We start from the raw sequence: 57,671 nt of genomic DNA on the forward strand, positions 1-57,671 counted from the left end.
GCCAGCAACGCCCTTGCGAGTCGGATTATCTTCCCCTCAGTCGGGGCGATTCAGGTTTCTTTCAACCTGACGGGTTTGCCAGCTTCGCTGGGCAAACAAAAAAGCGAGCCAAGGCTCGCTTCAAAGGGCACATTGCTGTTACGCGTTACCTTAGCTGGCGACGACTTCACGGAGCCGCTCTTGGACAACGTTCACGAGCAAATCAGGTTGAAACTTAGAGATAAACTGATTACAACCGACTTTTTCAACCATGGCCTCGTTGAAACTACCACTCAATGAGGTGTTAAGTGCGATGTAAAGGTCACTCATTCGGCTATCAGAGCGCACTTCATGCGTTAGTTTGTAGCCATCCATCTCAGGCATCTCAGCGTCGGTGATCATCAATAGGATCTCATCGCTGACATTTTTGCCTTCATCACACCAACTTTTAAGTAATTGCAGCGCCTCGGCACCGTTTTTTTTCATAATACATTCGACACCAAACTGAGACAGGGTATCACTGACTTGTGCGCGTGCTGTTGACGAATCATCCACTACTAAGACACGCTGCCCTGCCATATAAGGTGTGAGTTGAGGATCGAGCACGTCTTCTGATATCCCAATTTCGTACGCGACAATCTCGGCCAAGATTTTCTCAACATCAACAATTTCTACGAGGCGAGTTTGGCCATCAAAGTCTTGGCGGGTGATCGCGGTCAGGTAGTTATTTCGGCCGGTGCCTTTAGGCGGCTCCATAATCTCATCCCAGCCCATGTTTTTGATATTGATGACTTGGCCAACTAAGAACGCCTGAATCGTCCGGTTGTACTCGGTGACGATCACGTTGCAATCGTCCGATACCCCGATCGAGCCCATACCAATCGACTGACGCAGGTCAATCACTGGGATTGACTTTCCTCGGATCATCGCCACGCCACGCACATTCGGATGCGAGCCAGGCATTTGGTTGAGTCGAGGCACTTTAATGACCTCACGCACTTTAAAAACATTGATGGCAAAAGGTTGCGTGGTGCCAAGATAAAACATTAACAGTTCTAGGCGGTTCTCCCCCACCAGCCGCGTACGCGAATCTACCGAATCTAAAATATTGGTCATAGTTTGCTCAACCGTTGGTTTACTTCTTAAAAGCGTATATCCGATGCGCGTGATAGCTCGAGGACGAGCACCTAATCATGCACTTTTTGTCATTGATGTAACACGGTGACAAAAAAGCTATTACCTTTATTTTAGGTAAGAAATGACGACAGGCAACCTACTGCCCTGCGTCATGGCTATGTCTTCGTGTTTTCTGCGCCATTAGCCTAGCATGACTGCTAACCGGAAAGCGTGCGAAATCGCTCATTTAATTCACACTATCAATAAGTTTCAAATATGAGACAATAGTACGGAAAAATTTTATGTTCTGTCTAATCCCCCCTATCATAATGGGGAGATGTGTCTTACGCATAATGCTGATAAAATACACACCGATATTACGATTACACGCAGAGTGATGCTATGAAGAGCAAAGCCAATCAATCACAAGGCATGTTGATGTTCCGCCTGACCCCGACGCAATCTTTTGCGATTGGGACGCTTAAGGTACGGGAGATCATCCCTTTTCAGCCGCTAACGGATTTGCCCGGCTCTCACCCCACAGTAATAGGAACTACCAGTTTCCGTGGCATCGCCACTCCCGTCATCGATATGGCTAAAGCGATTGGTTATAAGCCAGTCGATAAGTCAGAATGGGAGTCGTGTTACATCATCGTCACTGATTGCCAACGACGTGTGATGGGCTTTTTGGTGCGCGGCATTGAAAAGATCAGCGAGTGTGACTGGCGCTCGATCGCCGAGCCCCCTCAAACACTCGGCACGCGTGCGTTTCTAACTGGCGTAATGAAAATCGACGAAAAACTGGTTCAGCTGCTGGATGTCGAATACATCATGGAGCATATTTTCCCATCCGATCCCGATAAACTGCACCCTGTTTTGTCGGATGTCGATCGTGAAAAGCTCAAGCCGATGAATATCTTGCTTGTGGATGACTCCTTAACCGCAAGAAGGCAGCTTTCTGAAGCGTTGGACAGTATTAATATTCCCTATTACGTCACGAACAACGGCTCAGAAGCACTGCAAATGATGAAAAACGCAGCGTCCGCGGGTAAGCCGTTTGACATTATTGTTAGCGATATCGAGATGCCTGGCATTGACGGTTATGAGCTCGCCTTTGAAATCCGTAGTGATGATAAACTGGCCGAAGCGTACCTGATACTCCATACGTCACTGTCGAGCGACATCAGTGTCGATCGTGCCAAACAAGTCGGTGCGCACGAAGCACTGACAAAGTTCGACGCCACCGAGCTCGTGCAAGCCATGTTACGTGGCGCGATGCTAAAAACCTCTGGCTCCTCCGTGAAACTTGAGGGGACGCCAACCAACTACTGATCGCTATCCCGAGCAGACTGGCTTTGATATGTGTCATACCACTGTCAATGCCAGTCTGCTATCTTTGCCAACATCACGTTCTAATCGGGTATAAGGTGGTTTGGGCATGTCTTTCGCCAGTCTCTCCGCAATGGCACATCCTTGTGTATCCCAAATCAGATCCTTTATCGGTTCAATTGATGAAAAACTCCTCACTTCAAGCGCGAAAAGGCTGGGTTTGGTCGTGCGCTTGTGGTTTAATTTTTTCATACTTCAAAAAAATAGAAGGCGACTATGATGACCAGTGTATTTGAGATCGTTAAGCACTCACGACAAAAGAACAAACTTAAACGCGAAATCCAAGACAACGATAAGAAAATCCGCGACAACCAGAAACGCGTTGTATTGCTGGAAAATTTGCTCGATTACATCCAGCCTGAGATGTCCTATGAAGATATCGTCGAAATCATCAAGAATATGAAAGGTGATTACGAAGACCGCGTGGATGACTACATCATTAAGAACGCAGAAATCTCCAAACAGCGTCGTGAAATTAGCCGCAACATCAAAGAGCTTACCAAGCAAAGTAAAAGCGGTAAGTAAGCTAAATCACTCACGCTAACTTGAGTGTTAATACCCGCCTATTGCGGGTATTTTTCGTTAAGTATCCGCATTACGACTCAGCCAGTGGATTGCGAATCGCCTCACCAAACATGGGAACAGGCCGTTCGTTACTGTCATCATAGCCGATGTTAAATCTGACCCGATTGATACAAATCTTCTCTTTCGTCTCACTCAGCACATCAAATAACCTAAAGCGTTCGTTCAGCTGCGGATGTGCCTGTTGATAACGACGAAGGGTATCACCTAACTGACGATAAAATTCAGCTTCGCTTATTCCAAGCGATACAAACCACGGCGAAATAAAACGCAGTGTAGTCACAAAGTGTCCCGTATATAAATCATGCACCAAATAGTGTGGCGGCAAGTGCTTGATCGCCGCTCGCACGCGTTTATCTAAGCTGTCCAACTCTGGAAACGGTTGATCGACAAAGCGTAAATCACCATGAAAATCTTTGATCATGCAACCTACAGGGATATCGTCTTCCAGCACCACGGTAATGTTTTGCCCATGCGCAACTAACCCAATCCCGTATTGGCATAGCAAGTGATAAAGGGGGACCACAACGTGATCAAACAAACGCTGCAACCATTCGCTAGGTGTTAGCACGGTACGCGCAATCAGCGCTTCGACACAGCTGACCCCATCGCCACCCGCTTGCATCAGAGTCGCCATACTCATGGGTCGCTGATGAGACGGTAACAGGCTTTCGGCACGCTCACGCCAAACGCATCCCAACATTTCATGATATTTGTAACAGCTGTCTATTTGTGCCTGATAAGGCTGCGGGCAGTACACACCGGCGACTTCCTGCTGCACATGCATGCCAAGACGCGACAATAACGCATCCTCGCGTACACAGGTTGACAGCCATTTTGACAGCACTGGGCCATGGGCAATAAAGCTCCCCGGTACGCCGCGATAGCAAGAGGTATTGAGAATGGTTAACGCTGTTTTTACGTCGTACTTGCCTTGTTCATCCGCCCGACTCAAGGTACGAATGGACTGCTGTGGACGCCACTGTTCCTCACTCGTGCCCAGATCAATGATGTCACCAGAGGCAAGTAATGACGCATATTGGCTGTAAATATAACGCTGCATCTGCCACGGATGCACCGCCATAATCAGATAATCATCCCGTTTATCGACCGCTAAGCGCGTTATGAGTGCCTCATAAGCGGCTGGTGATAGGGTCTCCGAGAGTAAAGAGGCCTGCTCGAATCCATCCCCAAAGCCATAACGTGCGCACGCTCGATGTACAGCGAGATAATGCAACGCAAATGTGTTGCCATACTCAGGCGCATACTGTTGGCTATCTTGCTGGCCCCAGCCTAATCGCCCTTTATTGGCGAGCGCCTTAGGGTGAGCATCCAAATAGGGCTGGCGATCGGTTTCTGATAACGTCACGAGTTTATCGGCTGGCAGAGTGCTAAGCATCGCGAGATGCTGTTGTTCCGCAATGAGTGTTTCTTGATACTCCTCGATAAAACCGCCAAGGTGCAAAGGCGCCATATCGATAACAGGCTGCAAGTCCATCACTAATGCAATCAGTTCTGGATGCTGGTTGTCGCCCCGTGACACGCTGCCACTATCTACCATCACCATTCCCCAAATGCTCATCGTGCCCGTAAATCGCCACTCTGTATCAGGCAGCGTCAACCTAAACTGACACCCTTCAAGGTGGTCAACCGTAATCGCATTTTCGAAATGAAGCTCACTGATCGCTTTTGCGAGCAGTTTCTGATTAGCTGCTTGCCAATAATTCCCCTGCATTTGTTACGTCCTTTATGCGTTATTTTTCACCGAATTAGATGAAATGTGGCAATTCGGTTATCAATGTATTGACAACAAGGACAAATATCAATAATCATAATGATATCTATTATCATTTGATAATAAATAATTAGGTAGTGACGTAGACGTACTGCAGGGACGCAGGCTCACTGAGCCCTGCAGCTTTATGTTGTATAAGGATAATTATGAAGTCTAAAAAAGTAGTTGGCCTCTCACTGACCCCACTGGCCTTAGTGATTGGCGCACACCTTGCCCATGCCGCCCCTTCTGCGGCCAATACTGAAACCATCATCGTAACTGGCAGTAAAATTCAGACTACGATCGCCGATTCCGCCAGCACCAACTGGGTGATCACCAATGAAGAACTAACCCGTGAAATTCAAGGCGGTGAGTCATTAAAAGGCGCGCTCGGGAAGCTGATCCCAAGCTTTGACTTTGGCAGCACTAACGCGCGTACCAATGCCTCACAGAATTTGCGTGGCCGCAGCGCACAAATCATGATTGATGGCGTCGCACTGAATGCCGCTCGCACCATCAGCCGCCAACTGGATAGTATCGACCCCTTTAATGTCGCACGTGTTGAGGTACTATCAGGCGCGACCTCCATTTATGGCGCGGGGGCAACCGGCGGTATTATCAATATCATCACCAAACGCGGTGAAGCGGGCGATGCGCAACTTGAGGTTCACACCGGCGTCACCACTGGGTTTAACAACAGCGACGACCTGACAAAGAAAGCCGCGGTCGCAGTATCCGGCGGCAGTGATAGCTTGCAAGGGCGCTTATCCGTGGCGTATGAAGGTAAAGGTGCGGCCTACGACGGTAATGGCGAGCCTATTCTGCCCGACGTCACCCAAACCGATACCCAATTCAATGACAGCATTGATGTGATGGGTAGCTTAGATTACAGCCCTGATGACGAACAGCGCCTCTCCCTGACTGCTCAATACTATGACAGTCAGCAAGACAGTGATTACGGGATCTGGTTTGAAGATACGACCGATCTAAAAAGTGATGTTGAGCGTCGTAAAGGGCTCAAACTTGATGAGCAACCATTCACTGAACGTTTGATGCTCAACACCCAATATAGCCATACCAATGTGCTGAATCATGCCTTACTCGCACAAGCCTATTATCGAGAAGAAACCTTCGGCTATTTCCCGTTTCCGCGTAAAGGTCTATTTAGCGGCTCAGAGCAAAGCAACGATGTTTACGGCCTAAAAGTCTTACTGGAGAAAAACTGGGATAACCTCACGCTGAACTATGGGTTGGATTACAGCAAGGAAGAGTTCCGCGCCAAGCAATACGTCTATGATTCAACAACCAGTGCAACAAGTCATGGTTTAGAGTTTGAGAAAAAGGGCACGATCGGTCGTTATCCTGACTTTGATACCCAAAATGCCGGTGTGTTTGCTCAAGCAGACTGGGCCGTTAACGATAAGTTAAATGCCTTTGCCGGATTGCGCTACCAGTACACCAAGTACAAAGGCAGTGATTTTATCGGCTTCACCCAGCAAGCCTATATTCTACTCGGCTTATTGCCAGATGCGGATGCCATCCCAGGCGGCACCACAGACAAGGATATTTGGCTTGCGAATGCGGGACTCAAGTACGACCTAACCGACAACCAACAAGTTTGGGCTAACTTTAGTCAAGGCTTTAACATGCCCGACCCAGGTAAATTCTACGGCAAAGGCAAATATTCAGGCGGTACCCTCACCAATAGTGTGAGTGTTCAAAACACGGAATTGGACGGGGTGAAAACCAATTCCTTTGAGCTAGGCTGGCGCACTCAGCAACAAGACTACAATGCTCAAGTCGCCGCGTACTACTCGATTTCAGACAAGTCGTACAAGTACAACAACGATCTCGATGTCACCTTAGATAGTGACAAACAGCGTATCTATGGCCTCGAAGGGCAAATCAAATACTACCTCACTGACACTTGGTATAGCCGCGCGCAAGGTCACCTCGTACAAAGCGAAATTAAAGATAATGGCCATTGGGATGAGCTGAGTATCTACAATGCGAGCCCATCCACCGCGATGGCGGCAGTAGGTTACGATAACTTCGATTGGGGCACCGAGCTAAACCTCCAACACGTTGGCGATCTATCTGATGAAGATGGCGACCGCCTTGAGGGCTATGAGCTTGTCGGCCTTAATGGTTACTACACGTTGCCGGTCGGCCAAATTAATTTCGGCATCCAAAACCTGTTTGATAAAGACTATCAAACGATTTGGAGCCAAAAAGCGCAGAAAGTCTATAGCGGCCTCGCTAGCGCCGACATGTTTGACTACGCCGGCGTAGGGCGCACCTTTAGTTTAAGCTACAGCGCCACGTTTTAATGATATTCCTTTTCGCGCCCAGCCCTCGCTGGGCGCCTTTTCTCCTAATTTGTTTCACCCATAGTTGCGCCACAACATTGCCTTAGTAAGCCCGTGTCTGTAAGGAGTTGTCATGACACATCCCCTGAGTTTGAATGCGTTTTTCAATGCGTTGTTTGTCGAGCACCCACACACGCGTGTGATAAAAGGTCAGCCTGACCACGCCAGTTTCCCGTGTGAACAGGGCGAATTATTATTACCGCTCACCTACACCTCAGCAGCCGGCCGTCATCGTTATCAAGGTGACATACTGTGGCGCGGTAGCGACGGTGAAACTGTCCCTACTACCTTTGCCGATGCGGTTTACCGTATCGCGCAATCAGTGCCTGAGGTTAGTGGCGAGCGTCTCGACCGCTTTGCATCACGTGTTAGCCAGTCTGACGCCTATGTACAGCGAGCAGAAGCACATTGGCAACACAGGTTCGCTGACCGCTGGCCACAGCGTTTTATCGAATCGGAGCAGTCTCTGACCGGCGGTCATAGCATGCACCCTGCCCCCAAGAGCAATGAACCACTGACGCCCGAACAGCAAGAGGCGTATCTACCCGAATTTGCGCAGTCATTTGCGATTGAATGGTTTGCGGTTGCGCCGGGGCAATGGACAGGTGAAGGGGTTAACCACGATGTACTCGACACCTTGCAATCCTTGTTTGTCGATAGCGTGGGCTTAACCCATGCGGCCAATTTGCCGCAAGGCTGGCTTCCCTTGCCCATGCATCCTTTACAAGCGCAAGCATGGCGTGACAGTGATGACGCACGTGCACTCAAAAACAGCGTGATTGATTTAGCCTTGACCAGCAGCGGCTGGCTGGCCACCTCATCGTCACGCGCCATCTATCATCCCGACCATCCGTGGATGTTAAAAGTCTCTCTGCCTGTCAAGCTCACTAACTCGGTACGGCTATTAACCGCCACCGAAGCCAAGCGTGGTACCTTACTGAGTAAAATGCTCAACGCAGCCCCCGGACAAACGCTGCAGCAGCGAACCCCCACGACGACCTTTATCGAAGAGCCGGTCTGGTGCACCATTTTGTCCGAGCAAGGTGAGCCTTTATCACTGCCTTTGGTGAGCTTGCGCGACAATGTTTTCGCCCACCAAGCCGATCAAGATGTCCACCTGCTCGCCAGTATCAACCAGCCACATGGGCAAAGCCGCCAAATTGGCGCGCTGATCGCGCAAGCCGCACAACATCATCAATGGACACAGCACGACGCCGCACATCATTGGTTAGCCTCCTTCTTGGACCATATTCTGTATCCCCTGTGTTTGGCGCGCAGCGATTATGGCATTTTGTTACTGGCCCACCAGCAAAATATCTTGCTGCGTACCGCGCACGGTTTGCCTAGTGCCATGATGTACAGAGACTGCCAAGGTATTTGGGTCACCGACCCTGCCCCTGCGCTATTCCCAGATGCATTCAGTGAAGGGTTACCCAGCTGTTACGTCCCAGCCGACAAGGTTGACCCGTATCTGAGTTACTATCTGATTGGTAATACGCTAATCAATACACTTTCCGCGATCAGCGAAGCCACCGGTGTCACCGAGCAGCGTTTGTGGCAGGTCTGCCGTCAAGCTTTCGCAACGTGGCGAGCGAGCCACCCTGTGGATAGCCGCCTGTATGACTATCTTCTCGACTCGCCGACCCTACACTGGAAACGGAACTTTAACACCTTCCTCGCCGATCACAACGAAGCGACACTGGCCGATCCCAGTCAAATTTACACGGATATCGATAACCCATTTTATGGTGATAACGCACTGGGCTCATGGGTATTTAAACCGGTCAATCTTGATCGCACCGTGGGACTTCGCAGCCACTTGCTCGACGCGTCTTATCACCTCATCGACGTGATGGAGCATGGTCAAGCCAAAGCGACCTTCGTGCTGCACCAACCGGACAATGAGACCGCGACGCTAACCACGCGCTATTGCAATGATGAATCACTCTGGTGGTCGGCCGTTGAGCACGCCTTTTATCAGCATCAGTGCCAAGCACTGCATGCCAGTGATTACCCTCACGCTCTGCAATCCGTCGTCGCCCCCGGCACACCGCTGACACTGTCGCAGTTTAAACAGCACTGCCCGATTTGGCACCAAGCTCAGGCCCCCGATAATGAGGGATACCAAACAGCAGACAACGGCTTAACCCACCCAACGCGGCCTGAAAAACCACAAGGTGTGTTCTATCGTCGCTACTTTTATCATCTCAAACGCACCCTGACGCTACGTCCGGTGGAAATAGACCGCGATATCGCATGCTTTCACGCCTGGCATAACCATCCGGATATCGCCCCGATTTGGGAATTAGAGGGCTCGCTCGCTTTTCATCGCCAATATCTGCAAAAGGCGCACCATGACGCACACCTTATCCCCGTGATTGGCGAGTTTGATGGCCAGCCTTTCGGCTACTTTGAAATTTATTGGGTCGCCGAAGACCGGCTTGGGCCTTACTACGATGTCGCTGCTTTCGATCGTGGTATCCATATGCTGGTCGGTAATCCTCACTTTTTGGGACGTCAGTTTTTTAGTACTTGGGCGCAATCGATCATCCACTACTGCTTTTTGGCCGAACCTCGCACCTTAAATGTGATGGGAGAGCCGAATGCGGCAAATTGGCGTGTGGTACGCATTAGCCGTGGCGTAGGCATGAAAAAACAAAAAGAATTCGATTTCCCGCATAAGCGCGCCGCACTGTTGCAATGTGAACGTAACGACTTTTTCGCGCAGTATGCGCAATAAGGATGTAGTTATGACAAGGCATTATTCTGTTTTAGGTGTCGGGCTTGGCCCCTTTAATCTCAGTGCGGCGGCACTGCTGGCTCCCCACACTCAAACGATTTCAAGTTTGTTTGTTGAGCAAAAGCCACGCTTTGCATGGCATCCCGGTTTATTGCTGGATGATGCAAAAATGCAAACCTCGTACCTGAAAGACATGGTAACGGCGGTTGATCCAACAAGCCCTTATACCTTTATTAATTATCTGGTTAAAACCAAGAAATTCTATCCTTTCACAGCGCGGGGCGAACAAACGGTTTCGCGGTTAGAGTTTTCAGATTATATGGCTTGGGTGGCTCACCAGCTTCCCAACACTCAATTCGACACACCCGTCGTTAACATTACGCCACACGGCTCCGGCTTCGCGGTGAATACACCCCACGGGCAATTGACCTGTGATCATTTGATCATTGGTACCGGTACTCAGCCGTTTATGCCTGACTGTGCTGAGCCATTTGTGGGTGAGCAGGTCTTTCACGCCAGCGAATTGGCACTTCGACAACCGGACCTAAGGGGTAAAAAAGTCGCCATTGTTGGTGGTGGCCAAACCGGTGCCGATGTCTTCCAGCATCTCTTTGATGGTGAATTTGGCAAAGTCGCGCATATTGATTGGATATCTCGCCGCCCTAACCTACAAGGGCTGGATGAGAACCCATTTACTGATCAGTACTTTATGCCTGATTATGCAGAGCAGTTTCACGGTCTCGACCCCAAGGTCAAACACACTCAGCTTGCACAACAAAAGCTAGCCAGTGATGGTATCACCGAGAATTGCTTACAAGGGCTATATCAGCGCCTCTATCATGATAAATATGTACGCCGGTCACCGCCGTGGTGGCGACTGCTTCCGGGACAAACACTCACGGGTATGAAATCGCATCCATCCGGTTACCAGTTAACCACAACGGCGACGTTGACCGGTGACATCGCAACAATCGATGCAGACGTGGTTATCTTGTGTACCGGCTTTTCTCGTGCCCTGCCTCAGTGTCTCGATACCCTGCGCGATTGTCTTGACCTCGATGACAAAGGTCGGCCAAGTGTGAATGCTCACTACCGGGTAAGGATGCGAGAAGGCTACGCTCAGGCGTTGTATATGATGAATGTCGGCACGCATTGTCACGGCATTATTGAGCCGCAACTTAGCCTTGCGGCATGGAGGGCCGCCACCATTATCAATGCGATTAACGATACACCACTGTACGATATTGCCCATCACCACGGTCTGCTTGATTGGACACTGGCGGCGTCCACCTCTTCCACACCGAAAATGCAAAAAGTAGCAGGTTGGTAATGGCCCACGCACACACACAAGCGGCGAGACACACCGCAAGGTGGCAATCGATCACCTTGACCTTGATTGCTGCCTTGATGGGCATCGGTCAGAACGGACTCTTGGTCTCGCTTCCCCTGCTGGTAGCACAAGGTGGCTTCTCACTGTCGACATGGGCCGTGATTATTGCCGTGGGGAGCGTGTTGTTTCTCCCCGCCGCGCCATTTTGGGGACGAATGAGCGACCAATATGGTCCCAAGCTTGTGGTCCTGCAAGCGCTAATCGGCATGGCGATTAGCTTCGCGTTATTGCTTACTGCAACATTGGGTGCGCAAAGCAGCGCTATCCAATGGCCTTGGTTATCGCTTGCGGTACTGGCACGGGTGATCTACGGCTTAACGGTCGCAGGGATGGTGCCGGCCAATCAGCATTGGGCCGTGTTACTCGCCGGTGAGGCGCGTCGTATGCAAGCGATTACCTCCATCAGTATTGGCTTAAGCCTCGGCCGATTAGCTGGCCCGTTGATTGCCTCGGCAGTACTAGTGATCAGCCCCTACGCGTCACTGACGCTGATGCTATTACTGCCACTATTAGGCGCAATCGCTGTCAGTATGATGCCTCACTACGCCGGTAAAAAGGACGAACCTCATTCATCCGCCCGTCTATGGCTCGCGCCAAAAGCCATTTGGCCCTACATGGGTTACGGCCTTGCTGTATGTGCAGCGATTGCTCTATTGCAATACAATCTCACCCCCATGCTCAATCACCTCACCGAATGGTCCGCCGATAAAGTTAGCCAAGCCATCGGCTATTTGCTGACGTTAAGCGGTATCGCCACCTTAGCCGTACAAGTGTTAGTGGTAAAAAGACAGCGTCTGAGCACCGAGCGTATGCTAAGCCTTGGCGCAATCAGTATGGTGATAGGTTATGCCTTGCTATTAGTGCCACATTTTGCTGCGTTATTGATGGCAATGCTGGTCATATCAGCTGCTTGTGCACTTCTTATCCCCGCCTATACCAGCCAAGCGATGCAACGGCTCGACCATGAACCGGGGAAAGTCAGTGGTTATATCGCGATGGCCCATACGCTGGGTTATGGGTTCGCCTCTCTGTTAGCAACGCTCACGTTAAATTATCCGCCCCTGCCTACGTTAACTTGCCTGCTGCTTTCTTGCACCGTTGTCATTGGGATACTGGTAATCAAACCTGCAGCTTCGACTCGTTAACTCACTCATAGAGCAGAGACACTGCCACTGCGCACACCTCCTGCCACTTTTCTCGCCCTCGGACGTGAACATCAGCTTATCACCGAGGGCGAACAATGCTCTGAGATTAGAAAGAAGACAATAGTTCTCAGGTTACAATCTGATTTCATTGAGTTAATCACACGGAATGGCGTGGCAAGGATAGATGCAGCTAACTACACTGTCTAATAGATCGTCAGCTACTGGGTGAGAGATGCGCAAATGAAAGGAATCTTGTTGTCACTGATACTGGGCATTGCCTTTACCAGCCATGCACACGCGAAAGACATTACCTTTGGTATCGTGCCACAACAATCTGCGATTACATTGGCCAATAACTGGGGCCCGATTTTAGAATACGTCTCTCAAAAATCGGGGTACAACCTTGTCTTTCGCACTGCCAAAGACATTCCCGAATTCGAAGGACGTGTGCTCACCGGTGAATACGATGTCGCTTATATGAATCCTTATCACTACACCGTTTTCCACCAAAAGCCTGGCTACCAAGCATTTGCGAAACAAAAAGATAAACGGATTCACGGTATTTTAGTCGTCAAAAAAGAGGCGTCCATTTCCTCCCTTGACGAGCTTGATGGCAAGCGCTTAGCGTTTCCCTCCCCCGCCGCGTTTGCCGCCAGTGTGGTGCCACGTGCCGCGCTGAAGAATCAAGGTATCAGCATTACGCCACAATATGTCTCGTCTCATGACTCGGTGTATTTGAACGTTGCACGAGATTTCTTTATTGCCGGCGGCGGCATTGAGCGCACCTTTAACAATACCAATGCTGAAGTGAGCGAGCAGTTACGCGTGTTATGGAAAACGCCCGGCTATACGCCTCATGCATTCGCGTTTCATCCCGATCTTGACCCTCAAGTAGCCGACGCGATTAAAGCCGCCTTTCTCTCCATGAATGACAGTGAAAAAGGCCGAACGCTGCTGGGTAATATCAGCTTCAAAGGGATAGAATCCGCGCAAGATGAGGATTGGGACGATGTGAGAGCGTTAAACATTACGCTGTTGCAACACTTGCTGAGTGAATAACCCATGTCCTTGCGATTAAAGACCATCTTAGGTGTCGCCCTGATTGAGGCGATCCTGTTGGCGATTCTGCTGACATTAACTCTCAATTATTTGGAAACTACCAACTATCAAGGGCTCAATCAACGCGCGAGTTCCACCACGCAGTTGTTCGCCTCCACGGTAAAAAATGCGGTGTTATCGTTCGATCTCGCCACCGTCGATTCTTTTACGCAAGAGCTACTCCATAACAGCGATATTATGTATGTCGCGGTTTTAGGCGATAACGGGAGAGTCTTATCATCGGCCGGTAACCTTCCTGAATCTTTCAATACAGCCATTCTTGAGATGAATGCCCAGTCCGTCACGGATGGGCTGTATGATGTACGCGCGACCATTTCTGAATCTGGCATTGAGTTTGGGTCGGTCTGGATTGGCTTTGACCTGACCGGCCTGCTTAGCCAAATCAAAGACGCGAAAAATTGGAGCATGCTGATTGTGCTGGGCGAAATGTTATTAGTGGCATTGTTTTCTTATCTTTTGGGAAGCTATCTAACCCAGCGCTTATCAGAACTTAAAAATGCTGCCGATACCATCGCCTGTGGCGAGCGAGACGTACACATTTCAACCCACGGGAAGGATGAACTGGCCAGTGTGGCCGCCGCGTTTAGCAATATGATTCAAGCATTACGTGACTCCGAGAACAAAACTGCGACCTACCAAAAACGCCTAGAAGAGGCCAACCAGACACTAGAAAGCAAGGTGGCGCGACGCACGGCCGATTTGGTGCGGTCCAATGATCAACTCCGTGAGATAAACCATCAACTCAAGCAAACACAAGAAAAGCTGGTCGAAAGCGAGAAAATGGCCTCTATTGGGACCATGGCGGCAGGGGTTGCCCATGAAATCAATAACCCCATCGGCGCAGTGAAAAGTAACCTAAGAATGTGTCAAGAATATCTCGACACCTACCAAAAGTGGACAGACATTGCCGAGCGCGTCATTCACCAATCAGAGCCGCTCGAAACCCTCACGCACTGGAAAAAGCGTCACTATACCGATGACCTTTATGATGATTTTAGTGATAGCCTTGCTGATGCCAACGACTGTGTACAACGCGTGATCAATATTGTTTCCGCCTTACAGCAGTACTCCAGCTACAGCCAACAAACACGACAACACTTTCAAAGCATTGAGATCTTTACGGTGATTGATGAGGCGCTGAATACTCTCTCACCACCGACGAGTCTCAAGATATCGATCGCCGCTAACGTATATCAACTGCCCCCAGTCATGGGACGCTATGAGGAGCTGGTGATGCTGTTTAAAGAAGTGCTCAAAAATGCGTTGCAAGCCTGTGAGCGGGGCAATCCAGACGTTGCACACCGTATTGATGTGGAGGGGGAAAACAAGGGTGACTCGTGCACCCTCACCGTGAAAGACTCTGGGCCTGGATTACCGCGTGATCAGGGTCATCGTGTCTACGACCCCTTCTTTACCACCTTGCCGGTTGGACAAGGCATGGGGCTCGGGTTGACGTATGTTTATGATATTGTTCGTCATCACCAAGGAGAAATACAGCTTACCTCCTCAGCCCACGGCACTACAGCCGCTATCACCTTACTCTGTCAGATAGATGACGCCGCTGCGAATCATGCCTCATAACGACCATCCGATTTAGGAAGGTGTTTTAAAATTCGCTAAAAATTCGAAAATATTATCTAGACTCAACGGTGCGCCAATGCCATAACCTTGAACTCGCGTACACCCTTTTTCTCTCAAAAAGTCGATTTGGTTTTGATTCTCGACCCACTCAGCCACCACCTCAACGTTCATCAGCCGCGCACTCTGACCCACTGAAGTCAGGATCACTTCATCCATCTCACTCTGACCAATATTACGAACAAAGCGGCCATCTATTTTTATCACATCAAAGGGGAGGTCGCACATGGACTCAAACCCCGCAAAACCAGTCCCAAAGTCATCTAGCGCACAGGAGATCCCGAGGGATTTCAAACGTTCCATTTGCTGGCGCGTTAATGAAAAGTCATCAAGCCGGTCAGTTTCTACCAACTCGACTTCAAGGTGTGCAATCTCATCGGGGTAGTGCGGCGAAAGGTGCTGGATAACATCAACCACAAACCCGGTCTCTAGTTGTTTTGCAGTGACATTAACACTCACCGTTTTCGCGTAACCTGCCTGACTTAGTCGCCCAATCGCTTCCAGTGCCTGCTCAAACATCGAGGTGGTTAGCACATCTTCAAGTCTATATTGACTCAATAATGGCAAAAACTCCGCAGGGCTTTGGTAGTGTCCCGATGCGAGTCGACGCCTCACCAATGCTTCAAAGCCATCAATTTCATTGGTTACAATATTTAACTGAGGTTGAAAGAACGCCTCGAAGTGCTTGGCCTCAATATCGCGAATCAAGCTAACCAAACTGGCATCGTCTTGATGATCCTCAGGGCACGGTAGCCAATAGAGCGCATCGTAGAGCGGTACTTTGTCGGCTTTACGCGCCTGAATGGCCTCGAAAGACAATTCCTGCCAAGAGCGAAGCGCACTGAGCATTAATTGCATTGAAAGGCCTTTTTCCTCTTTTGCAGCATGCAAATGTTCAATCAGTTCGCTTAACAACCGGTGGCCTTCTGATGAATACTCAAACAGAGCAATAAATTTGTCGGCGATCCGATACCATTCGAATACCTCCAACTCATGCAAGTGTTCACTCACCCTTTGCAGACGTTGATTCCCCAGCATCACCGACTCAGTGTCATTAAGATTGCTCGTGCCTTGGTTATCAATGATCGCCACAAGCCACGGTGTTTTTGCGTCTACCGCCATACCTTGAATTTTCTGATTGAGCGCCTCTTTTGATAAGCAAGTAGTCAGGGTGTCGTTAGGCAAAGACGCGTGTTTATGAGTCAAAATGGTTTTCACCGTGTCGCACAACACATCGCGGTCCCATGGTTTGCTCACATACTGGCTCAACGCACCCGCATTAATCGCTCGAGACACACCCGGTAGATCGGCTTGGCCGGACAACATAATGGTGGCGATATCGGGATAACGCTGGTGGATGTTAATCAGTAACTCTGCGCCATCCATATTCGGCATGCGATAATCGGAAATCACAAGGCCAATATGGTGTTTGGATAAAATATCGAGTGCCTGCTGGCCCGACTCTGCGGTATGAATATAGGCTACAAAACGACGTAACTCTCGCTTTAACGCACGCAAAATATGTGGCTCATCATCAACCAATAGAATTTCCGTGTACGCCATCATGCGCTATGGCCTCCTCTTATCCCTTGTTCATCAGACGAGGCAATCTCGTCGGCGCAGTTATCTGAACACGGCAACACAATGGTAAACGTGGTCCCTTTTCCCAGCTCACTTTTTACCGTAATCTGGCCACCATGAGCAGCGATAATATCGCGTGAGACAGACAACCCAAGCCCCGTTCCCTGCCCCACAGGCTTGGTGGTATAAAACGGTTCGAAAATCGTCGTCAGCGCCTCATCAGGGATCCCCTGCCCGTTATCTTTAATTTTTATCATTAAGTGCTCATCATCAAGAGGCGCAACAAGGATGTTAATTTTTCCCTCGCCCTCGATCGCTTGGGCTGCATTAATCAACAGATTGAGAAAAACCTGATTGAGTTGCATGGGCTGACAAATAATGTCGGGCGTCTGTGGCGAATAGTTTCTCTCGATCTCAATAGCATACTTAATTTCGTTGTGGATAATCTTCAGTGTCGAGTCGATACCGCGACGAACATCGGTTGACACCCATTCGCCATTATCAGCACGGGAAAACTCTTTGAGATCTTTGACAATCGTCATCACTCTCGAGATACCCTCTAACGACTCTTCAATGAGATCGCTGGAATCTTCGAGTAAATAATCTAACTGAATCTTATCTTTTAGCGCCTGCCTATCAGCGCTCAACACCTTGTTCGCCGTAGCATCAATCTTTTCATCCAACTGATGGACGTAAGCGGAATATTTCTCTAAGTAGTCATACAAGGTGCGGATGTTAGACGAGATAAAAGCGATAGGGTTATTGATTTCATGGGCAATCCCCGCCGATATTTGCCCAATCGACGCCATTTTCTCAGACTGAAGCAATTGGCTTTGAAGCTGCTTAAGCTCTGAAACCACTTCTTGATAGGCATCCGAGCTTCGTTTGAGTCGCTGACTATCCGACATGGTGGTGACTGAGTCTTGCTTCGGGGCCGCCAACATTGTGGGTCGGTAAAAACAAATCGCAACCTGTGTTACCACACCACACGCTGACGGGATGGGAAGAAACTCAATGTCTTGCCACTTATGTGCGGCGTCGCTCCCCACTTCCAAAGATGTATCAACGATGACAGAGCCGGAGGACAGTAATGGCGTTCGCGTCGAGAAAACCGAATCGATGTTTTGCTGTAAAAATTGACGGTGGGCTGGAAAGCATGCCAATAGTGAGCGTCCAACCACTGTACCTTGGTTTGCTGGTAAGCGATCAAGGAAGCTCGCGTTTGCACTCTCAATGGTGTACTCATGATCGACGATACATATCGCTATTGATAGTTGATTGAACAATGCTAGTGACATGTCGCTATTCTTCACGTTTTCCCTCCCTATTCAGTCGACAGGGAAAACCGATAGTAACGTCGAATACCAACCCGTACACTCAGATCGTCTCCTGATACGATTGAGTAAAAAAAGCGCCAATATTCGCCGACCAAGACTGTAAAAGTTTCGCTTTCTCGATATCGTTCGCCCGAATCCACTGACGGCAGTAATGTAGGAGTGCACCATCACTGGCCTGCTCACTGTCAGATAGCAAAGACGCCTCACCGCTAGCTAAAACAATTTCTGCCAATTCATAATCATAGCCCCACAAAATAATGATATAGCTGGAGACCACGAGCGCGGTATCAAAGCGAGAAGGCAAATCACAGATGGGGTTTTTACCACTGTCACGACAACCGAGCTCTCGTGCCATTAGCTCGCCCAGCGACGACAAGACAGAAGCAAGGTATAAGCGCTCAGCATGTGCTTTGTCATGCCCTAAAAAAGCACCCAGTGATTTGCTTAAATTAGCCAGTTCGATATGTTCGTCGACCACCGCATAGTGCTCTTTGGTCGACAAGTGCTGAAACGCATTGTGCCCAACCATAGTGGCCGCGATGGATTCCACTGACTGAATACCCAATCGATTGATCGCCGTTTCTATAGACCAAGTTCGGTTGCGAAAGCCCAGATAGGCCGAGTTAGCCAGCTGCAAAAGTCGAGCAACCAGCGGCGGCTCTTCACTCACTACCCGTGCAATTTGTTCCATGTCAGAGTTTGGATTGTTAATCGTGGCACGTAGCCGGCGGACACAATCAGGCAGAACGGGAAAATCCTCGATACCGATGAGGCGATTGCGTGTTTCACTATCAATCGGCAATTTGTAGAGGCGCTCAACACTGTTGAGTACATTGGCAAAATCGTCTTCCGAGAAAGGCTTGGGCAAAACAAAGTGTACGCTAGGGGTTGCCAGTTCAGTGATCTTTTGCCGTGTATCTCCGGTGATCAGTGCTCGCACCGTCCCCGGATAGTGCTGACGAACCTGTTCTAGAAGTGCATCACCCTTCAGTTTTGGCATCAGTAAGTCACTGATAACTAAAGATAGCGATTGATTCTTTAATACCCCTTTCTCCCACTGGATAGGATTTTTTACCAGACTAATCGTCCAGTCAGGTTTCAAGCGACGAATAACCCGACCAATTGCCTTTAATGTGAGTTCGTCATCATCAACATAAATGATGTGGAAACGCGGCTTATCCATTCTTCCCTCGCATTTATCCTCAAACTGCTTATCGTGACAGTCAGGCGGCAAATGGACGCATCATCAACGCCGCAATTCTGCTCCTCGGAAGACTATCCAAGGCCGGGAGTGCTATCGAATCCTTCCTTAAGCGTAGCGCATGATGCCAAATTTTCTTGGTATACAAAGAGAAATCAATCGTCTATTAATGGAAGGGAGGATAAGGAGCAAGGTGATGGGGGCTCAATATGATTGAGCCCCCTATGACGGTGAACTACCGTAAGTCCATGTTACTCAAATTCAAACTTTACCATCACCGGATAATGGTCGGAGAGCTCATTGTAATAACCATCATGGTAGGTTTGTCCGGCTTCTTCTGGCCACTCACCCTCAAGGTAATCCCAGTACCATTGATCCTTTGCGGTTAATTGCACCACCTTCATCTCAGGTTCATTAGCTGGCATGGCATGATCGCGGCTCCACAAGATATAATCTAACGTGGTGTTATAGTTAAGATCATAGTCAAAGTGATAAGCGTTCGCTTTTGTGAACCAATTATGTTTAGCAGAAAAAGACGTTACTTCCGGCTCTGTGAAGCGCAGTGCACCACTTAAGGCTGCTTTCATGTCTTTAATTTCATCCTGACGGCTCCACTCCACATTCATGTCACCACCAATGATCACAGGCTCGTCAGCGGAAATCGCTGCTTGGTCGATAAAATGTTTGATTTCACCTAGCTGACCTAGCCGCACTTGATGCTCTTCATCGGACATCCCATCATGTGTGGCTTGTAAATGGGTGCCAATCAGGTGAAAGATCTCACCGTTTTTATCAATCTTGGCATACGCAAAACCTTTGTTAGCTTGATAGTCCCAGCTGCCCTTTAAACTGTGATGATAAATATGGGCCTTTTGGGTCAAAATGGGGTATTTAGACAAGATTGTCACGCCACCACGCACGACAAATACTGAGTTGGAACAATCCCCGGTGAGAGCGTCCCAGCCTTCGCCACTGCAGTCTTGCCCAACGTTGGGCGTTTGATAAGGGTATACACTTGCAAGCTGATTCATCGCTTGCTCGGCCTCAGCATTGAAGGCTTCACTGATCAGAATCACATCTGGTTGAGTGTCCATTGCAGCAATGGCTTTCGGCAACCGAGCCGCACGCTCTGCTTGATCCCAATCTTGAAGGTTACTCAGCTGCATAATGTTGTACGCCATGACGTTTAGCTGGCCCGCTTGAGCGCTAAGGCTTAGCAGCAACGCCGCTGCCGCTGAGAGCATTTTTTTTATTTTCATGTTTCCTCTTTTCGTTTTGCTTTCTAATTATTACGGAACAAGATTCCGATAAAACATTAGAAGCCTAACGAATAGAGGTTAGACCACTCTAAAAATCCGTATGATTTTTTGATAGTTTTGTAACTAAGATCACAATTGCGACTCACTTCTCAGTTTTTTTAGGGTTATGACTTAGTAAGAAGTTGAGTCTCGCTGGTAAAGGTATGTTTTTTAAGCATTGTTGCGAGATCGTCTTTACGAACCGGCTTAGCAATATAGTCATCCATGCCCGCTTCTAGGCACGCATCTTTATCCTCTGCAGTCGCATTGGCTGTCAGGGCCACAATAGGGGTTCGATTAAAGCGTGTTTCCTGCTCACGGATACGTCTCGAGGCTTGGTAACCATCCATAACGGGCATTTGACAATCCATAAAGATCAAATCAAACGGCTGCTTTTGCCAATAATCTAAAGCCTGTTGACCATTCTCAGCCACGGTGACACGTACCCCCAATTTGGAGAGCATGGCCTCCGTCACCCGCTGATTCACTTTGGTATCTTCGACTACCAAAACGTGCAACCCGGCTAACGACGAACTTTGTCCTGTGGACCGTACGACGCCCAATGTTGGTTGACGCTGTTGCAGAATACGCACAAGGTGGCTCTTCAAATCATTGAACTGATAAGGACGCCCGAGGTAGCCTTCAATACCAGCACGTTCAATGCGCGGTTTGTCGAGGCCATCGGGCGCAGCGGTTAACATCATGATGGCTGGACTTTCCTTGCCAAACTGCGCCCTGATCTTGGTCGCCAGTGAAAAACCATCCGTTTTGGGCATCAACTTATCTAGAATCACCACTTTGAATGGATACTGACTACTGATGCGCTCTTCAATCAGCGACATCGCATCGTCTGGATGCATACAGCAAGTGACTTGACAACCCAAGTTACTGAGCTGTGCCGTGGTTATGCGCATATTTAAACGGCTATCGTCTACCAGCAGCATAGGCGCTCCGGCAAATAAATAGGCCTCTACCGGCGTGGCGAGGGGGACGTTGCTTTTGCTAAATCGAACGGTGAAAAAGAAACGGCTACCTTTGCCCGGCTCACTCTCCAATCGCAGTGTCCCACCCATCAGATGCACAATTTGCTGAGATATCGCGAGACCGAGTCCCGTTCCTTGGCTCTGTGCCGTTGGGTCATCGCCTTGCTCAAATTTATTAAAGATGCGACTTTGCTGCTCAAACGGCACGCCTGGCCCGGTATCTCTGACTTCAAAGCGTAAGACACAGCTATCGTCGCTTTCACTGACACTCGAGACCCCCACTGCGACTTCACCGCTCTCGGTAAACTTCACCGCGTTCCCCACAAGGTTAATCATCACTTGTCGAAGCCGAGGTGCGTCGCCGATCAGCAAAGGAGATATATCTTTGTCGATGTCACAGTGAAATCGCAGGTTTTTTTCTTTAACCCGTAACGTGAACAAGTTTTCGATATCTTTTCCCAACTCAAAAACATTGAGCTCTAAAGGTTCCAGTTCTAATTTTCCAGCTTCAATTTTAGAGAAATCGAGGATGTCATTAATGATATCAAGCAATGAGATTGACGAAGTCTCAAGCATTTCGACAAATTCTTGTTGCTCGTCATTGAGATCCGTGCCTTTTAGCAGTGAGGCCATACCAATAATGCCGTTCATGGGTGTGCGGATCTCATGGCTCATATTGGCCAGAAATTCACTTTTTTTCTGACTCGCCTGCTCCGCATACCGGCGGTCGTCATCCATGCAGCTCAAGCGCTCTCGGCAACGCGCAATCATGGTGTTGTAACGCGTTTCTAAATCACTCCACGCGTGTCGATTCTTGGGCGTGGAGAGAAAAACCGGTTTATTGTCAGCGTCCCAGACATTGATTTGGTGGCGCATTTTCGCTAGTGGCGTGGTAAGTTCTCGGCTAATGATCCAAAGCGATATGGCAATACCGGATGCGCATAGACACAGCCATGCTGCCACTGTCCACATTAGATGTTCACTCATACTCGCTTTTGTTGCCGTATAGTTCGAGGCAATGTTCAAATTCCCCAGCATGTACTCGTTGCCCGCATCGCGATAAACCAAAGGCCATGAATACTCGAGAGCTTGGTCAGAAGGAGCAACGCCACGCTCTACTCGGGTCCCGTCGCTATCAAACACGCGCAAATAATCGATGTGAGGTTGCGCAATCAAGCGTTCGACTTGCCGCTCAAAGGCAGTGCTCTCTTCCCACCAAAGATGAGAGGCCATCACACTCAAGTCTTTCTCCGCAGTCATCAACAACGCACGCTCGACATCTCCTTTGTGCTCTTGATAATCAACATACAATAGCAGCGCGGCAACCATCGCGGTTAACAACGCCCAACACAGGGTTAGTTTGGTGATCAGCGCAACCGATAAAGAGCTACGAGCAACGGCGGTATCTGCCTTCATAGTCACCTAGTCCGTTTAAATCTCCATTAAAACTAAGCATAGAGGCATTTTCCGCTTTCAGCGAAAATTGTCATGATAAGTAGACAAAAAAGGCGCCCTTGAAGAGCGCCTACAGCAGAAAGTTTAAATTCACCTGTCTGGTTAATCCAATACGCCTCGACGCATTTGATCCAATTCGATAGATTCGAACAAGGCTTTGAAGTTACCCTCACCAAAACCTTGGTTACCCTTGCGCTGAATGATTTCAAAAAACACCGGGCCGATAACCGTGTTGGTGAAAATCTGCAGCAAGATACCGCTATCAACATCACCATCAATCAGTACTCGGGTATCACGAAGCTCGTCGATGCTTTCTTCATGCCCTTTCACGCGTTCATTGATCTTTTCATAGTAGGTATCTGGCGTGTCCATAAATGCCATACCACGTTGACGCAACGTGCGGACTGTCTCGTAAATATTGTCTGTCGTCAGTGCGATATGTTGAATGCCTTCACCGTTGTACTCTTTTAAGTATTCCGCGATTTGCGATTTGTCATCGCTTGATTCGTTGATGGGAATACGGATTTTTCCACATGGCGCGGTGAGAGCACGTGATTTCAATCCCGTCTTTTTCCCTTCAATATCGAAGAAGCGGATTTCTTTAAAGTTCGCGATACGGTCATAAAAGTCGGCCCAGACATCCATATTGCCGATGTCAACATTATGGGTTAAGTGATCAATCACTTTTAAGCCAGCGTCAGCCTCTTTGAGACGTGATTGCCAGTCGTTGTAGAAATCAAAGTCAACTTCATAGATGCTTTGATCGCCATAGCGATCAACAAAGTAAAGCAGCGAGTCACCAATGCCATAAACCGCTGGAATGCTTAACTCCATCGGACCAATGCTTGGTTCAACCACCTTGGCGCCTTGCTTTGCAGCATAGGCAATCGCATGCACGGCATCTTGGACACGAAATGCCATTGCATTGACACTCGCCCCGTGCTTTTTGGCAAAGCCTTGTGCTTGTGACTCGGGCTCACCATTGACAATAAAGTTGGTGTCGCCTTGACGATACAGCCAAACCTGCTTGTGCTTATGTTTGGCGATTTCCGCAAAACCCATCAATGAAAATAGATTTTTCAGTGCATCAATGCCCGCTTGATCCGGCGCCGTGTACTCAACAAACTCAAATCCGTCCGTGCCCAGTGGATTAATGGTTTTGACGGGCGCTTGCATAGTGGTCGTCATAATTGCTTCCTCCTTGTTCATGCCAATAGAATTAGCACCGTCAAAGAGGAAGCACTAGCATGACACCACCGACAAAAGGTTACTCAAATGTTAACCAAAGTTGTCATCTTTTATGAACAGTCATGCGCCAATGCGATAATTAGCGGTTTATCTGGGTGATACACTCTCTTTAAAGTGTAAAGAAACCCACCCACGCAAACATTTCATTTACATTTATGCAAACTAAAACGCAAACACCGCTGTCCTAAAAAGCAAAAAGGCCGCTCATGTAGCGGCCTTTGACAGCAGAAAAGAGATGAAGAGTGTCACACTTTCAAACTGTAGCTTGTTTGTTGCGCATTCGGCGTGATCGTCTTTTCAACTTGCTCCATTAGCGCTTGCTGACGCTGGTTGTAAGCGTCCATTTTTGACTTTTGTGCTTCTTGCTCAGCAACGCGATCGATCAGCGACTGATAATCACGTTTTTCTTCGCGTTGCTCGCCGGATGCAGCGGCTTCTTTTTGTTCTTCACGCTCTTTGCGGATCAGTTCAGCACGCTCTTGCACGCTCATTGAGTTATTGAGACCGCCATTGACCTGATCGTCCTGACGATCGCGCTGACGCTGCATATATTGCTGCGCCAAAGGTTGCGAATTGATTGACGTCGGCATAGGTCCTCTCTCAAACAAGGTGACATCTTGATTAAATTTTAGCCTATCCGCCCACAAATTGATATGCCAATTTATCATAGACAGAGTAGTGCATGGCCTAGTTGTTGCAAGCTTATCGAATGTAAGCAGGGCCTTAGGCAATACAGATGCCCAAGAAATTACTGATCGATTCCTCACCGCTTTGCGTTGTAGTTATAGAAGACGTGAGGTGTCACCCAAAAAGGAGCACACAGATGCTAGCAGGAAAACATTGTGTCATTACCGGCGCTGCCCAAGGAATTGGGCGCGCGATTGTTGAAACTTTCATTGCACAAGGTGCGGAGAAAATCTACGCCATCGATCTCAACATGGATGCAATGACCGATTGGCAAGACCATGCGATTATTCAACCCGTCGCACTCAATGTGTGTGATCGTGACGCTGTTTCCAGTTGGGTGCAAACATTGCACCAACAAAATGCGCCTGTCGATGTGTTGGTGAACAACGCTGGGATTACCCGCGACAACCTACTTACCAAAATGACAGAAAGTGATTGGGATGCTGTCATTGATGTCAATCTTAAAGGGGTATTCTCCATCACCCAAGCCATTGCTCCGCTGATGTTAGAGCAAGAAAAAGGCGCGATTGTGACACTGTCATCTGTGGTGGGGACAGACGGCAATATCGGTCAAACCAATTATGCGGCCTCAAAAGGGGGTGTGATCGCCATGACTAAAACATGGTCCAAAGAGCTCTCTCGCCACGGTGCAAAAATACGCGCCAACTGTGTCGCGCCTGGTTTTATCGAGACACCGATGACAGCCAACCTGCCCGAGAAGGTGATTGATATGATGAAAGCCAAGACACCATTGGGCCGAATGGGAACGGCTCAGGATATTGCTGACGCTATCTGCTTTTTAGCCAGTGATAAGGCGAGCTTTATTACCGGTCAAACACTTAAAGTCGATGGCGGATTGGTCATATAATGGTGGCAACGCCAACCATTTAGAGGTATGCATGACGCCAACACTTTTCATTACGGGCGCAAACCGGGGCATCGGACTCGCGTTAACAGAGTTGTACCTAGAACACGGCTGGCAAGTAATTGCTTGCTGCCGTTTTCCCGGCTCTGCCCCTCATTTAATGACACTTAAAAACCGCTATACCACGCTCTCAACCCATGCACTCGACGTGACAGACCACGCCGCCGTGCAGCAGCTCGCAACAGAGCTGAGCGACGTCCCCATCCATTTGTTGATCAACAATGCTGGGCTCTATGGTCCCAAAGGCTACGCATTCGGTGAAGTCGACACGGCCACATGGCGCGATGTTTTAGAAGTGAACACTATTGCACCACTCGTCATTGCCGAGCACTTTACGCCACATCTCATCAAGGCTCGTCACAGTGGTCACACACCCATTTTTGCTTTTCTTTCCTCCAAAGTTGGCAGTATGAGCGACAACCAATCAGGGGGCGGTTACATCTATCGAAGTTCGAAAGCAGCGCTGAATGCAGTGATCAAGAGTCTTTCCATCGATCTTCGCGACCAAGGTATTCGTGCGGTTGCGTTGCACCCTGGCTGGGTACAAACACAGATGGGTGGACCCAATGCACTGATTAACGCTCAAGAGTCCGCTCAGGGATTGAAGCAGGTGCTGGATACCCTGACCGATAGCCAAAACGGCAGTTTTATCGATTATCAAGGCAAAGAGATTGGCTGGTAAGGCTTTAGGCGGCGCCAAAGCCGCCTTAGACAATCCCATTAAATCGGGAAGAATGTCATGGATGCCATGCTATGCACGACTTGATTGATATGGCGATTGGTACTGTCGGCGACCATGACCGCCATCATGTCCTGAATGAGGATCATCTGACTAAACAAGCGCTCATAGCTGTAATTAGGCACACCATTTTTACCCACACCGTTACTCAGTAAAAGCAGCTCGCCGTTATCATCTTTCTCGTTGTTCAATAACCAAGCCACTTTTTCGAGATTGCGCGCACAGTTATAAAGCTTTTGCTGATCAATATCGTCAAGCAAGAAAAATTCTAGTTGGTGATTGTAACTCGCACTGATCATGCCGGTAACACCCGCCATCAACGCAAATACCCGGTCGCCTCTAAACTCGCTAGAAAACGCCAGTGGTAACAGCGCAATCCCATCCATGCCACCCAGCTCACGAAAGCCGTTTTCAGGACGTTTCTCAGCCATGAGCTGAGCAACACGCTTTTCGATCGTCATTCCCGGTACTTTTCTAAGCTCTCGCGGATTACGCTTGTAGAGTTTTACGATTAATTGCTCAGTCAGATCGCGAATTTCCGCTATATGGATATCCGTGATCAAATCCATGTCTGACTTAGCGAGATTTTTAATATCGAAGGGTCTGCCCAGTTTTTGCGCACACCCTGTGAGGCTGAGCACCACTAAGCTCATCCATACCCAGCGCATCATAAAAAACATCCTTGCGTTCTTTGTCCGGCGATAGAATACCGATTTAATTTTACACGGTGCGCATCAACAAAAAATCTTGTATGCAATGTCACATTTTGGTGTGTCTTGCAGACCCTGTTGTGATTAAATCATCTAAAAACAACTAACTATCGCAGGCTTTACATAGGCATCCATTAGGCATCCATTGACTATACTAATAGAAATATCAAAACGTAGTATCCCTGATGAAGTACCTACTTTTTGCCGTCCTCGTCGCTATGCAACTGATACATGGGGCGGCGGCCAACACAGAAAAAACACTAACCTATGCGGTCCCACACTGGCCGCCTTGGACAGATACCCAGACCTATCCCTACCAAGGTATTGATGTCGAGATAATCACTGCACTCGCGGACAAGGCAGGATTTAAGATCAACATGCTGAAGTGTTCGTGGAAACGGTGTCTGAAATTGCTCGAACAGGGCGAAGCGGATATTGCGACGAATGTGCTCAGAACGGCGGATCGTGAGGGCTATTTGCATTATTTAACCCCCGCTTACCGCACCAACCTTGATTATGTCATTTACACACACAAGGGGGATATGCGTGCCATAACGACGAAACAGCAGCTCTATCCCCTTCAAATTACGATTGAGCGCGGCGCGCATTTCCCAGACGAGTTCAGTCAAGATAAGAACATTCAGACACGTCCTGTCAGTCAAACCTTGTTTGCGATTAAACAACTCATCAATCAACGCGCCAATGCAGTCATCGGTGAGGAATACCAACTCGATTATTTGGTTAGCCGCCTCGATACCAATCGCGTGCTCGAAAAGCAGCCACTCCTATTTTCTGAGCCGATTAACGCCTACATAGTGCTATCAAAAAAATCTCACCATGCGGAGGCAGTCGCTCAGCTCAGTGACACAATTGCACAGATGATGGATTCTGGGCAGATTGAATCGATGAAGCGTGATTATTTACGTCCTAATGAGTGAGCGTCTTTTGATACATGGTGAGGCAGTCTTCCGCGATCACTTGCTCTTCATCGGTCGGGATCACCCAAATCCCGACTCGACTCGTGGTGCTCGAAATACAAGATTGGTTGGCTTGATTCGCCTCGCCATCTAAATCCACTCCCAGCCACTGGCAATGGGCCGCTACCTGCTCTCGTACTGGCGCGGCGTGCTCGCCAATCCCAGCAGTAAAGACAATATGATCCAACCCACCTAACGCTGCCGATAAACTGCCAATTTCACGCGCAATACGATAGCAATAATGTGTGACCGCTTGCTGCGCTCTGGGTCGGTCACTATTCAGCAAGGCACGCATATCACTGCTAATGCCAGACAAGCCTAGAAGCCCTGACTCCTTGTAGAGTAACGTCGTTACCTCGTCAATCGTCATTCCCTCTTGCGCAATCAAATGTAGCACCAAGCCCGCATCGATTGACCCACAGCGTGTCCCCATCGGTAAGCCTTCCAGCGCTGTGAACCCCATGGTAGAAGCAAGGCTAGTTCCGGCTTGGATAGCACATAAGCTTGCACCATTCCCCAAATGTGCCACAACCACACGCGCGTCATGATTAAAATCAGGGATAATGGTTGGCAAGCGCCGCGTTATATAGTCGTAGGAAAGACCATGAAAGCCGTAACGCTGAAAGCCTCGATCGAACATCGCGTAAGGTAAAGCGAATTGTTTTGCTTCGAGCGGCTGATGAGCATGAAACGCTGTGTCAAAACACGCAATTTGTACCAGTTCAGGCAATCGCTCGCCGAGTATCTTAATCGGGGCAAGACTGTAAGGTTGATGCAAAGGGGCAAGCGGCGTTAACGCTTCCAACAACGCCACTTTATGCTCATCCAGCTGAGTCGCTTGATGAAAGTGCTGACCGCCATGCACGACACGATGCCCAACCGCGACAATATCGTCCAGCAGCCCTTGGCGTTCTAACCAGATAAGTAACGACGCAACGGCAGCATGATGGTCCGGCGCAGAACCCGGGGAGACCGCGCTGATCCCCGACTTATGACGGGTCATGGATACATCATAGCGATCGGTCCCAAGCCCTGAAAACTGCCCCTTTACTAGCGCGTGAACCGATGAACCGGGCCCCGAATCCACGGGGCCCGCTGTATCAAACAATGCAAACTTCAAGCTCGATGAGCCACTATTAATCACTAATATTTTACCCATTGCACCGCCTAGACTCGGGTCTGTAATGTCTTTCTTTGATGCTCAGCCAATAATAAAGCTAACGCACTTGATGCAATTCGCGTGAGTGCATCATCCGCTCGGCTGGTGAGCATAATGGGCACACGTGCGCCCACGACGACACCCGCGCCGGTAGCATCGGCAAGATAGCTCAGCTGTTTCATCAACATATTGGCCGCTTCGAGGTCGGGGGCCACGAGAATGTCGGCACAGCCCGCCACGGTGGAGTGAATATTCTTGGTCGCACGGGACACTTCAGACACCGCACTGTCAAACGCCAGCGGCCCGTCTAATTCGCCCCCAATAATCTGGCCGCGCTCTGCCATCTTGCACAACGCCGCAGCGTCCAGGGTGGAGTTAATTTTCGGGTTAATGGTTTCAACCGCCGAGAGAATGGCCACTTTGGGGTTGGTGTTGCCAATTGCATGGGCTAGCTCAATCGCGTTTTGAATAATATCGCGCTTTTGGGCAAGGCCTGGATAAATATTAATCGCCGCATCGGTAATAAATAGAGGGCGCGGGTAGGTCGGCACATCAAATGCCATCACATGGCTCAGGCAGCGTTCCGTTCTCAGTCCACCTTCACGCTTGACCACTTCATGAAGCAACTCGTCAGTATGCAACGCGCCTTTCATTAGGGCTTCAATTTCACCAGAGCGCGCCATCGCCACAGCTTTTTCGGCTGCTGCATGACTGTGCGGTGCGTCGACAATGTCAAACTCACTGATATCCAGCTCGGCTTTGTCCGCCGCGGCCATGATCTTATCGCGAGGGCCCACCAAGGTAGGAATGATTAATTGCTGTTTTGCTGAAGCCACTGCGCCACGGATAGCACTGTCGTCCACTGGGTGGACGACAGCCGTGCGCATAGGATCCGGATGATCTGCCGCGGTCAAGATAGCGTGCAGTTGTCCGCGTTCCGTTAAACGGATTTCGGGGAGCACAGCTCGCTGGCGCCGGACCTTCTTTGTGGGCGCAAGCACACGTGCCTCGCCATCAATCACTATATCACCACGTTGGTTTTCACATCGGCAAGCGAACACAATGTGGTGACGTTTATCGTCCATTTGATCAACACGAACGGCAACGCGCAGCACGTCTCCCAGCATCACTGGTGCTTTAAATGCCAGTGTTTGGCCAAGATATACGGTCCCCGGCCCCGGCAACTGTGTGCCGAGCACCGTTGAGATCAGTGCACCGCCCCACATCCCATGAGCGATGATCTCTTGGAAACGGCTACTTTTGGCAAAATCATCATCCACATGGGCCGGGTTGACATCCCCTGACATGATGGCAAACAGCTTAATGTCTTCCATGGTCAGGCGCTTTTCTAAAAAGGCTTCATCGCCTACTGAAATCTCATCGTACGTCTTATTCTCGATGACCTCCTCGTTATGTGTCCCTGTCATAGTGGACTCCTTCAATGAATCGAATCAGTCAAATCGTAAACGCTAATTAAAAACGTAAGTGGTGTCCCGCGTCTACGTAATGGGTGAGCCCCGTCAAAGCACGTCCCGCATCTGAGGCAAGGTAAACCACCGCACTCCCTACATCTTGCACCGTGGCTAAACGACGCAATGGTGATCGCGTTTCACCGTCGACGGCTAAGGCCTCGAATTCTTTAAGTCCAGATGCTGCACGGGTACGAATCGGCCCCGGTGAAATGGCGTGGACACGTATGCCCTGCGGCCCCAACTCAGCCGCCAAATAGCGGGTAGCAGACTCTAAGGCAGCTTTTACCGGCCCCATCATGTTGTAGTTATCCACCGCCTTATCGGCCCCATAGTAGGACATATTAAAGAGTGCGCCGCCTTCTGGCATCAAAGGCTCCGCACGCTTCGCCATCCGAATAAATGAGTGACAAGAAATATCCATTGCCAGTGAAAAGCCATCGCGCGAGCAATCCACCACACGACCGTGTAAGTCCTCGAGCGGTGCGAAGGCGATAGAGTGAACCACAAAATCTATCCGCCCCCATTTTTGTTTAGCGCGCTCAAATAAGGCATCGAGTTGGTCATCGTCTTGGACGTCACAAAGCATCAACTCCGGATCCCCCATCTCGCCACGCAAAGGCTCAACGAAACGCTCCGCTTTCGATGTACCATAGCTCACCAGCACTTCTGCGCCGGCTTGCTGCAATGCTTTTGCACAGCCAAACGCGATACTGTTCTCATTGGCAAGCCCAGCAACAATGCCGACTTTACCTTCAAGTGAGAATAGATTGGTCACAGTGTTCTCCCTACCTTTGTGTTGCAAGATTGGTTTAGTGCTCACCCAGTATTGAGTGATTGCACTAAACGGACTGAAAGATTTTATGTCAGTCGCAAGTTTTCAATTTAGACCCAAATCAGGGGATGTAGCAAAAGTCACGAAGGGAATAAGACGCATTTTACGCTAAAAAGGCAGACACCTTTGCTAATTTTTGATGACAAACAAAAACGGCCATGTATTAGAGCAGAGTCAATGCTCTAGTCAGATCAAGGATACACAATAGGCTAAATACAAAAACGCCACCGACAAAGCGGTGGCGTAATAACGATGTGCTTAACAGAATTTAGGCTAGTTCTGCCATCACACATTTTGCGAGATCGGCAGGACGGTAGTAAACCGACTTCATGACCTTACCTTCACGGATTAATTTACCTTCGACCGTGACATCTTTGGCACACTTGGCAATAATGCCATCGGCCTTAGGGCTGGCGACCACATCAATGCCTTTGTTGGCATAAAATGCTTGGGTATCTGCAAATTCACCTTCGTTACGGCATACCTTACTCATGTTGCTGCTGTGCACTTCATCCCAACAGGTCACAAAGTCAATACCGAGACGATTAGCGATTTGCAATAATATATCAATGAGGTAGCTCACCTCTAACTGGTCACGGTATCCGCGTGAGCCCATCTGTACTGCACGGCCCATCAGTACATACACGCTATCAACAATGGCATCTACCTGTTCAACCAATGAGTCCGCTTCCGCGAGCTCTGTCATTTCTTCCACCGCTAACGCCGTGTGCAGATCGTCCGCTTTCTCGTCCAATGACGCAGCATCGTTACAAGGAAGATCAAACGTGTTACGAAACGCTTCGATATCACGATAAAGGTGGTCGTATAGCGCTTGATCAAGAACAGCAAATTTCATTTCTCGGACCCTTTGATAAACAAATACGCATGATAGCCATGCCCGTACACAAGGGGCCATACAATAGCACTGCTTGCGGATGGATAAAATCGCTTGATGGGAAACTTTACGTTCGTCCTCACCTAGCGCACAAAATTCATTCAAGGTTTCGATACGATTGCCGTTAGCTTCTTATAATGGTGACAATCAGGCTTAGGCTTGCAACCTGTTAAAAGGATCTGACGATGAAAAAACTGATGCCGCTTGCCGTGCTATGTACAAGCGCGCTGATCGCAACCAGCGCAACCGCTCAAACCTCTCCGCTTAGCATCGGTGCGAGTGCCAGTACGACGAGTGTAAAATATGCAGGACAGACAGAAACCGGCCATACATGGGAAGCGAACGGCACGCTCAGACTAACGGAGTACAGCAGCTTGTATACCGGGTACGGTCAAACCACCGCAGATTTTGAAGACAGTAATGGAATAGAGAGAACACTAAAGACATCATACATTCCTCTTAGTCTCCAGTTCACCGTACCAGGCGAAATGGGCAGCTTCTATTTGCGTGGTGGTGCCAACTACTACCGTACGGAGTTTGGCAGTGAAAAAGACATTGGCTGGGGAGCGACAGGAACGGTTGGGGTCAAGCTCAATACCACCACTGGGCCAGGGCTAGCCTTCGAACTGACCTATGCCGACCGCGGTGATGCTGAAACCAGTTCAGTGACCGTCGGTACCAGTATTGGCTTTTAAATCATAGTTTCTCACAAGCGGTAGATACGCCGCTTGCGGTGTCTCGACCAAGCATGGCGCTCCGTCGTAGTAATACATGGTGATACCATCGGCGCCGATGTGTACATGCGTCAAACTCACTGTGCTGGCATCCTCCCTGTGCATGCACACTGACGCACGACCACGCTCGGGCAAATGGCTGCGGTGATACGCCAGCAGTTGCTGTTGGGTCGGCACTGTGCCGCCCATTTGCCTTAAATAGTGGGTTCGCATGTTTGTGGTGGTATCAATATCAATCGCAGAGGAAACCACTGGCGGCTGGCAGTCAACACGCCGCAACGTCTGACCGTTCCATCGCCAAGCCCGAGGAACAACCTCCGAGCCGTGTGTCTTATCTGATAGGCCATCGACTGCAAAACCGAGCAGCAAAAAGGGAGCAAAATCGCGCAACGCATCGATTGGCAACGCGTTCGCAATGTCATCCAGATCGGTGCAAACCGCTAACGCTTTGACCAACTGCCCTCGGCTTAATCGTGGCGCAACCGTTTGGGCATGCTGGTAATCATTCAGTAGACAGACAATCACGCCAAACTCGTTGGCTGCAATCCATGTCCCCATACCGTCCGGGTCGATAGGCATCAATACCTGAGTCTGATCCAATTGATAGGTCTTGGGTGGTAGCGCACGACTGCGGCCTCGCGCTTCATCACGATTGAAGAACAGGTCTATCCCATCCTGTGAAGCCTGCCAAGTTAACGTGCACATCGAAGCTGATCTCGCTCGTAACTTGCGGTCGCGGCCGCGACACCTATATGTTCATCCAAAACTTCACCAAGTTCATAGGCAGCACTGCGGATCATAGCAAAATGATGCGTGGCATGACTGGCTACCACAATAAGCTCGCGCATCACTGTGGTAGAAAGGCACACCGTATTGGTGGCATATAAGGTCACTTGGGTAGAAATATGCACGGGGCGATGCAGTTGTTGATGAGAGAGAGACTCTAGCCACTCGGCAAGCCATTGCCACTCTTTGCGTGCCATCTGCCGGTCGTGCTCAACCAGATGCCCACGCCGACGCCTATCGGCATCGATATCACCACAGGCTTCCCCTTGCTTGAGTGCCACATACACATCAAGCGCATGACGCATATGCTGACCGATGGTGCTAGTAAAGCCATCTGCTTTCTTCTGGCTGTACGTGGTATCAGAGAGGCTTTCGAGGAGCTTCAGCGCTTGGCCAATCACGTCTAAGTTGCCGCGAATCACGGCGCGATCTTCTTCGTTAAGAGAACAATGCATACTCATTACCTTAGTACAGTTTGACAGTCAGTGGGATCTGTCATCCTGCGCTGTCCTGATCCCATCCATACCTAGCAGAAGTCATGCCGTTTAATCAGTTTGTGGATAGCGCGTCATCCATTGTCGTTCCTCGCGCCAAGCATTCAGCAGTACCCGTAACGAGGGCGGTGTATAACCTTGCCGCCGCCACGCCGCGCCAATCCGGTAAAGGTGGCGATACTGACTCATCAAGGCACGTACTGCTTCGCAATAACTGCTGTCACTGTCCCAGATATGTACTGGCTCGCTACTGGCACCATTGATTTCCACGATGCACAACGTCTCTCCTTTCATTAGCGACGAAATGTCACGAAACTTGATATCAAAACGGCCAAAGTAAAAACCATCAATGTCGTTGGCAATCTCGTCCATCTTTGCCCGCAGTTCAGGTGTCACATAGTGTGCGCCCTGTTTAAATAGCGCACCTCGACAGTGGCTACCAGAAAATGCCAAGGTCACCCGCTCTCCCTTTGCGATCACCGTATCGAGTCGGTGTTGATGACGAGCATGGTATAAGTGGGCACGTGTACCAATATCAGCATGCTGTTCAATCAGCGTTTTTAGCGTAGACACCCCATCGCCTATTACTGATGGCAAATACTTTAGCCCCAGAGAGATAATCTCACCGGTCGCCTCACCGGGATATCGCAGATAAAAGATCCCCGCCTCGGCAGGATAAGGGGCAAGCGCTTGAAAAATAATCTTACGGTGGGTCGGGAAAGCCTCAATGTAACGATGCAGTTTGCGCTCACTATCGATGTATTGCACACCGGCGCCTCGACACCCTTTATCCGGTTTAGCAACCAATGGAAAACTAATCGCTTGTTGCGCTAGCTTCTGCTGCAGTAACGACAGACTTGTTGAATCCACACCTTCAGGTTTCTGCCAACACACATAAGGGGCGATATATTGGTGCGCCACGTCCCCTGCGAGTGCAAAAATATCTGATTTCGCCTCCCCCACCATGCCAGATAAAAAAATGCCAGGGTTGGCCAATAAAGGGACAGTCATACTGCGGTAGTAGGCTGCAAGTACGATAGATTGCGCGACGACAGGGGTATAAAACGCCCAAGCGGGTAAGAACTCAAACCACCCCGACGTACGTACAACAGGATAATCTGGCATACCCGTTTGTCCGGTCAGTACCGATTTAGACTTGGTCATACTGCCTCTTTGTTAATTTTGGCAATGCTCTGCGGCGTAAAAATCGGTTCACCAGCACCAGTCCAACGACTGCGACTAAAAACGCCCAGCCAGTCAGCTGCCGCTCTGCCAACCAAGGATTATGCTCAATCTCAAATGCTCCCCAGAAGATCAATCCGGTCCAGCACGCTGTCGCTACACCAACCGCGAGGGCAAATATCACTACCGAAATGGAGAGGAAACCACTGAGGCTATAAGCGACGGTCCGTAAACCTGGGATAAAGCGGATTAGGAATAAGTTGAGGAACAGTTGGCGGCGGAGTGCATGGCGCGCTCTTCTTACCCCTTTTTGCGTCAGTAAGCGAGCCCGTAAACCTCGATACCGCCGCGCATAAAGACCCAGTAAGTACAAAGCCATATCACCGCTGGCAATGCCAATAAAGATTGCCAATAACGCAGACGGCCACGGCAGCAAGCTCTGTACCGCAATATATGCCGCCAACGCGATAGCAGCGTCTTCTAGTAAGTATGACGTGGCAATAATAAGAAAAAATAAACCCAGCGGCGACCATGTCGCCAAACTGGGTATCAAACTCTCGATCATCGGCGAACTCCTCTCTATTAAACATAGACAGCAGATAGACACGCTCGCCGACAAATGATTAGAAAAACGTGATTACATACCGCCTGCAACATCAAAGAGGCTGCCAGTTGAGTATGAGGCGCTGTCCGACAACAGCCAGGCAATCATCTCGGCCACTTCCAATGTTGAGCCCCCTCGCCCCAATGGAATATTGTCCGCGACGCGGGCGACGCGATCAGGCTCACCACCGGCAGCATGCATATTGGTATCAATCGGACCCGGGCGCACAGCATTAACACGAATACCTTCGCGTCCAACCTCTTTCGCCAAGCCAATGGTTAACGTATCGAGTGCAGCTTTCGTCGCCGCGTAATCAACATACTCGTTTGGCGAGCCAGTTTTTACCGCAGCAGACGATACATTAACAATCGCCCCGCCACGTCCGCCACGCGATTGCGACATACGCAAGACGGCTTCACGGCAACACAAAAACGCACTGGTCACGTTGGCCTGAAACATCGCGTTGATGCGCGCCGCATCCATCCCACTGACCGAAGACTGAGGCTGCATAATACCCGCGTTATTGACCAGCGCTGTGACATTACCTAAGCGGTTATCCGCTTCGCTGAACAAACGTGTTACGCCTTCCTCGGTCGAGACATCGGCTTGAACCGCAATTGCGTTTACACCAATGGCTTGGAGTTCATCAACCAACTCAAATGCAGATTCACTGTTGCTTAGATAGTTAATACAGATGGCATAGCCACGCTGTGCTAACAACTTTGCGGTCTCTCGGCCGATGCCGCCGCTTGCCCCGGTTACAATCGCAACTGGATTCATTGCTACTCCTTTTCGCTTAATCCGCAGACACAGGCGGATGATACCCCATTCTCACCGCTCCCCAGTGTCGACCACCGACAAAAAGAGGAACAGACAAATCATGCATCACTTCACCTGTGTCACGTTTATAGGTCTGCAACAGCATGGTATCAGTATGTTGCCCACAACGCCTACCTGTTCGGTCGTCAAATAAGCGTTTTGTACGGTTACCGGCGATATCTTGCGCATAATCACCGGTAAGAGGCTGACAAAATCGCTGATTATGTGTAGGTACATAGCCATTGGTATCATTCGCAATCACATAAACAATGTGGTCATCTTGCTCTAAAATCGGCTCTTGAATGGGGGGTAAGAGGCGATCACAAAAGGCATCAAAACGCGTGGTATATTTTTGCGGATCCGTATTGGCAATGGGTTGATACTGACGGTCGAACAGATCGGATTGGCTAATCGTGCCACTGCGAACCGCCTCCTCAAAGGCCTCTTGAATACGATCACGACATGCACAGGCGGCAGCGAAGAAACGCTGGTGAGGGCTGGCATCCGATAATTCTGCAAATACTGCATTGGTCATCTCGGCAGTATCCATCAAGCTCTCCGCTTCTTTGGTCAATGCACTCACTTGCTGATCACTACTCTCCAATCCGCTTCGCACTTGCGTGAGTGATGCAGCGATTTGCTCTAAGCTAGCACTGTTAGCGCTCGATCCCTCAGCAATTTGTTTCACCGCCTCTTCTACAGTATCGGCACTGCTAGAAAGCTGCTGTAATAGCTGACCCACCTTTTCGACATTACTGGTTCCGGTATCCACATCTGTCGAGAGCGCTTGGATGTACTCCATCACCTCACCAGACTCTGTCATGATCTGACGAATGATACTCGCCACTTCTGTAGTACTTTCAGAGGTGCGTTGCGCAAGCTGGCGGACCTCATCGGCGACTACGGCGAAGCCTCGCCCCTGCTCACCGGCACGTGCGGCTTCGATGGCTGCATTGAGCGCCAACAGATTGGTCTGCTCTGCAATTGCATCAATGACGTTGGCGACATCACTGACCTTATTCACGTTGGCATCTAACGCTTGAATGCGAGTAAGTGTGGTCGCTGTTTTTTGGTTGATTTGGCGCATTTCATCAATCGACGCGCTCAACTGATGGTATCCCTGCAAGCTTTGCTCACGCATTGCGCTAACTTGTTCCACCGCATCGGTTTGCGCTTGGCAATTTTGTGCTAAGGTTTGCTCGATATGCTGTGCTGTATCAGTAATTTCCACCACAGCCGCGTACTGCTCCGCGAGGTGGGTATTGAGAATATCAACCGAATGCGACACTTCCGCCGCTGCCATCGCATTGGTCGTGGCACGATTGGCTAAACGTCCGATGGTTTCCACCGGTAAGGCATGCGTTTCAGGCTCATTCTCCTTATCCGTTGCCTTTTGGCCATGCCGTCTTTCCAACCAAACCACCAGCATGCTGAGTAATGTTTGTAACCCCAAGGCAATGAGCATTATTGCGGTGGAGATTGGCGCCATTAGCCAGAGTCCAAACGCAATGATCACCGTTATCATTGCCATCGGGACGATCATCTTTATCAGCGGAACTGTTTCCTTGTTTGTCATTCGTCACCTATCCCTGTTCAGTCACTTGCCATCTGTGGCTATGCTTGTATTGACATGACTAACACATCGCCACTCTGCCTTGCTTTATTTTTGTACACAATTTCATACTAATTACATGCTTTTTTGGCAAAGTCGGTGAATGAGATCAAATTTAGACCAAAGCCGTATAGGCCAAAATCGCTGAGTCCTTACTACAATTCGAAAAACCTTGTGTTCCCATCTTAATCACGTAAAAGTGGGCTAAGCTGACCATAGGTTGTTGTTATTAACGAGAGACTCATGATTTTTAGTCGGCGAGTACGCCATTCCACCCATGCATTTTTGGCGCTTGCAGTCACTGGCTTTACCCTCGTGTGGTTTTCACTTGCCGTCCTCCCCGACAGCGAGCAATTCGCCATCATCTGGTACGCCTCCGCAGCCGGTGCTTTTGCGCTTACTTGCTTTCCTCGCTATGCATGGCCGATTGGCCTGCTTGGCTTTATCGTTGGCATTTATTATGCCGATACCTTGATGGGCATCCCCCCGTCACTCAGTATCGGTCTTGCCTTAATTAACGGTTCGACTGCCTTACTGGGCTGTTTTCTATACCGCACCATGCGGGTGCGCTTTGGTAATGCCTTGGAAGGCATGTGGCCGTTTATTCGCGGTATCGGACCCACTATCGTGCTGTCACCATTGCTCGGTGCAGTTTTAGGTGCCAGCGTACTCTCCTTTCATGACGCGATGCATGTCGACTACGCCTTGGGACGCTGGTATCTAAGCGAATTGATCGGCTTTGTTGCCCTCTTTCCACTCTTGTTAGTGATCAATGCCGAACGCCGTTCTAAACGACAAAATGCACTGATTGTTCACACATCACCCAGCTATTTATTAGCCAGCTGTGTGGCCTTATTCGCACTGATCACTGCGGTGCTCTACGCTATTCCTTATCCATTTATCGCATTGACTGGGCTCTTTTTCCTCGCCGCCACCTTACAAAGCCGCTTAATTGGCCTGAGTACGATTGCGTTGGCGGTATTGAGCTTTGATGTGCTGAGTGCAATGGGGGTATTGACCTTTCACCTAGAAAGTAGCTACCAAGCCTCCATCCCCATGCTGGCCACTGCTGCGACCACGCTAGTCATTGGCGTATGTATGACTCAACTGGCTTATAGCTATCGCCAGCATCAACGCCAACATACTCAGCAACACTCCTTATTGACTCAGGCCATGCACAATTCATTAATTGGGATGGCGATACTCGATTCGCGCGGCTATATCCAAGATATCAACCAAAGCCTTGCAACTTTTTGGGGCTACCGACAGCCCAAGCTACGCGGCGTCCATGTTTCTCGCTTTACCCGAGAGGAAGATCAAGATGAGTTGAAGGCCTATTTTAACGATCTGATCATCGGGAATATTGATAATAAGCGGATGGAAAAGCGCTTTGTCCGCAGCGATGGTTATGTTGTTTGGGGACGGCTCTCTGTTACTGCGGTACGTGACAAACACGCCGGGCATGTTACCCATCTGATCAGCCAAGTCGAAGATATCAACCAACTCAAAGCGGCACAACGTGAACAAAAACGTTGGCTCGCGCGCTGGCGGTTTGCACTTGATATCAACAAGCTCGCGGTATTCGAATTAAACACCCAAACAAGTTTACTGATCTTTTCTGATTGGTCTGCGCCCTTACTCGGCATTCAAGCCAAGAAGATTCGCACCTATCAAGCTTGGCTCGCACGGATTCATCCCGAAGACCGCCCTGCGCTTGAACAAGCCATGAAGCTGCTTGTTGATGGCCATACTGAACGTGTCATTGAAGTATTTCGTTTTCAAAACGCATCAGGTGAGTATCGTTATCTTCGCCAATCTTCCGCACGCCAAGACGATGACGCCCAAACTGTGCTCAGTACTGCGATTGATATTACCGAGCAGTACTTAGCAAATGTGCAAAACGATACGCTACGACGACGGCTAGAAGCCGCCACACAAGCGGCTAACATCGGGATTTGGGAATATCACGTTCAAGAAGATCGCCTCGAGTGGGATTCACAGATGTATCAGCTCTATGACATACCGACAGGCGCCGGTTGCGAAACACTCGCCACCTGGCAACAACATATTCATGGTGACGACTTTCCACGCGTTCAGGATGAACTCACGCAAGCCTTAGCCAATATGGCACAGCTTGATACGCAATTTCGTATCATCGATCGGCAAGGGCACACGCGGTATTTGCGTGCCTTAGCGACGACGCAATTTGATGATAACGGCCAACCCATCCGCATGATTGGTGCCAATTGGGATAATACCGAAATTAATGAACTGAACGCGACGCTTGCCACCGAGCGTGAACAACTCAATGTGGTAATGAATTCTATTAATGATGGCGTAATCACCTTGGATGAGAAAGGCCATTTGGTCTATCTCAATAATACCGCCCTAAAACTTGCCAATTATCGTGAGCAGGCCCCGATTGGCCAATCGGTCGATGATGTATTTTATCTTTTCCATCATGGAGAGCCAGTTCGCTTGTCGTACCTCAGTGAACAACAGCTCAACACGCATTTCGAAACCCATATTCAAGATGCCTATCGGCTCGTGCTCAATGATGTCAAACAAGTGTATGTTTCTGTCGCCATCTCTCCTTTGTTAGGCGATAACGAGCAACAATCACATCGTGGTTATGTGGTGGTATTGAGAGATGTCTCAGAGCAGCACGCCTTAATGGCACAGCTCGATTACAATGCCAACCACGATCCTTTGACACAACTGCCCAATAGACGCGCATTTGAAACCTTCATGGAACAGCACCTCGTGCAAGCGCGAGAGCTGGATATACCCTCCGTATTAGCGTTTATCGATCTCGATTTATTTAAGATCATTAACGACTCGGTGGGTCACCACGCTGGGGATGAAGTGTTGTGCCAAGTATCCCAAGCCTTAGCCGATAACATTCGCAGTGACGATGCGGTCGCACGCCTAGGCGGGGATGAGTTTGCGGTACTGCTGACCAATTGCAATCTGCATGATGCTAAACGCACGATCAAAGCGCTTATCCATCGCTTAGAACAATTATCTTTCCCTTATGGGGAACGTATTTTCTCTATCAGTGCCAGTGTTGGACTTGTCAATGTCACCGATAATGCTCTGTCCCTTTCCGATTTGATGAGTCGCGCGGATGTGGCGATGTACTCAGCCAAATCCACAGGTCGCGGTCAGATCGTGGAATACGATGATATTTCAGGCTCGGCACAAGGACGGCATAATGATATGCAAATGGTCGGTAAAATCACCCGAGCGTTGGCCGAAGACCGATTCACACTTTATGGTCAGCAAGTTGCGCCGGTTGAAGGACCGACAGTCGAACACTGGTACGAGTTATTGGTCCGTATGGTGGACACCGATGGCAGCATTGTGAGCCCCGGAGAGTTTATTCCCGCCGCAGAAGCTTTTGGTCATATCCGCGATATTGATGAGTGGGTGGCGAACTATGTCCTGACTACTCGCGCACAAGAGTTGGCGGATTCTGGGTTAAGATTCAATATTAACCTGTCCGCCCATTCGATCAGTGACCCCAACTTCCAGGCCCGACTCAAACAATTGGTCGCCGAGTCTGTCTTCCCCACCGACAGGCTATGTTTTGAGATCACGGAATCGGCACTGATCAGCCACCTTAACTCCGCCATTTCTTTCGTTGACGAGCTACGTGCCTATGGCGCCCATGTGGCGCTTGACGATTTCGGCTCAGGACTATGCTCCTTCCACTATCTCAAATTGTTTAATGTCGATGTGGTCAAAGTTGATGGTCAATTTGTGGCAAACTTGGCTGATAAGGAAAATAAAATAGATCGCGTGATTATCGAATCCATCGTCAATATCTGTAATACCATGCAGTATAAAACCGTGGCTGAATGGGTCTCTGATGAAGAAAAACTCGCTTTGGTCAAAGACATTGGTATCGATTATGTTCAGGGATTCTTAATCGATCATCCCACGCCACTCGATACATTACTTGCCAAAAAAGCATTGAAGAAACAAAAAGATGTTTGATGGGGTTGCGTGATGCCGAAAAGATAGGCAATTTAAGCTTTTTTGCTTGGACTGCCTGTTATGAATCAATACACGCTTGCGGGGTGTGGAGCGATCCTGCTGTGGAGCAGCAATGTCGCCCTGATTCGCCACGTGACCGAACTGCTTGGCCCTTTGGGTGGCGCTGCTGCCATTTACTCTATCGCAGCGCTCTGCTTAGTACTTTTTGTCGGGACACCTAAACTCAGTGACTTTCCGCGTCGCTACCTGATTGTTGGCGGCGTGTTATTCGTGGTCTACGAGTTATGCCTTTCGTTGTCGTTAGCGTGGGCCAATACGCGGACACAAGCGATCGAAATGGGCGTGATTAACTATTTGTGGCCATGTCTAACCGTGTTTTTTTCCGTGCTCATCACGCGTCAAAAAGTCAGTCTTTGGCTTTACCCTGCCTTGATGGTCGCCTTTTTAGGCGTCGTTTGGACCGTCGGTGGCAAACAGGGGGTGTCTTGGCAACATTTAGTCGCCAATATTCACTCTAATCCATTGAGCTACACACTGGCGTTCAGTGGTGCCATCATTTGGGCCATATACTGTAATCTGACTCGCATGAGTGCGCAGGGAAAAAATGGCATCACTTGGTTCTTTATCGCCACCGCCATCACACTCTGGATCGGTTTCGCGCTCTCCGACGCGCCAGCACTTTCCGCTTCTTGGTCAGACGTCGGTTATGTCCTATTGGCCGGTGCGGCAATGGGGGGCGGTTACGGATTATGGAACCTTGGCATCCTTAAGGGCAACTTGGTGTTTTTGGCGACCTTGTCTTATTTCATCCCGATTTTATCGACATTTTTGTCCGCCATTCTTTTGTCGACCGAACTAACGCTCACCTTCTGGCAAGGAGTGGCGATGGTGACGCTTGGCTCACTGGCCAGTTGGTGGCTGACTCGTGCACCAACCCGCCATAACACACCAAGTACCGCAAAATCGCACTAGTCACACGGTAGTCTCCAGTCGCGTTCGTGACTGGAGACCGTTTACTGAGCCAGCGCCAACGCCGGTGTCGGGGCGCCGTAATAAAGGCAAATACGTTGACCATTGATGTCTTTCACATCAAATTCAATCTCATAAATGCTTTCCATCACCGGCTTCGTTACCACCTCGTTCACCGAACCACTGGCAACCACTTCACCGTTTTTCATCGCAACCATATTGTCGGCGTAACATGCGCTAAAGTTGATGTCATGCATCACCACCACCACGGCTTTATTATGGCGGTGCGCCAAGTCACGCACCGTCTGCATAATGGCCACAGAGTGGCGAATGTCGAGGTTATTTAACGGCTCATCCAAAAAGATGTAGTCGGTATTTTGCGCTACAACCATCGCAATGAAGGCCATCTGGCGCTGGCCCCCACTCAGCTCATCGATAAAGCGGTCTTGAAGCTCCTCCAAACCAAGCTGCGCGATGGCATCATCAATGATCCGATTATCGTCGCCACTTAAACGGCCTTTTGAGTGAGGAAAGCGACCAAACGCGACCAATTCACGAATGCGAAAGCGCATATTGATATTATTGGACTGGCGCAACACCGCAAGACGTTTCGCCAATGCTTCATTGCTCCACTCGGCCAACGGCTTTTCACCAATTAAAACCTGCCCCGCATCACTGTCAGTCAGTCGACTGGCCATCGATAACAAGGTACTTTTCCCTGCGCCATTGGGCCCTATGATTGCAGTCACTTTTCCCGGTGGAAACAGCACGCTGGCTTGGTCAACCACCTTGGTTTGCCCATAGGATTTAGAGAGTTCGATCAGTTCAATCATAATGGTTAAAACTTATTTTTAGTCAGCAGGTACAGGAAGTAACTCCCGCCAACAAAGTTGATAATGACACTGACAGTGGTTTCAAAACCAAACCACTGCTCGACAACAAACTGACCGGTTAGCAACAAGAACACGGCCAAAATGCTGGTAGCGATAATCAAAAAGCGGTGCTGATAGCTGATGAACATTTGTCGCGCGAGGCTAACCACAATCAAGCCAAAGAACAGCACTGGGCCGACAAGCGCCGTTGATACTGCAATCATCACCGCGATAATCATCATCACTTTAAGAGTAAGATGGCGAATATCGACGCCAAGACTAATCGCGTTGTCTTCTCCTAGCCAGCACACGTCCAATTGATTGGCATAGCGATAAAGCGCGAGCAAGCACAATGCGAGCACCGGAACACACATGTACACCAAATCACGGTTCGCATTGTTAAAGCTTGCGAACATCGCATCTTGCAGCACCGCAAACTCACTCGGGTCGACCAGCAAGGTAAAAAACTGACTGATGCTGCCAAACACACTCCCCAGCACGATACCAATCAAGAGTAAGGTGTAAATGTTCGCGCGTCGGCGTCGAAAATACAGCGTAAATAAAACCGTGGCGCTAATCGTCATTAAGATCACGCATACCACAAAATTTAAATACGGATTAATCAGCAATACGCTGGATGCGCCAAATACCACCAGCAAGGTTGTTTGCAACAACATGTACAAGCTATCGAAGCCAAGAATCGACGGTGTAAGAATGCGATTATTGGTAATGGTTTGGAACACTAACGATGACGCCGAAATAGCCACTGCTGCGAGGGCGATCGCCAATACTTTCGGGGTACGACGCGAGAGAAAATAGGCGTAGTTATCCGCTGTAAGGCCATGACCCAGAAAGTATCCAGCGACGGCCAACGTACCGAGGAAGACAAGAGAGAGTTTAACCACATCACGCATTGGCTTTATCCCTCATGACTAAATAAATAAAGACCGCGCCCCCAAGAATGGAAATGATCATTGCGATCGGCACTTCGTAAGGGAAAATCAACACTCGACCTAAAATGTCACAGCTCAACACCAGCACAACGCCCCAGAATGCAGTCCATGGCAGATTGCGTTTAATGTTATCGCCCATAAATAAGGACACTACGTTGGGAACAATCAGGCCCAAGAAAGGGATGACCCCTACGATCATCACCACGGCCGAAGACAAAAGCGCCACGACCATCACGCCGAACAGCACCACTTTTTGGTAGTCCAAGCCAATATTTTTAGCAAAGCTTTCGCCAATACTGGCGGCGCTGAATTGACTAGCATAGGCGTAAGCAATGGCACAAACAGGCACAGCGACAAACAAGATTTCGTAGTTACCCGACAGCACGGACGAAAAGTTAGCGACCGTCCATGCCTGCAAGGTCTGAATCAGGTCGTATTTGTAAGCAAGAAACTGAGTGAGCGAAGACACCACGTTGCCGTACATGATGCCAATCAGTGGTACCAGTACCGTGTTTTTGAATTTGAGGCGCTGCAGAAAACGAACGAATAACCATGTGCCCGCCATGGCAGTCCCGACAATCATGGCCAAGTCCAACCACTGGCTCGCGCCGGCAAAGACCACCAGCGTCAACACATAACCCAGTAGCGCACAATCAATGGTGCCAGTAGTATCAGGTGAGGCAAATCGGTTTTGACAAATCTGCTGCATGATTAAGCCGGCAACACTGAGGCCGGCACCCGCCAAACAGATGGCCAATAATCGCGGAATTCGACTGGTGGTAAAAATGGTCCACGCTTGCGCATCGCCTGCGAGTAGATTTTCAATCGATACGTGCGCCACCCCTATCGAAATCGATAACAGCGCGAGAATCACGAGTACGGGTATAGAGAGGTATTTCACAACACAACTACCGTTGAGACGCTTACAATCACAAAGACCCGGGGAATGCCCGGGTCAATATTAGCCAGTTATTTGGCGGTTAAAGAACGCGATTTACATCGTCGATCATCTTATCCATCGCCGTCATGCCCGCCATGGTGATGTACCACGCCGTTGGGTCTAGATAGCTAATACGGTTGTTCTGATGGGCTGGCGTTTTGTTAACCAGTGGGTTATCAAAGCGCGCTTTCGCTTTACCCACACCTTCCCCGATGGCTTGCTCACGATCTAGCACAAGAAGTACATCTGGGTTGGCATCGGCAATATACTCGAAAGAAATCAAGTTGCCATGAGAGCCGGCGACCTCGACATCGTCGCTTTTCGCAGGTTTTAGGCCGAGCTCATCAAACACCATACCAAAGCGGCTTTTCTCGCCGAACATTGCCACTTTGCTACCGTTGCTCATCACCATCAACGCATTAAAGTTATCCGCAGCGGCTTTGTTACGTGTGCTAGCAATTTTGGCATCCATCTTTGCGATGATTGCTTCCACTTTGTCTTGTTTGTCGAAGACTTGACCTAGCATACGCCAGTTTTTCTGCACGCTCTGCCAGTATTGGTTGTAGTCTGCTTGGAACATAATCGTCGGGGCGATTTCTTCCAACTCTTTCATCAGGGAGGCCATACGTGCTTCAGCAATAATCAGGTCCGGCTTGGCCATGAAAATAGCCTCATAGTCCGGCTCTTTTACCGTACCCACGGCGACGTACTTTTCATCTTGGTACTTGTCCGCAAGATAGTCGGGCATCAGTGACTTGACCACACCCACAGGCTCAACACCAATACGATCTAACACGTCTAAGCTACCTTGGCCCAACACGACCACACGTTGTGGCACACCATCTATCTCGATTGTACCCATCGCATGCTCAATGGTTTTTGCCGCGACTTGGCTACCAAATAGTAAAGATGTCGTTAAGATAACAAGTTGAAAAATTGAACGAAAAGCTCGCATCGCTAGTTCCTCATCAAGGTTGATGGCAGCATGCTAGCGCAATTAAAAAACGAAGTCACGAATAGAAGTGAGAATCGTTCATATTTATAATTATATTGATATTGCGCAAGATAAGAGACATCAATCTGTGTTTGCTATCCGAGCAGCGATCAACAGCAAAAGTGACTCAGTGACGGCTGATGCCTACCTTGATCTGGCGCAAAAGAACTGTTTTTGTTTGCGCCACTATCCCCTCACACACCATCAAAAAGGCCTACGTGATCACACGCCATGCTCTGAATGACCAAAAAGCAAGCGATTGCATCGACACAATCAACATATTTGGTAACCATTAGGGGGTATTCGCGGTAATATGCAGATAGTTGTGATCGGGATCGCGCGTTACTAGGGCGTTGTTACATACACTGAGTCCATCTCATCCGGCGCCAGAGCAAAGACAATAAAGACAGTTAGAACTGTCGCAAAATCGGCACCGACATGAGCTTGACTGCATCTAATAAGTTGTTTGAGGGTTACAATGAACGAGATTTTACTTGCGGTCGTCGCTGGTGCCATCGTTGGCTTTTTCTTCAGCGCGATCAAGCTACCACTGCCTGCTCCCCCAGTACTATCGGGGATCATGGGCATTGTTGGTATCTACCTTGGCGGCATGGCCTATCAGGCCGTGATCGAACGCTTTTTCTCTTAACTTAAGATAATTGGAGCACATTATGGCTACCCCACATATCAATGCCGCAGATGGCGCCTTTGCTGAAACCGTCCTGATGCCAGGTGATCCACTTCGTGCGCAATACATTGCCGAGAACTTCTTGGAAAACGCAGAGCGTGTCACTGACGTACGTAACATGTTTGGCTACACCGGTACCTATAAAGGGAAAAAAGTGTCAGTGATGGGCCACGGTATGGGTATTCCATCTTGCTCAATCTACGTGCATGAGCTGATCAAAGACTACGGCGTGAAGAATATCATTCGCGTTGGTAGCTGTGGTGCTGTGAAAGACGATGTAAAACTGATGGATGTGATTGTTGCACAAGGTGCATCAACCGACTCTAAAGTGAACCGCACGCGTTTCGCGAACCACGATTTTGCTGCGATCTCTGACTTCCATCTGCTGGAAACGGCAGTAGGTGAAGCGCGCAAACAAAACGTTTCTGTTCGTGTGGGTAACGTCTTCTCTGCAGACTTGTTCTACAGCCCTGAAGCGGATCTGTTCAACACCATGGACAAGCTTGGCATCCTTGCGGTTGATATGGAAGCGGCCGGCATCTACGGTGTGGCCGCTGAACTGGGCGCGCGCGCACTGACCATTTTGACTGTGTCTGACCACATCATCCGTGGTGAAGCCTTGAGCTCAGACGAGCGTCAGAAATCATTTAACGAAATGATGACTGTATCGCTTGAAACAGCGATCAACCTGTAAGTGTTGATCGGAGGAAACGTGTCTAGCGGCAAACTGCCCCCAGCGGCCGGTGACTTGCAGCTGAACTTTTGTAAAACGCTCACTTGCCCAAATTTTGGGTCCACTGATGAGCAGCATTACTTGGTTCAGCACACCAATCCGGCACGCCCAACCTTGGTATGCCGTGAGTGTGGTGCGTTTCCTCCATTGCTCAACAACCACCAAGTGCATGCAGAGCTGATCACTCAGCGACAACTGCATGCCGATGGTTTATGCGCCTGCACCAACCCAGATTGCGAACATCTGGGCAAACCCGTACTCACCCACCGAGCCTGCTACCATGCGTTTGGCTACAGCGGTGACAAACAGCGCTATCGCTGTAAAGGGTGTCAAAGCACCTTCGTCGATCGCTGGTCGGGGGTGAATAAAAAAAGTGAGTTACAGCAAAAGTTGTTGGCCTACCTGTTCACAGGCCACACGGTGCGAGAGATTTGCCGCCGTCTAACGCTGAACCCCAAGACCTTTTACGATCATCTCAACCATATTGCCGCTCGCTGTCGGCAAAAACTTGCGGCTTATGATACGCGCTTTTTGGGCGAAACCACCCAAGGCCACCTTGCTAGCGTACACGCACCTTTGCAGCCACACAGTCAAAATGGCGTGCAATGGCTCGCCACGGGGGAAGCACATAGCGGTTATGTGCTGCTGCAAGACGTGAATTATCATTCGTACGATCACCCAGTGGTCAATGCTCAGCACGATCCCTATCAAGATCATTGTCGATTTATCGCCAGTGCGCCTGATGTCGACCGAAGCGAAACACTCGCGACGCCCGAGGGATTACTCGGTCGCGTGGATGCAAAATATCGCGCGGTTTTCGCTCGCTCGAATGTGGAAGACCCTTATACCCAGCCACTGCATTTTATCTATCCCAACCGTGGCACCTTGATACGTCCACAGTACACAACCTATGCACACTACCTAAATCTCAAGCCCTTATTGGCGCATTGGCAAAACATTGTGGTGTTTTCACCGCAAGAGCCTTTGCTTCGCTCTGCCTGCTTATCCGTCTTTGAAGCTGACATTCGGGATAAACGCGTCAGTCACGTATACGTTGAACAGGACGCATACTGGCAACCCGGCGCAGAGCCTGAGAAAATTGATATCGTATTACTCAGTTGGTGGCGCGATCGCTGGGCGTTTACGCGCAGTGGTGAAGGCACAAAAGCCATTTGCGATCATGGCCAAGCAAAAGGCAAAGAAGCGTACTGGTTAACCCATGCTAGCTGCGATGCATTGAAGAAATATCAGCAACATTTTCATCAGCAATTTGCGCTGTTAGTCAATGAGCCTCGTCGACGCTTACGTCCCGGCGGCCTGCTTCCCCTGCTTGATATTTACCGCGCGTGGCACAACTTGTGTTGGCAAGACAAGCAGCACCAAACACCGGCTCAGCACCTTGGTTTGACCGACCGGCCGCTAACATTGGCTGATCTGCTCCTTTAACCGCGGCTTCCTTTCCATTCCCTTGATAAATCACGCGGTGTGACTTGACGCGTATCACTTTTTGTTGCCTAAATAAGACTGTGGTTTCTTTACAGGGTGTTTTATTTGGATATTCAACTTCTTCGTACCTTTATCGAGGTCAGTAAAACACGTCATTTTGGCCACGCGGCCGATAACCTCTATTTGACGCAATCGGCAGTCAGTTTTCGAATTCGTCAGCTCGAAACCCAACTCGGTGCCCCTTTATTCATTCGTCAACGCGGGAATGTTCGACTCACAAGTGCCGGAGAACGCATGCTGCCTTATGCGGAAACCTTGCTACAAACATGGCAACGTGCTCAGCAAGATGTCACCTTGACGCAAGCCGCCAACGAGCAGCTCACTATTGGCGCCTCCCCAACGCTTTGGGAACTAGAAGGGGTCAGTGACTGGATTAATCGTATATGTGCCAATCAACCTGATTGGGTGATCCGCGCTGAAGCTACGCCTCGACAAATGCTGGCGCGTCAATTGATTGAAAAGCGCATTGATGCCGGTCTGACGTCTGAATTACCCAAACTCGAAGGATTGCACTCCCATCACCTCGGCGATTATCAATTGCAATTGGTCAGCCACCTGCCCGATGTGACCATGGCAGATATCCAAGACTTAGCGATCGTCTATTTGGATTGGGGAACCCGCTTTGCTGTCGAGCAAAGTCGTATTGAGGCATTGCAACGTCCACCCGTCCTCCATACCCAATCGTGTCACCTTGCGCTTAATTATTTACTCACCCACGGCGGCGTTGCATTTCTACCGTCTCTGGCTATTCAGCCATACATCGACCGTGGACAACTGCATCTGGTAGGCACCAGCCCAGCATTGGTTCATCAGCTTTATCTTGTCTGGTTAGATGGCAGCGATAAGTCACATTTAATCAATGAGTTACAAAGCTCTACTGGCCAGCTTGTCCCAGAGTAAAAAAAACACGTTTGCAATGATAATTTCACTAGTCGGCGGTGAATTTTTGGGCTATCTTAACCTTTAAGGGTGACGCGCTCGTTGCCTGAATATCCGGCTGCAAACACAGCCACGTAAATACATTAGCGTTAGGAAAGCACCACCATGGCACAGTGGGATCAATGGTTAAAACATGGCTCTCAACACAAAGAGAAGTTCAAGTCCCGACACCACGACTATTTTGATGACGAGGCACCACGCGGTAAAAAAGGTAAGAAACGTCAACAGAACAAGTCGCGCCGTCAACAACACGATGATGGCTTTTTCGGAGATGACCGTTGACAAACAGTCGCTAGCCCCCAATCAGATTGCAAGACACGGTGGCCACACCGCCCAACGGCAACAAAACGGGTTCAGGCACATAGCGAGATAGCACACGCACAGCTAAATAGAATATAAGTAAAAGGGCAACGTATTCCGGCGTTGCCCTTTTGTGTACAGCAAGCCACAAAGGCTATCAATGGCGTACTGAGTAATATGTATTACGCTGTTGCCGCCTCCCATTTGGCCTGATGAGCAGTGACCTGAGTTCTGGCAGACTTCCAACGCGTATCAAGCTGCAAATCTGTCCAATCAATCGTTTTTGCTACACGCAATTGACTGGCCGCGGGGACATCTGTGATGGGCAAGGTATCGAGAACGGCAACCGCGCTATCTCGGTCATTACAGACCAACACCATATCACAGCCTGCTTCCAAGGCTGCGCGTGCACGAGCCGGTGCATCGCCTAATACATGTGCCCCACCCATACTGAGATCATCAGAGAAAACCAGTCCTTTAAAGCCCAGCTGCTGGCGCAAGATATGGGTCAACCAGAACGCGGATGCACTGGCAGGCTGCCCATCATGATGCGGATACACCACATGAGCCGGCATCATGGCATCCAGTAAGCCTTCCTCGATGAACGCTTTGAAGATGGCGAAATCCGACGAGTGCAACATCTCACGCGGATCATGCGGCGTCACCAGATGAGAGTCTTCCTGTACCCCTCCGTGACCCGGAAAATGCTTGCCCGTACTTGCCATTCCCACCGCGCGCATGCCTTGGGTGAAGGCACGTGCATAACGAATAGCCTCCGCGGGATTGTCACCAAAAGCCCGATCTTTAATCGCTGCGCAAGCAAATCCTAAGTCCAACACTGGTGCAAAGCTTAAATCAATCCCATGCGCGATAAGCTCGGCGGCCATCAACCAGCCGGCTTGCTCGGCAACACTAGCATCCGCCTTAAGAGCCCCATAAGACTGTGCCGCTGGAATACGTGTGAACGGCGCTTTAAAACGCTGTACACGCCCCCCTTCTTGATCGACACCAATTAGAATATCGCGCCCCGCTGCTGCACGGATCTCTGCAGTGAGCGCCTGCAGTTGCTCACTGTCATGATAATTGCGTGCAAACAGAATGACACCGCCCACACTGGGATGAGCTAAGATCTCTTTTTCCTCATTGTCGATACGCTCTGCGTGAACATCCAACCATACTGGCCCCATCATATCTCCTTCATCCCGTTGTCAGCCGACTGCCACGCCGGCACGTTATACTGGTGCCAAGGCCTTACGAGTACGTGACTTGCTTGGCAACTGAAAACCTTGTGACGTATTGATACCGTGCGTATGCCACGCTGGCAGCCACTATCACAACAGAATAATCAAGCACTTTGCCTAGATTCGCAATCTGTTTATACTCGTGCCATGGAAGGGGTATTCAACTAAACAGCTCTCTATTAGGGGTCCCCTCATCTGTCCGCGCAGGGTGTTAATAACGCCCAGTGGTTGCGCAATTTGTGCATTGATAAGGAACACATATGCCTCAACCCGCAGCAGATATATACATCGGTGTGATGTCTGGCACCAGTTTAGATAACATTGATGTCGTGGCAGTACGCTTTACACAAGCTGGGCACGTTGAGCCCATTGCGCGCCACAGTGAGCCCATGCCGCAAGACATTAAAGAAACCGTCATTAGTTTAAGTCGCGGCCACCCTATAGCGATCACTGCGATTGGGCAGTTAGATCGCCGTCTCGGCGAGTGCTATGCCCATGCCATCAATACCTTGCTAGAAAGCGCAAGCTTGCGCCCCAAGCATGTTGCTGCAATCGGTTGTCACGGACAGACCGTGTATCACCAACCCAGTGGTGATTATCCGTTTACCATGCAACTGGGTGATGCCAATGTGATCGCAGCGCGAACAGGCATTACCACGGTTGCCGACTTTCGCCGCAAAGATATGGCGTTTGGCGGCCAAGGCGCGCCACTCGTGCCCGCATTCCATAACGATTTATTTTCCGATGCCAAGCAACCGACCGCAGTGGTCAATATTGGCGGTATTGCCAATGTCTCCATGATATGTCCCGACCAACCCTTATACGGTTACGACACGGGGCCGGGGAATATGCTGATGGATGCATGGATACAGCGTCACAAGCATCAGGCATATGATAAAGATGGCGCATGGGCAGCCAGCTGCTCCGCCTACCAGCCATTGCTGCAGCGTTTGCTCTCAGACCCTTATTTTTCACGCCCCGCGCCAAAAAGCACTGGGAGAGAATACTTCAACCTTGACTGGCTGGATCGCCACTTACTGGCGTTTTCACTCTCCCCGTCACAGGTGCAAGCTACACTACTTGAACTGACGGCACAAAGCATTGCCATGGCGATACAGCCTCATGAGCAAGGTCGCGTGTTTATCTGTGGTGGCGGCGCACACAACCAAGCGTTGATGGCAGCACTTCAGGCGGCGCTACCTCAGTGGCATATTGCGCGTTCAGATGACGTGGGGATCAGTTGCGACGACATGGAAGCCATCGCGTTTGCATGGTTAGCCCGCCAAACCCTCTATAACCAGCCGGGCAATGTGCCCGCTGTCACCGGTGCTAGTCAGGCCTGCTGTCTGGGTGCCATTTATCTGCCCTTCTAGGAAGGGCATCAAGAAAATAGAAGAGTACAACTTTTCCCGTTGTATGGGGTTAGCCGGATGAGCTTAAGCGACCTTGCCGTAAAATCGTGACAGGTTGGACGTTGTCCATACGCTGAACGTAAGCCTGATACTGATTGAACGGTAAGGGGCGCGAGTAGTAAAAGCCTTGGCCAACGTCCACGCCATAGCGTCGCAATAGCGCTTCCGCTTCTTCACACTCCACCCCTTCAGCAACCACCATGACCCCAAGTGAGCGCGCCATATCCGTCGTCGCACGTACAATACTCTGATGGCGACCACTTTGGGGTAAATTGCGTACAAAGCTACGGTCAATTTTCAACTCAGTAAATGGCAGCTGTGAGAGAAAATACAGCGATGAATAGCCGGTGCCGTAGTCATCAATTGATACCTCAATACCACTTGCCGACAGCTCACTGATCAAGCGCTTCAGCCAATCGTAGTCTTCAACCATCACCGATTCGGTCAGTTCAAGAGAAACCAGATTCGTTGGTACATCGTATTGGCTTGCCAGATCAACCACTCGCGCCGCTAAGTTCGGGATATAAATGTCGGACGCACTGATATTGATGGACAGGCGCCGACAGTGACCGCTAGCAATTAACTGTTGCTGCTGTTGGAAAGCACGTCGAATCACCCATAGGGTCAAGTTGTTGATAATACCCACGTCCTCAGCCATACGCACAAAAACATCGGGGGAAATCTGTCCAAAGCGTGGATGCATCCAGCGTGCGAGCACTTCAGAACCATGAATGGAGCCTGTTCGTAAATCAATTTGAGGCTGGTGATAGAGTTCCAGCCCATCGTTTTCGATTGCCTCACGCAGATCTGCTACTAACGAAACATGAAGCTCATGATACTTGTGTTCGTGGTTGTTAAAGTGGGTATATCCTCCGAGCACGGAACGATGTTGCTGCAGTGCTTGCATGGCGCGGTTTATCAACAGGCTAGGGTGCGATCCATCAGACGGATAGTGACACACGCCGATTCGCGCATTGATGTGGGTAATAAAAGACTCGATAGCAAGTTCACCGTTAAGTCCCTCAATGACGGACTCTAAAATATGGTTACATGTCTCTAAATCTTCCTCCTCAATCAAGAAGGTAAATATTCCCTCTTTGAGGCACCCTAGTTGTTGGAAAGGGGTGTCTGATTCCGTATCAATCTGATAAATCTGCTCAACATCCAAGGCTTCTAGAATTCGATCAACGATCGTATTGATATACGACTTGCGCGTATCTTCATCAAGGTAGGGCAATAGATTATTGTAGTTGTCAACGGTTACACAACACAGGTTGAAGCTAATATTACGAGCAATGAGATCATTGATCGCGATGTGAACCACGTTGGTATTGGGCAAACCGCTCAACGTATCATGAGTCAGTGCTTCCATAGCGTTCATTCGCTGGTACCGGAAGCGCTCGGCTAAGGCAACCGAAAACAACATCATGGTGAGGCCCATGGAAAGCATCAACGCATAACGGCTCATTAAGGTGTATTCGCTGTAGCCGAGCAGCAGCGCATAAAACGCTAATCCACCCGCCATTGCAGGTAGCCACGACAACCCAAATAACAGCAACCAGAATTTACCCGGTTGCCACTGTTTGATTAAAAAGTATATGACCAATCCGTAAATGGGCACTTGAGACAGTAACACTAACGACGCGGAAATATACGGTGGAGTGATAAATGTAAGCAGCGCCAAGCCAGCTAAAGCACCTGTCGCCATCAAGAACATGGAACGGACACGTTGGTAGTCTCGACTGCGCTCAAAATCGAGGAAGAAGTAGGTGAACCACAGCGCAATGGTCAGCAAGCATACAGCGAATGCCAAAATATGGTTACTGACAAAAACCTGGGCCCAATCCGGTAAAAAATAGCGACTGAAACCATGATTGGCACTGATCACCACTGTCGCCATCAGAGTGTTCAACACATAAATCAAATACGCACGCTGCCGGCTATACACATACACCCCGACACTATACAGGGTGACTAACAGCATAAAGGTGATAAAGCCGCCCCACAGAAGATGAATCGCTTTGGCGAGTTGATCATACGCTTGATGTGACATCACCCATAACGGCATGGTTGGCATATCACTCGACGTCACTTTGATTAGCAATGTATTTGCTTTATCAGGTAGGAGCGTGACCGGTACTGAGGCAGGGAGAGACATATTTGCTAATCGCGATTGAGTAACATCGCCTCCCTCATACGTAGTCACGATCTGATCGCCATCAACCAGATGATACGCATCCAAGTAATCAATCGTCGTATTATCGGTCAGAATATGGAGATGACGCTCAGTTAACCCTTTATAGTCAAACTCCACTTGTATCCAAAATGTCTGATATTCGAGCTTCCAGGGGATTGATTCGGGGTTTTGTACAGTGGCAAGTGGCGCGTGATCAATCACGTACTCGAGAGGTAATTCGTTAGTCTCGTCAATAAAGTAGCGGTATTCCACATCGAGCAAGGGATCATTGAGCTGTGAGACGCGGGTCAGGTTCGCGATACCATAAAAAACAGATGCCACAAAGGCAACGGCGAGCGCAATAGTGATCCAGATGAGTGCCTGTCGCGACTGCAGAGCCTGCATTTGCATCTTCACTCCAAGTTTTATCGTGATTGACCCAGCAGACCAGTCCAACTCTGTCTGTCTTGGTTTTCCCGACACCGTGAATAACTTTCAAGGCGATCATTTGTAAACCTAGATAGATATGGCTAATTTTTCAAACATAGGTCTCATTTTTGTTGCCCCGTTAACCCACAATTAGTGAACACTTAACGTATCTATGAACATTTGTTCATTGCAATGTTCGACGCTATACTGCAATCAATTCCATTCAGGGCTGACACATCCCACTAGCCAATGAGTACATCCATGATGACGATGCCAACCACAACAGACGCGTTGCAAGAAGACACCGATTTATTGACTGAAATCGCCATTCTTTACTACCAACAAAGCGCCACACAAGAAGAGATCGCGCGTAAGTACAAAATAAGTCGTCCCAAAGTCAGTCGATTACTGCGACGAGCGCGAGAAGAAGGGATCGTCGAAATCACGGTGAAGTTTCACCCTGTCCATAGCGCGCAGCTTGAGCAGCGTTTAATGGACAGGTTTAATTTAAAGCGCGCACTTATCTCTCTCGATCAACCCAGTGCCCAA

At 49.5% G+C, this 57,671-nt stretch carries 47 protein-coding genes (1 of these 47 running past the window's edge); 21 read left to right on the forward strand and 26 right to left on the reverse strand.

The features are described from left to right. Positions 1–150: 150 nt before the first annotated feature. Positions 151–1,095, reverse strand: coding sequence for a chemotaxis protein CheV (locus BGK46_RS01415; protein WP_069586693.1), 945 nt, complete (start codon positions 1,093–1,095; stop codon positions 151–153). A gap of 402 nt (positions 1,096–1,497) precedes the next feature. Here BGK46_RS01415 and BGK46_RS01420 point away from each other — a divergent pair, with 402 nt between their 5' ends. After that, entirely contained in the window at positions 1,498–2,427 is a 930-nt protein-coding gene (locus tag BGK46_RS01420; protein WP_069586694.1) for a chemotaxis protein, read from the forward strand. 276 nt (positions 2,428–2,703) lie between these two features. After that, entirely contained in the window at positions 2,704–3,009 is a 306-nt protein-coding gene (locus tag BGK46_RS01425; RefSeq protein ID WP_069586695.1) for a DUF496 family protein, read from the forward strand. A gap of 70 nt (positions 3,010–3,079) precedes the next feature. Here the strand turns inward: BGK46_RS01425 and BGK46_RS01430 are convergent, their stop codons facing one another. Further along, the gene (locus BGK46_RS01430) at positions 3,080–4,801 is read right to left on the reverse strand and encodes an IucA/IucC family protein (RefSeq protein ID WP_069586696.1); all 1,722 of its coding nucleotides are present in this window, start codon (positions 4,799–4,801) and stop codon (positions 3,080–3,082) included. A 206-nt stretch (positions 4,802–5,007) separates the two neighbouring features. Between BGK46_RS01430 and BGK46_RS01435 the strand changes: the two genes are divergently transcribed. The 6 genes from BGK46_RS01435 to BGK46_RS01460 all read left to right on the forward strand — a co-directional run bounded on the left by BGK46_RS01435 (position 5,008) and on the right by BGK46_RS01460 (position 15,184). After that, positions 5,008–7,170, forward strand: a complete 2,163-nt coding sequence (locus tag BGK46_RS01435) for a TonB-dependent receptor (protein ID WP_069586697.1) — start codon at positions 5,008–5,010, stop codon at positions 7,168–7,170. Positions 7,171–7,282: 112 nt separating this feature from the next. Next, a complete protein-coding gene (locus BGK46_RS01440) occupies positions 7,283–9,949 on the forward strand; it encodes a GNAT family N-acetyltransferase (RefSeq protein ID WP_069586698.1) in 2,667 nt (888 codons plus the stop codon). Between the two features lie 10 nt (positions 9,950–9,959). Beyond that, on the forward strand, positions 9,960–11,279 hold the full coding sequence (locus BGK46_RS01445) for a lysine N(6)-hydroxylase/L-ornithine N(5)-oxygenase family protein (RefSeq protein ID WP_069586699.1): 1,320 nt from the start codon (positions 9,960–9,962) through the stop codon (positions 11,277–11,279). Next, positions 11,279–12,484 (forward strand): MFS transporter, encoded by a 1,206-nt coding sequence (locus BGK46_RS01450; protein WP_069586700.1) that lies wholly within the window; start codon positions 11,279–11,281, stop codon positions 12,482–12,484. The genes BGK46_RS01445 and BGK46_RS01450 overlap by 1 nt, the downstream gene beginning before the upstream one ends. 240 nt (positions 12,485–12,724) lie before the next feature. After that, positions 12,725–13,543 carry a phosphate/phosphite/phosphonate ABC transporter substrate-binding protein gene (locus BGK46_RS01455; protein WP_069586701.1) on the forward strand — a complete coding sequence of 273 codons (819 nt, stop codon included), beginning with the start codon at positions 12,725–12,727 and terminating at the stop codon, positions 13,541–13,543. Between the two features lie 3 nt (positions 13,544–13,546). Beyond that, positions 13,547–15,184, forward strand: a complete 1,638-nt coding sequence (locus BGK46_RS01460; protein WP_069586702.1) for a HAMP domain-containing sensor histidine kinase — start codon at positions 13,547–13,549, stop codon at positions 15,182–15,184. A gap of 12 nt (positions 15,185–15,196) precedes the next feature. On the opposite strand, the gene BGK46_RS01465 is transcribed toward BGK46_RS01460, so the two are convergent. From BGK46_RS01465 to BGK46_RS01495, 7 genes are all read right to left on the reverse strand, one after another. After that, complete coding sequence (locus BGK46_RS01465; RefSeq protein WP_069586703.1) at positions 15,197–16,807, reverse strand: EAL domain-containing response regulator; 1,611 nt, start codon at positions 16,805–16,807, stop codon at positions 15,197–15,199. Further along, entirely contained in the window at positions 16,804–18,135 is a 1,332-nt protein-coding gene (locus BGK46_RS01470; RefSeq protein WP_254659638.1) for an ATP-binding protein, read from the reverse strand. The genes BGK46_RS01465 and BGK46_RS01470 overlap by 4 nt, the downstream gene beginning before the upstream one ends. A 64-nt stretch (positions 18,136–18,199) precedes the next feature. After that, entirely contained in the window at positions 18,200–19,342 is a 1,143-nt protein-coding gene (locus BGK46_RS01475; RefSeq protein ID WP_069586705.1) for an HDOD domain-containing protein, read from the reverse strand. Between the two features lie 269 nt (positions 19,343–19,611). Beyond that, on the reverse strand, positions 19,612–20,619 hold the full coding sequence (locus BGK46_RS01480; RefSeq protein ID WP_069586706.1) for a sphingomyelin phosphodiesterase: 1,008 nt from the start codon (positions 20,617–20,619) through the stop codon (positions 19,612–19,614). A gap of 164 nt (positions 20,620–20,783) precedes the next feature. Continuing rightward, positions 20,784–23,057 (reverse strand): response regulator, encoded by a 2,274-nt coding sequence (locus BGK46_RS01485; protein ID WP_069586707.1) that lies wholly within the window; start codon positions 23,055–23,057, stop codon positions 20,784–20,786. 141 nt (positions 23,058–23,198) lie between these two features. After that, entirely contained in the window at positions 23,199–24,284 is a 1,086-nt protein-coding gene (hppD, locus tag BGK46_RS01490) for a 4-hydroxyphenylpyruvate dioxygenase (protein WP_069586708.1), read from the reverse strand. Positions 24,285–24,589: 305 nt separating this feature from the next. Further along, positions 24,590–24,934 carry a hypothetical protein gene (locus BGK46_RS01495; protein WP_069586709.1) on the reverse strand — a complete coding sequence of 115 codons (345 nt, stop codon included), beginning with the start codon at positions 24,932–24,934 and terminating at the stop codon, positions 24,590–24,592. A gap of 233 nt (positions 24,935–25,167) precedes the next feature. Here BGK46_RS01495 and fabG point away from each other — a divergent pair, with 233 nt between their 5' ends. Together fabG and BGK46_RS01505 are read left to right on the forward strand one after the other, a co-directional pair. Beyond that, positions 25,168–25,899, forward strand: a complete 732-nt coding sequence (gene fabG / locus BGK46_RS01500; RefSeq protein ID WP_069586710.1) for a 3-oxoacyl-ACP reductase FabG — start codon at positions 25,168–25,170, stop codon at positions 25,897–25,899. 31 nt (positions 25,900–25,930) lie between these two features. Then, positions 25,931–26,638: an SDR family oxidoreductase gene (locus tag BGK46_RS01505; RefSeq protein ID WP_069586794.1), complete on the forward strand. Its 708-nt coding sequence runs from the start codon at positions 25,931–25,933 to the stop codon at positions 26,636–26,638. Between the two features lie 38 nt (positions 26,639–26,676). Here the strand turns inward: BGK46_RS01505 and BGK46_RS01510 are convergent, their stop codons facing one another. Continuing rightward, positions 26,677–27,366, reverse strand: a complete 690-nt coding sequence (locus tag BGK46_RS01510) for a hypothetical protein (RefSeq protein WP_069586795.1) — start codon at positions 27,364–27,366, stop codon at positions 26,677–26,679. 224 nt (positions 27,367–27,590) lie between these two features. Here BGK46_RS01510 and BGK46_RS01515 point away from each other — a divergent pair, with 224 nt between their 5' ends. Next, on the forward strand, positions 27,591–28,343 hold the full coding sequence (locus BGK46_RS01515; RefSeq protein WP_069586711.1) for a substrate-binding periplasmic protein: 753 nt from the start codon (positions 27,591–27,593) through the stop codon (positions 28,341–28,343). On the opposite strand, the gene BGK46_RS01520 is transcribed toward BGK46_RS01515, so the two are convergent. The 4 genes from BGK46_RS01520 to BGK46_RS01535 all read right to left on the reverse strand — a co-directional run bounded on the left by BGK46_RS01520 (position 28,333) and on the right by BGK46_RS01535 (position 32,701). Further along, a complete protein-coding gene (locus tag BGK46_RS01520; RefSeq protein WP_069586712.1) occupies positions 28,333–29,541 on the reverse strand; it encodes an acetate/propionate family kinase in 1,209 nt (402 codons plus the stop codon). The two genes, BGK46_RS01515 and BGK46_RS01520, sit on opposite strands and share 11 nt — an antisense overlap. 8 nt (positions 29,542–29,549) lie before the next feature. Continuing rightward, a complete protein-coding gene (locus BGK46_RS01525; RefSeq protein WP_069586713.1) occupies positions 29,550–30,968 on the reverse strand; it encodes a bifunctional enoyl-CoA hydratase/phosphate acetyltransferase in 1,419 nt (472 codons plus the stop codon). Between the two features lie 46 nt (positions 30,969–31,014). Continuing rightward, positions 31,015–31,788: an enoyl-ACP reductase FabI gene (fabI, locus tag BGK46_RS01530; RefSeq protein ID WP_069586714.1), complete on the reverse strand. Its 774-nt coding sequence runs from the start codon at positions 31,786–31,788 to the stop codon at positions 31,015–31,017. A gap of 325 nt (positions 31,789–32,113) precedes the next feature. Further along, complete coding sequence (locus BGK46_RS01535; protein ID WP_069586715.1) at positions 32,114–32,701, reverse strand: nucleoside triphosphate pyrophosphohydrolase family protein; 588 nt, start codon at positions 32,699–32,701, stop codon at positions 32,114–32,116. Positions 32,702–32,925: 224 nt separating this feature from the next. Between BGK46_RS01535 and BGK46_RS01540 the strand changes: the two genes are divergently transcribed. Further along, entirely contained in the window at positions 32,926–33,435 is a 510-nt protein-coding gene (locus BGK46_RS01540) for an outer membrane beta-barrel protein (RefSeq protein ID WP_084781183.1), read from the forward strand. Here BGK46_RS01540 and BGK46_RS01545 read toward each other — a convergent pair. The 6 genes from BGK46_RS01545 to BGK46_RS01570 form a co-directional block, all read right to left on the reverse strand. Continuing rightward, complete coding sequence (locus BGK46_RS01545; RefSeq protein ID WP_069586717.1) at positions 33,403–34,179, reverse strand: NRDE family protein; 777 nt, start codon at positions 34,177–34,179, stop codon at positions 33,403–33,405. The two genes, BGK46_RS01540 and BGK46_RS01545, sit on opposite strands and share 33 nt — an antisense overlap. Further along, positions 34,167–34,715 carry a hypothetical protein gene (locus BGK46_RS01550; protein ID WP_077454887.1) on the reverse strand — a complete coding sequence of 183 codons (549 nt, stop codon included), beginning with the start codon at positions 34,713–34,715 and terminating at the stop codon, positions 34,167–34,169. Before BGK46_RS01550 ends, BGK46_RS01545 begins: the two co-directional genes overlap by 13 nt. A gap of 90 nt (positions 34,716–34,805) precedes the next feature. Further along, positions 34,806–35,918: a hypothetical protein gene (locus BGK46_RS01555; protein WP_069586719.1), complete on the reverse strand. Its 1,113-nt coding sequence runs from the start codon at positions 35,916–35,918 to the stop codon at positions 34,806–34,808. Beyond that, complete coding sequence (locus BGK46_RS01560) at positions 35,905–36,501, reverse strand: DedA family protein (RefSeq protein WP_069586720.1); 597 nt, start codon at positions 36,499–36,501, stop codon at positions 35,905–35,907. The genes BGK46_RS01555 and BGK46_RS01560 overlap by 14 nt, the downstream gene beginning before the upstream one ends. Positions 36,502–36,573: 72 nt before the next feature. Then, positions 36,574–37,320, reverse strand: coding sequence for an SDR family oxidoreductase (locus tag BGK46_RS01565; RefSeq protein WP_069586721.1), 747 nt, complete (start codon positions 37,318–37,320; stop codon positions 36,574–36,576). 16 nt (positions 37,321–37,336) lie between these two features. After that, entirely contained in the window at positions 37,337–38,890 is a 1,554-nt protein-coding gene (locus tag BGK46_RS01570; protein ID WP_175418620.1) for a methyl-accepting chemotaxis protein, read from the reverse strand. 324 nt (positions 38,891–39,214) lie between these two features. On the opposite strand from BGK46_RS01570, the gene BGK46_RS01575 reads away from it, so the two are divergent. Then, on the forward strand, positions 39,215–42,970 hold the full coding sequence (locus tag BGK46_RS01575) for an EAL domain-containing protein (RefSeq protein WP_069586722.1): 3,756 nt from the start codon (positions 39,215–39,217) through the stop codon (positions 42,968–42,970). A gap of 60 nt (positions 42,971–43,030) precedes the next feature. After that, the gene (gene yddG, locus BGK46_RS01580) at positions 43,031–43,942 is read left to right on the forward strand and encodes an aromatic amino acid DMT transporter YddG (protein ID WP_069586723.1); all 912 of its coding nucleotides are present in this window, start codon (positions 43,031–43,033) and stop codon (positions 43,940–43,942) included. Positions 43,943–43,983: 41 nt separating this feature from the next. Here yddG and BGK46_RS01585 read toward each other — a convergent pair whose 3' ends face one another. The 4 genes from BGK46_RS01585 to BGK46_RS01600 all read right to left on the reverse strand — a co-directional run bounded on the left by BGK46_RS01585 (position 43,984) and on the right by BGK46_RS01600 (position 47,659). Continuing rightward, entirely contained in the window at positions 43,984–44,772 is a 789-nt protein-coding gene (locus BGK46_RS01585; protein WP_069586724.1) for an ABC transporter ATP-binding protein, read from the reverse strand. A 5-nt stretch (positions 44,773–44,777) separates the two neighbouring features. Beyond that, entirely contained in the window at positions 44,778–45,725 is a 948-nt protein-coding gene (locus BGK46_RS01590; protein ID WP_069586725.1) for an iron chelate uptake ABC transporter family permease subunit, read from the reverse strand. Continuing rightward, positions 45,718–46,665, reverse strand: a complete 948-nt coding sequence (locus BGK46_RS01595) for an ABC transporter permease (protein ID WP_069586726.1) — start codon at positions 46,663–46,665, stop codon at positions 45,718–45,720. The genes BGK46_RS01590 and BGK46_RS01595 overlap by 8 nt, the downstream gene beginning before the upstream one ends. A gap of 79 nt (positions 46,666–46,744) precedes the next feature. After that, positions 46,745–47,659: a siderophore ABC transporter substrate-binding protein gene (locus tag BGK46_RS01600; RefSeq protein WP_205907452.1), complete on the reverse strand. Its 915-nt coding sequence runs from the start codon at positions 47,657–47,659 to the stop codon at positions 46,745–46,747. Positions 47,660–48,176: 517 nt separating this feature from the next. Between BGK46_RS01600 and BGK46_RS01610 the strand changes: the two genes are divergently transcribed. From BGK46_RS01610 to BGK46_RS17535, 5 genes are all read left to right on the forward strand, one after another. Continuing rightward, the gene (locus BGK46_RS01610) at positions 48,177–48,347 is read left to right on the forward strand and encodes a XapX domain-containing protein (protein WP_069586728.1); all 171 of its coding nucleotides are present in this window, start codon (positions 48,177–48,179) and stop codon (positions 48,345–48,347) included. Between the two features lie 22 nt (positions 48,348–48,369). Then, the gene (deoD, locus tag BGK46_RS01615; RefSeq protein WP_069586729.1) at positions 48,370–49,080 is read left to right on the forward strand and encodes a purine-nucleoside phosphorylase; all 711 of its coding nucleotides are present in this window, start codon (positions 48,370–48,372) and stop codon (positions 49,078–49,080) included. Positions 49,081–49,098: 18 nt separating this feature from the next. Next, the gene (locus BGK46_RS01620) at positions 49,099–50,565 is read left to right on the forward strand and encodes a lactate dehydrogenase (protein WP_069586798.1); all 1,467 of its coding nucleotides are present in this window, start codon (positions 49,099–49,101) and stop codon (positions 50,563–50,565) included. A gap of 105 nt (positions 50,566–50,670) precedes the next feature. Further along, entirely contained in the window at positions 50,671–51,525 is an 855-nt protein-coding gene (gene hdfR, locus BGK46_RS01625; RefSeq protein ID WP_069586730.1) for an HTH-type transcriptional regulator HdfR, read from the forward strand. 144 nt (positions 51,526–51,669) lie between these two features. After that, positions 51,670–51,846 (forward strand): hypothetical protein, encoded by a 177-nt coding sequence (locus tag BGK46_RS17535; RefSeq protein WP_157893189.1) that lies wholly within the window; start codon positions 51,670–51,672, stop codon positions 51,844–51,846. 200 nt (positions 51,847–52,046) lie between these two features. Here the strand turns inward: BGK46_RS17535 and nagZ are convergent, their stop codons facing one another. Further along, positions 52,047–53,051, reverse strand: coding sequence for a beta-N-acetylhexosaminidase (gene nagZ, locus BGK46_RS01630; protein ID WP_069586731.1), 1,005 nt, complete (start codon positions 53,049–53,051; stop codon positions 52,047–52,049). A gap of 314 nt (positions 53,052–53,365) precedes the next feature. On the opposite strand from nagZ, the gene BGK46_RS01635 reads away from it, so the two are divergent. Further along, positions 53,366–54,478 (forward strand): anhydro-N-acetylmuramic acid kinase, encoded by a 1,113-nt coding sequence (locus BGK46_RS01635; protein ID WP_069586732.1) that lies wholly within the window; start codon positions 53,366–53,368, stop codon positions 54,476–54,478. Positions 54,479–54,527: 49 nt separating this feature from the next. On the opposite strand, the gene BGK46_RS01640 is transcribed toward BGK46_RS01635, so the two are convergent. Then, positions 54,528–57,104 (reverse strand): EAL domain-containing protein, encoded by a 2,577-nt coding sequence (locus BGK46_RS01640; RefSeq protein ID WP_069586733.1) that lies wholly within the window; start codon positions 57,102–57,104, stop codon positions 54,528–54,530. A gap of 282 nt (positions 57,105–57,386) precedes the next feature. On the opposite strand from BGK46_RS01640, the gene BGK46_RS01645 reads away from it, so the two are divergent. Beyond that, positions 57,387–57,671 carry the start of a sugar-binding transcriptional regulator gene (locus BGK46_RS01645; protein ID WP_371440441.1) on the forward strand. 732 nt of this gene lie beyond the right edge of the window, so 285 of the gene's 1,017 nt are visible here — the first part of the coding sequence; its start codon is at positions 57,387–57,389; the stop codon falls past the right edge of the window.

This window comes from Salinivibrio sp. SS2 (genome assembly GCF_001722075.1).
Classification (GTDB): Bacteria; Pseudomonadota; Gammaproteobacteria; order Enterobacterales; family Vibrionaceae; genus Salinivibrio; species Salinivibrio proteolyticus.

What these genes read in the sequence shown, in the direction of transcription:
- BGK46_RS01555 (WP_069586719.1), bottom strand. Translation starts at nt 35,918, where the DNA reads ATGACCAAGTCTAAATCGGTACTGACCGGACAAACGGGTATGCCAGAT.
- BGK46_RS01415 (WP_069586693.1), bottom strand. Translation starts at nt 1,095, where the DNA reads ATGACCAATATTTTAGATTCGGTAGATTCGCGTACGCGGCTGGTGGGG.
- BGK46_RS01520 (WP_069586712.1), bottom strand. Translation starts at nt 29,541, where the DNA reads ATGGGTAAAATATTAGTGATTAATAGTGGCTCATCGAGCTTGAAGTTT.
- yddG (WP_069586723.1), top strand. Translation starts at nt 43,031, where the DNA reads ATGAATCAATACACGCTTGCGGGGTGTGGAGCGATCCTGCTGTGGAGC.
- BGK46_RS01585 (WP_069586724.1), bottom strand. Translation starts at nt 44,772, where the DNA reads ATGATTGAACTGATCGAACTCTCTAAATCCTATGGGCAAACCAAGGTG.
- nagZ (WP_069586731.1), bottom strand. Translation starts at nt 53,051, where the DNA reads ATGGGGCCAGTATGGTTGGATGTTCACGCAGAGCGTATCGACAATGAG.
- BGK46_RS01460 (WP_069586702.1), top strand. Translation starts at nt 13,547, where the DNA reads ATGTCCTTGCGATTAAAGACCATCTTAGGTGTCGCCCTGATTGAGGCG.
- BGK46_RS01510 (WP_069586795.1), bottom strand. Translation starts at nt 27,366, where the DNA reads ATGATGCGCTGGGTATGGATGAGCTTAGTGGTGCTCAGCCTCACAGGG.
- BGK46_RS01505 (WP_069586794.1), top strand. Translation starts at nt 25,931, where the DNA reads ATGACGCCAACACTTTTCATTACGGGCGCAAACCGGGGCATCGGACTC.
- BGK46_RS01535 (WP_069586715.1), bottom strand. Translation starts at nt 32,701, where the DNA reads ATGAAATTTGCTGTTCTTGATCAAGCGCTATACGACCACCTTTATCGT.
- BGK46_RS01590 (WP_069586725.1), bottom strand. Translation starts at nt 45,725, where the DNA reads ATGCGTGATGTGGTTAAACTCTCTCTTGTCTTCCTCGGTACGTTGGCC.
- BGK46_RS01455 (WP_069586701.1), top strand. Translation starts at nt 12,725, where the DNA reads ATGAAAGGAATCTTGTTGTCACTGATACTGGGCATTGCCTTTACCAGC.
- deoD (WP_069586729.1), top strand. Translation starts at nt 48,370, where the DNA reads ATGGCTACCCCACATATCAATGCCGCAGATGGCGCCTTTGCTGAAACC.
- BGK46_RS01465 (WP_069586703.1), bottom strand. Translation starts at nt 16,807, where the DNA reads ATGATGGCGTACACGGAAATTCTATTGGTTGATGATGAGCCACATATT.
- BGK46_RS01420 (WP_069586694.1), top strand. Translation starts at nt 1,498, where the DNA reads ATGAAGAGCAAAGCCAATCAATCACAAGGCATGTTGATGTTCCGCCTG.
- BGK46_RS01485 (WP_069586707.1), bottom strand. Translation starts at nt 23,057, where the DNA reads ATGAAGGCAGATACCGCCGTTGCTCGTAGCTCTTTATCGGTTGCGCTG.
- BGK46_RS01480 (WP_069586706.1), bottom strand. Translation starts at nt 20,619, where the DNA reads ATGAAAATAAAAAAAATGCTCTCAGCGGCAGCGGCGTTGCTGCTAAGC.
- BGK46_RS01450 (WP_069586700.1), top strand. Translation starts at nt 11,279, where the DNA reads ATGGCCCACGCACACACACAAGCGGCGAGACACACCGCAAGGTGGCAA.
- BGK46_RS01445 (WP_069586699.1), top strand. Translation starts at nt 9,960, where the DNA reads ATGACAAGGCATTATTCTGTTTTAGGTGTCGGGCTTGGCCCCTTTAAT.
- BGK46_RS01425 (WP_069586695.1), top strand. Translation starts at nt 2,704, where the DNA reads ATGACCAGTGTATTTGAGATCGTTAAGCACTCACGACAAAAGAACAAA.
- BGK46_RS01570 (WP_175418620.1), bottom strand. Translation starts at nt 38,890, where the DNA reads ATGGCAATGATAACGGTGATCATTGCGTTTGGACTCTGGCTAATGGCG.
- BGK46_RS01640 (WP_069586733.1), bottom strand. Translation starts at nt 57,104, where the DNA reads ATGCAAATGCAGGCTCTGCAGTCGCGACAGGCACTCATCTGGATCACT.
- BGK46_RS01475 (WP_069586705.1), bottom strand. Translation starts at nt 19,342, where the DNA reads ATGGATAAGCCGCGTTTCCACATCATTTATGTTGATGATGACGAACTC.
- BGK46_RS01515 (WP_069586711.1), top strand. Translation starts at nt 27,591, where the DNA reads ATGAAGTACCTACTTTTTGCCGTCCTCGTCGCTATGCAACTGATACAT.
- BGK46_RS01430 (WP_069586696.1), bottom strand. Translation starts at nt 4,801, where the DNA reads ATGCAGGGGAATTATTGGCAAGCAGCTAATCAGAAACTGCTCGCAAAA.
- BGK46_RS01550 (WP_077454887.1), bottom strand. Translation starts at nt 34,715, where the DNA reads ATGCATTGTTCTCTTAACGAAGAAGATCGCGCCGTGATTCGCGGCAAC.
- BGK46_RS01440 (WP_069586698.1), top strand. Translation starts at nt 7,283, where the DNA reads ATGACACATCCCCTGAGTTTGAATGCGTTTTTCAATGCGTTGTTTGTC.
- BGK46_RS01540 (WP_084781183.1), top strand. Translation starts at nt 32,926, where the DNA reads ATGAAAAAACTGATGCCGCTTGCCGTGCTATGTACAAGCGCGCTGATC.
- BGK46_RS01635 (WP_069586732.1), top strand. Translation starts at nt 53,366, where the DNA reads ATGCCTCAACCCGCAGCAGATATATACATCGGTGTGATGTCTGGCACC.
- BGK46_RS17535 (WP_157893189.1), top strand. Translation starts at nt 51,670, where the DNA reads ATGGCACAGTGGGATCAATGGTTAAAACATGGCTCTCAACACAAAGAG.
- BGK46_RS01600 (WP_205907452.1), bottom strand. Translation starts at nt 47,659, where the DNA reads ATGCGAGCTTTTCGTTCAATTTTTCAACTTGTTATCTTAACGACATCT.
- hppD (WP_069586708.1), bottom strand. Translation starts at nt 24,284, where the DNA reads ATGACGACCACTATGCAAGCGCCCGTCAAAACCATTAATCCACTGGGC.
- BGK46_RS01495 (WP_069586709.1), bottom strand. Translation starts at nt 24,934, where the DNA reads ATGCCGACGTCAATCAATTCGCAACCTTTGGCGCAGCAATATATGCAG.
- BGK46_RS01545 (WP_069586717.1), bottom strand. Translation starts at nt 34,179, where the DNA reads ATGTGCACGTTAACTTGGCAGGCTTCACAGGATGGGATAGACCTGTTC.
- BGK46_RS01575 (WP_069586722.1), top strand. Translation starts at nt 39,215, where the DNA reads ATGATTTTTAGTCGGCGAGTACGCCATTCCACCCATGCATTTTTGGCG.
- BGK46_RS01435 (WP_069586697.1), top strand. Translation starts at nt 5,008, where the DNA reads ATGAAGTCTAAAAAAGTAGTTGGCCTCTCACTGACCCCACTGGCCTTA.
- fabG (WP_069586710.1), top strand. Translation starts at nt 25,168, where the DNA reads ATGCTAGCAGGAAAACATTGTGTCATTACCGGCGCTGCCCAAGGAATT.
- BGK46_RS01560 (WP_069586720.1), bottom strand. Translation starts at nt 36,501, where the DNA reads ATGATCGAGAGTTTGATACCCAGTTTGGCGACATGGTCGCCGCTGGGT.
- BGK46_RS01610 (WP_069586728.1), top strand. Translation starts at nt 48,177, where the DNA reads ATGAACGAGATTTTACTTGCGGTCGTCGCTGGTGCCATCGTTGGCTTT.
- BGK46_RS01525 (WP_069586713.1), bottom strand. Translation starts at nt 30,968, where the DNA reads ATGACAGGGACACATAACGAGGAGGTCATCGAGAATAAGACGTACGAT.
- BGK46_RS01565 (WP_069586721.1), bottom strand. Translation starts at nt 37,320, where the DNA reads ATGAATCCAGTTGCGATTGTAACCGGGGCAAGCGGCGGCATCGGCCGA.